This window comes from Mesorhizobium sp. ES1-4 (genome assembly GCF_020164745.1).
Taxonomy (GTDB): domain Bacteria; phylum Pseudomonadota; class Alphaproteobacteria; order Rhizobiales; family Rhizobiaceae; genus Mesorhizobium.
The window spans coordinates 1-57,671 of sequence record NZ_JAIUGV010000013.1 but is presented as its reverse complement, the minus strand read 5'-3'; the positions used below and the strand labels follow the sequence as shown (position 1 = coordinate 57,671).

Here is a 57,671-nt window from a genome sequence, read left to right as displayed (position 1 = left end):
CCAGCGGCCTTCGTGAAACTGCCTGCTTCGACCACGCCAACAAAGTATCTTAACTGCCTGATTTCCACGGGTACTCTTCCGAGGGCGGACTGCAATGATGTAATCTATCTCGAAATGTGATGGCGCGACAGCAATAATTGCAGAGCGACATGACGCCTAACTGTCGTGTCATCTCAGTGTGGTTTGACCAAAACCGTAACCTATGTGTCCAGAATGGACCCAACCCGCCGAGGCTTCAACCGGCCAACTCGGCGCCCTGATCCATGGAGATGATTTCTCGGACCCTTCGAATAACCGGTAGATCGACCATCTTCCCGTCCAATGTGAACGCGCCTTTGCCTTGCGCCGTCGCATCTTTTTCGCCGCGAGGACACGACGGGTCCCTCGAGTTCTTGTGCGCTTGGTGAAAAGCCCCATCGATGTTTAAATGGATCGCCTGCGGCCCCACGAAGTTATCATTGTCTAAGAATCGCCGATGCTTCCTATCGAGCCGAGACTGCCGCATGGGGAACAGAACGGAAAGGTTCGGCGTCAAAAGCAGGTCGAGTTCTGGGGCACCGCCAACAGCTGCACTGAAGTCTTCAGTACCAAGCGCCATTGCAACCAGCGGCGCTAACAAGATGGGAAAGGAGGTCATTGCTATTGCCGCTGGCGGACTTCGGCCGGCCACCCCATTTCCTCTTCCGAGAGGTGAATTGTCCAACCAACCCTGCTGACTAATGACGAGCATGATCGTATCGTCAACGTGTCACAGAATTGCTTGCAAGCTCACGGCCTCAGCTGGGCCAACGAACATTGAACTCCGTGGACGAAGCCTGGACCCGTCGTCATCCAAGTCAATCCGCGCCTCGATGAGGGGACAGATCCTCAATTGGTTCAGCTGGCTTGCAGTATTGCACCTAGCAGTCACGGCGAGGACTGGGATTTGCGAAGAAGGCATTCTCGCAGTGCGGCCGTACGGTACCTCATTCCTGGCACACTGGATTAGATCGCTGGCGACATTAAGATCAGGTGTGACCGAGGTGAAATTTTATGTCGAAAACCTGAAGGCAGGGCGTCAGGCAGGGCGATTACAGAGATCCTATCGGACATGTCATCGCAGTTTCATCCACCATTGCTCGACCGAGGCGACACTCATCGTCCCATCAACCTAATCCATTGGTCGATCACGCCGTTCACGACCCTTGGCGAAGAAGGAATCAGCAGCCCCTAGGCTCAATTGGAAAGCGGGGCGGGGTCCATACGTATCTTCGTTTCCGGGCACCTCATGCTAATGAAGCCGCGACAACAGGTTGGTTATGCACCCAGGTGCTGGCCAATCCGGCTTGACTGGAAAGTTTCATACCCAGGCCTGGCACAGGCGAGCGTGATGCCGCTCTCGCTATGTTGGACCGCAGACGCCGCGACGGCGCATCGACTGGCGCTGGCGAAGCCTAGGACGCGCCAGTCAAGGACCTGCAAAGAGCAAGATCACGCCGCGCGTTGCCTTCAACGCCCATTTGAGCAGAAAGCAACAAGCCTCGCGTATAGCGATCGATGACCGCACGAAGCGCCATCCGGGCTATGATCTCAGTCAGCACTGCCCTAAGGGGTCAGAGGAGGGTTCGGTCAGTCAAGACCTCAGACGGCATGGCCAAGGTCAAGCTGCGAGGATGTGCCACCGCGGGCGCGGCATAACTTGGCGGGCTACAATTTGGTTCGCTTGCCCAGGCTGCTGGCAGCGCCGGTAGTCGGCCGCGCCGGACTGGCACCTACGTCTGGTCCATGAACGGTTGCTTTAGCAAAACCGAAGTCCTCGCCAAAACTCTTCGCCGACGTGCGACGACCGCGCCGGTGCTCGTTCCGGGGTCGGCAAGACGAAGACAGGCCTACTCTGGATTTATGCCCGCGATGACTGATTAGGGAGGGAGCGGACCGCCGGGCGTCTTATGTCTATGCGCCGGACCGAAAAGGCCCAGCGTGCGATCGCTCATCTCGCAGGCTCTCTACCGGAACTTGCAGGTCGACGGCTATAGCGGGCCATCGCTTGCTGGCCGACGAAAAGCGGCTTCACGCTCGCCTTCTGCCATGCCGCGCCCGATCGAGGCGCTAAGAAGGATCCGCGAACTCTAAAAGATCGAGGATGACATCCGTAGCCGAGGCCAACGAGGCCTTGCTGCACGCAGGCAAAAAGTGCTCAACCATCACGGCACTGGACCCAGGGCGGCTAGAGAAGCTCGGCCAAATCAGTCAGAAGACCAAGCTCACAGCGGCGATCCCCTACACGCTCTCGCGCTGGGAAGCGCCTCTCGCGCATCCTGGACGAGGCCATATCAAGATCGACAGCAACGTGGTCGAACGCTCAATCATACGCAACTCTTTTTGCAGCTCCGGCGGTGGCGCTGAGCACTGGTCAGTCATCGTGTCGCTGGGTGATCGCCGGGATTGGCCGGATAGCCTGAAGCTAAGGCCGTCGAGCCAGACCCTCTGACCTGCCACTGAACTTTCAACCAGTGGCGATTAGCCTCGGCCGTTTCTGTTATGGCGCGGTTTGAGCAACGGGCGGAGGCGCGAAGCCTTCATTGAGTGCAGCGTCGGAGCCGGTTGCGGCGAGGGTTCCGGCGAAGACCGCCGGGGTCAAATAGCGAGCGAGGAATGCGGCCTCACGGTGTTGAACAACACCAGGAAAGAACACCCACAGGACCGAGGAACGCAAGTTTCTTTATCCGTGGCATCCTTGGGCCGGGCGTTGTGTTCACGTTCATGAGGTGATCGAGAACGCCGACCGGGAGGTTTTCCGCTGCAGTCTCTCCCGCCACGCCTCCGATCGGTGGCTGGAAGTTCCGGCCTGGATGTTTGATCGCGGTCTGCACCGCGTGGCGCATTGCCCTGCCCCACATATCGATCCCAGAACGCTTGGCGTCTTGGTGACACTGCTGCAGGACCCGACGGCCAATTCCCACACCCCATCGCAATTGGAGGATTCGGGCGCAGCATCGGGTCCTCACGAAGCGAACCGGGGAGAGGTCCATACCGCGCCAGCCTACGACATATCAGTTCGATCTTCTCCAACCCGCACGACGCGCAGACCGCGCAGATGCCGCCATTCGCTCGCGCAGCCGCCGTAAGGCGCGAGATGCTGGCGCTGATTCCGGGTGCACACGAAGGCTACGTCGGCTGGGAAAGGCGGAAGCGATCCGCAAGATGGTGAGCGACCACGTGCCCACGAGCCGGCATCACGGGGCGCCCAAGCATGGCGACGCTCTGCTCGCCGACCTTGTCCGCTGCCGGCGCTGCGGCCGCGAGCTGACGGTCCGCTACACGGGAACCAAGCACAACATTCCGCGCTATTCCTGCTGGCGTGGTCTGCTTGACAATGGCGAGCCGCGTTGCATCGCCTTCGGTGGACTCGCGTCGATCGAAGGCGTTCATCCTCTGCCGGACGGTCCATGGGTCTTCAGCCGATCAACGCTTGACGAACCGGCGGCTCAGCGCATCGTTCATCGCGCGCGGCAAAACCCAAAATACCCCATGGGATCGCATCCAGATCAGCAAAACCTATTCACTCAAATGACATAGACAGATGAGTGTTATGAACAGGATTTAGGTCCTGCCTCCATTCGGCAGTGGCACTGCGGGCGTGGTCGAGGCCGAAGAACAGGCCATCGTTCAACAGCTCGTCTCGCATTCGGCCGTTGAGGGAATCGCGTAGCCATTTTGCATCGGCTTGCCCGGCGCGGTGTAGTGCCATTCGCTCCTGTTCAGCCGCTGATAACAGGCCAGTCAGTTGTTGCCCACAAGAATCAGGATCTCGTGGGCGCGCCGCACCACTGGCGGATCTATCATTTTGCCATTCAACGAGAATGCGGACAGTCCACGCGTGGCGGCATCATTTGCCGCCGCGACAACTTTATGGGCCCACTCGAGCTCCTGGGCGCTTGGCGAGAAAGCCTCATTGAATATGGCCACCTGTGTCGGATGGATCGCCAAAGCTCCGGCAAAGCCAAGCCGCCGCGCCCGCACCGCGGCCTCACGAAGTTTATGCGTGTCCGAGAACTCGCCGATGCTTCCTATGAAGCCCAGCGGGAGCAAGCCGGCCGCGCGGGCGGCAAACAGAACAGAAAGGTTCGGCGTCAAAAGAAGGTCGAATCCTGGGGCGCCGCCAACAGCGGCGCTGAAGTCTTCAGGGCCAAGCGCCATTGCGACCATCCTTGGATGCGCCGACGCAATGGCCGCAAGCCTTTGCAAGGCGCCCGGGGTCTCAATCTGGGCAAGGAACCGGATGCCTCCCTGCGGAAGATTTCTTTCACGTTCTAGTTCCGAAACCGCATTCGCGATCTCTATAACCCACTCTGCCGAATCCGTCTTCGGAAGAACCAGTGCGTCAACACCCGCCATCACGGCTGCATCGAGATCGGCCGCCAAGGCGCGCAGACCATGATTCACGCGGACCAAAACAGATGCGCCTTTCCGGCCCACCTCTGCCACGCATTCAGGAAGCTGCTGCCGTGACTCTCCTTTCCGATCCTGGGGCACGGAATCCTCCAGGTCGAGAATGACGCCATCTGCGCCCCGCTCATGGGCCGTCTCTACAAAGCGCGGAACGTGAACAGGAACGAAGAGCAGGGATCTCCAGCGCGGTACAGACATCGCGCCTTCAACGGCCGCAAAGGTGTCCTTGATCATGGAGACGCCTTTGCGGCCGATTTTAGCGCGGGCGCTGCCAGTGAGCTTTCTAGGCGGCCGGTGCGCTGAAATGATCCGAGGTACACAGGCATTTTGTAAACCGCGAGCAGTCTCACCTTACTGAAACGCGCGCTCACGCTGACGCGGCTCTTTCGCGCAAAAGCGCCCGCACCTCCTCGCGGACAGCCTCGGTATGAGAGCCAAGAGCCGGGACTGGGCGAAGCGAGGGGAGCTCCGAGTTGAAAATCGCCGCCGGCGCTATCGTCTCGACGGCTCCATCGGGTGTTCCAACCTGCACCCTGCGAATGTGTGGATGCTTTGAAACATCCACCACTTCGTTCAGTCGGCCATATGCCAGGCCGGCCGCCTCGAGCTCCTGCATCGCATCGTGGCAGGATAGTTCAAAAAACCGCTGTTCAATGATCTCATCAAGTTGCGCACGATGAGCGAGGCGCTCCATATTGTCAGCAAAACCAGGTGCGCGTGTGAGCCCGGACTGCTTCAGGAATTTCTCGCAGAAATTCACCCATTCGCGGTCATTCTGAACCGAAAAGATGACCTCTTTGCCGTCGGCACAGCGATAGGCACCATACGGCGCGAGCGACGGGTGTTTCACGCCTGCGCGTACCGTCTGGTAGCCGCTGTAATCATTTTGCAAAACCGGCACGTTCATCCAGTCGGCGACGGCATCAAACAGTGACACCTGGATGCTGGTCCCTTCGCCGGTGACCTCGCGGTGGTACAGTGCCTGAAGAATGGCGCTGTGCGCTGTCATGCCCGCCGAGATATCGCAAACCGAGACCCCTACACGCGCAGGCCCCTGTTGGTTGCCGGTGATAGCGCATAGACCTGTTTCGGCCTGGACGATCAGATCGTAGGCCTTCAAATGGGAATACGGCCCTGACTCCCCGAAACCAGAAATGTCGCAGGTGATCAGCCGCGGATATCGTCGACGCAGATCAGCGGACGCGAACCCCAGTTTTTCTATGCTGCCCGGCTTTAGATTCTGGATGAAGACATCAGCACTGGCAATGAGCGTGTCGAGGACGGCGCGATCCGCCTCCAACCTCAGGTCTAGACAGACCGACTCCTTACCCCGGTTGAGCCAGACGAAGTACGCGCTCTGCCCCCGCACCAGCTTGTCGTAGTTTCGGGCAAAGTCCCCTTCGGGCCTTTCGACCTTGATCACCCGGGCGCCTGCGTCAGCAAGGCGAGACGATGCGTAGGGAGCTGCAACGGCCTGTTCGACCGCCACAACCGTGATGTCCTTGAGACTGTTTAGCATCAGGGCGCTTCCTACGCGGCTTTCAGGTTTTGTGCCCGACGCCGATCAAGCATGGCGAGCAACCGATTTTGTTCGTTGCCTACAATGGAAAGACCTTCGTCGATGCCCATGCCAGGCTTCGCGAGCATCATGTCCGCCTGTGTTGCCACCGAAATGTGAACCGTCGCTCGCGCGGAGAGATCCGTCTCGCTGCAGCTGCCTCCCACATAGGCGTCCACGTTGTTCTCTTTGCACAGAAGCACCGCACGGGCGCTGTCGGCGATCGAGCCCACGTCCGGCGTCTTGATCTGCACGAGATGGGTCGCCTTAGCCTCCGCAAACAGACGCACATCCTCTAAGGTGTTGCAGCGTTCATCGACAACGATGCGCGCACGTGACGCGCGCGCATTCAGAATGCCGACGATCTGCCCGTAATTTTCGACCTGCGCCGGCGTAGACCCGAAGTCGGCTGGCGATTCGATATTCACCGTGAACTCCGGAACCGCGTCAGCAACCTTACTGATGAAGTCGGCGATGCGCTGGACGTCGAGCCCGATCTCCATACCGATCCAGCCGTACACATCGAAATGCAGCACCGGAGAATAGTCTGGTTGGCCGATTTGCTTGACGCGGTGCGCCACCCATTTGACGAAATCCAGAAAGGTTTCTCCCCCAACGCCGAATTTGCTACGCGAGTTGATGAGGCCATGCGGGATCACATCCACCCCCTTCAGGATCATTTTATCGACATTGATTTCGCGCGCATCACCGCTCTGGCAATAAATTGGGACACGACGATGCGGCATGGATAGGCAAAATTCCGAACAAACCACCTCCGCCATGGTACGACGCGCAGCATGGGCAGCAGCGCTTAAAAGGGCTTGGCTGACCCCATATTCGATGCATAGTGGGAGTCGTTTCCCAGTATGGAGATCGAAGACACTGGAGCAGGCTGTCAAAAAGCTGGACGCATCAATGTTTAAGAGCCGCGGGACAACAACACGTGACGTGAGATCCATGATGGCTCCGACGTCAAACAGGGGGTCACGCCCGCCAGCCCCTGAGTATTGCACTCCCATCATATCGCCCCAGGCGACCATATCGTCTTCCAGGACAAGCCCGACGCTTAAGCAAGCTGCCGGAACACGGATATCACGGAAGCCGGGCGTCAATGGCTCGCCGACGTAAACAAAACCGTCCTGGCCAACCCCTGCCCTAATGGCAGCTTGATCGTCATAAAAGAAGGCGCCGTTGCCGGGCGTGAGAATGACGTCTTTGATCTGCACTGAATTATACTCGAGTTTGGCCAAGCTATGAGCTGCGGCCGGATTTGCGCGCTCTGTCCTAAGTTATGCCCCGTTCGGAATCGGTTTTGCCAATATAAAGCCCCGAACGTGCCCATCTCGTTTTAAGATACGATAAAGTTGTTTTACGGGCGTCAGCGGGGACGGCACCGTCCGCCTCCCCTCTTGGTCGCGGTGCGCCGGATCGTCGCCCCTGCTTCCATAACAGAAGCTAGGCGATCAATCCGTCCGGCCAGCTCCCATCTCGGACCGCCACTTTCAACCATGGTTAGTATAAACCAAGCGATCAAGGATCAAGCAATCTTTTTGGCATGATTTTGGAAGACAGGATCAGCCGCTGATCGATCCGAGGAGCTGGCCTATAAGCTCCAGTCGAGGCCAGTGCCTTCATACCGGAGTTACTACAGCTGGCCAAGGCGCGGCTAATCTGTACCTCTAGTTATGCAGCGGCCGCGCAAGGATGGCTACCCCTTCATTGCGGTCGACATGCGCGCCCGATCCTATGGCTAGGACGATTGATGGCCCAGGCGCTCGGATGTCAATGGACGGAGCGGAAACAGAATCCATAGAGTGTAGGATACCTATAAGATCTCCCGACCTCACTTCATCCAACACAGAGCAGCGAGGTTCGAAGATACCCTGCGCGGGCGATTTCAACTCGTCTGATATCAGCGTCTCAAGGGTCTGACTGGACCTTTTGTTACGGAAAGACACGTCCTCGACTTTTCCTTCGACGAGTCCAAGCATAACGAGCGCGTTGCGAACTCCAGCTTCATAAATCGCTAGAGCTTCTGCGCTAACCGTACCACCGCCGAATTCCGCGCAAACGAATACCTTCCCTAGGCTATGTGCCCAACTGTCGAACATCCCAGCCGTGTCGTCATGTTGCCAGAGCAATGTTACGGGCAGCTTAAATGCCGCTGCCATTGCGAGCGTCTTAGCCATGAGATCCGCATCAGCAATTGGATGCGTGATGACCGCCGGGGGAAAATCCCACGTTGGGCCGAAGCTGTGCAGATCGAAAACGATGTCGGCATTTGGCAACAATACGCGTGAAACCGCATCCGCGATTCGTTCCGTAACAGACCCGTCGGCACGGCCCGGAAACACGCGGTTCAGATTCAAACCATCAAGCGGAGTATTGCGGCTCCATGCTTGAACTGCCAATGGATTAAGCACTGGCAGCACGATGATCCTACCACTGGTTTGCGCTTGTGGCAGCCACTCGATAAGCCGCCGCGCGACTAATGGCCCCTCCATTTCATTGCCATGATTCCCACCGGTGATAAGAAGGCGCGGTCCATCGCCCTTATTAAGACTAAAAACCGGAAGCGAGAACTCTTCATGGTCGGCGCCTCCCGGCACAACGAGGTGTCCTCTGCTCACGCCATGCGCATCGAGATCAAACGTAAGATGTGGTGCTTCGTTCATTGCTTAACCTATTGCGGGTGATCTGGCGACTTTGACCGGGCATATGGTCTTGTACACGGCTATTTTTTTCGCCTGGAACTATGCACACGCGGTCACCACTTCGCCAATATAATGTCCGAGACGGCACCATCGCGTTTTCAGATGACCAGGGCTCGCTCTGCTGACCTGTCCCTTGGTTCGTCACCTTGATCCCGGTGCACTAAGGGAGGAGGAAGGTCAAAGTCGCGGTGGGTAGCCGATTTCAGAAATCGCGCGATCAGCCGGTTGACGTTGGCTAGCTGTTCGTTGTTCAGACGGGCGAAGGATCTGTGCGATCCGGTCAGCGCCGTTGACCTCGAATTCCATCCTGGCGCGCAGCAAGAGGATCGGCAGGTCTGAGCTTGCTGGCGAGCAAGGCCGGCCGATCCCAGACATAGTCCGAATCCTTGATCCGCATGTGCCAGATGATAATTGCAAGAGCTTTACTGGTTTCCGTTTTGGACCAGGTGGCCATTTTATCCGCCCGTTGAAGCCCCGAACAGATGCTTGTCGCCAGTCCGTAGGAATAGGTCGGACGCATCATCAGGAAGTGGATCTGCCACGCCAGTTAGGCAGCGGCTTCCTGTAATGTTCGCTGCATGCTCGGTCGAGAACGCCACCAGACGGCATAGAGGACAAGCATCCAGATTAAAGGCAGAAGCATCAAAAGAGAAGCGACTGCAGCAATCGTCGGGTCGATTTGGTGGCGGATATTCTCCAGCATCTTCAAGGGCAACGTCCGCACCGACAGACCGCCGACCAAAGACGTTATGACCGCTTCATCGAATGACTGGAGGAATGCGAACATGGCGCCGCCGATCACTCCCGGCCTGATTAACGGCAGTGTTACGCGAAAAAACGTTTGCAGTGGTCCGGCACGCATACTCTTGGCCGCCTGCTCTAACGTCCGATCGAAGTTGGCCAACGTCGCAGAAACGATCACCACCACAATTCCAACAGCGCCGATACTGTGAGCGAGGGCGATACCACCCTTTGTGCCGATTAGACCAATCTGGATGAGACCCAGATAAGTCGCGATACCGACCACGATAACTGGAAAGGTGATAGGCGTGATTATGATCATTGTCAGCACGCCGCGAAGTCTTGCGCTTATTCGGCTCAATCCGAAAGCAGCAAGTGTTCCCAATAGAGTAGAAATAACAGCTACCTCGACACCAATCTCGACGCTGGTCCAAGCTGCTCCGCTCCAAGATGCATCGCCGAAAAACGAGCGATACCATTGAAGCGACAGGCCCGAAGGCGGAAATTGCAAAAATGCCCCGGAACTGAACGACATGATGACAACGATTATCCCTGGGAATAAAAGAAAGGCCATCACCAAAACGATAAAAACGATCGCGACGACTTTAGGCCATCGCCTTTCCGCCCCAGGCACGTAGCGCCGTCCCGTCCACCGTTTGACACGATAGGGACGCAGAATTTCGCTGAAGTTTCGTTTGATAACAAGAACAATGGGTAGTCGGGACATCGAGCCCTTCGGAGCTCGAGTTTGGCTTTGCTCTTGTTTGCCGGAGAGGTCAAGCCCGACCATGGAAAGCACCACAATGGCAAACCCGAGAAGGATGAAGGACGCAGCGGCAATGCGCGGAATATCGAACGAGCTATTCACCTCGGCCGCAATGAAGGTTGAAAGCATGGCATCGCGCAATCCCCCAAGTGCCGCCGGCGTGATATAGAATCCTAGGCAGAACACAAAAACTAGGAGCGAGCCACTCCGTGCGCCTGGAATGCTAAGGGGGAGAAATACACGCCTGAAAGCGGTGAAAGGTCCCGCTCCCATACTGCGTGCAGCAGCCATCAAGGACCGATCGATCCCCATCATCGCACTAACCAAGGGAAGTATCATCATCGGCAGCATGATGTGGACCATGCCAATATAGACCGCGGTTCGGTTATAGATGAGTTGCAGAGGTCGATCGATCAATCCGACGTCCAGCAAGATGTTGTTGATGACCCCGCGATCCCCAAGAATAACAATCCATGCGTAGGTACGCGCCAGCCCACTGGTCAAATAGGGGATGATCACGAGAGCGATGAGCGTCATGCGCAGAGTCTTGGATGCCGTGACGATCAGATACGCGGTTGGATAGCCTACGATTAAGCAGATGGCAGTTGCGACCAGACTTATTTCTATCGTTTGAAAGAGCACCCGCACATTAGCTGGCTGGGCGAAAAACGCTCCGTAGTATTGGAACGAGAAATCGGGGGCATTGACACTGCTTAGGAAAAGCAAGGTTATAGGGGCACCGAAAACCACAAGCAAAAGCGCGAACGCGGGCGCGGTTAACCCAAGTGGCACCTTGGCCATTCTGCGCAAAAGCTTCATGGATATCCCTTATCAATCGCTTATGGCGAAACGAAGCGAATGTCTGACCGCAGCCACGTGAGGCAAACCTCCTCGCCTGGCTGGAAAACAGGTTGGTCTGCCGCGACATGTTCCCGGACGATGAGAACATTGTTGCCAACGCGAACATGGTATTTTCGCAGAGGGCCGGCAAAAATCATATCGTCGACCGCACCGGCAACATATTGCCGCTGGTCCGTTTGAGCCCACTCCGCAGTCTTCGGAAGTACACTGATGCGCTCTGGCCTTATCATCGCAACGGTGCCGATTTGCGGCGCGTTGCCCCCTCTGGCCAGCAACAAGGCATCCTCGAGAATGTTCGCCTCACCCAGAAATTTAGCGACAAAGCACGATGATGGCCGATCATAGAGGGCCTCTGGTGTATCGATTTGCTCGACACGTCCTGCGCGCATTACAACAATCCGGTCTGACAGAGTAAGCGCCTCCTCCTGGTCATGCGTAACGCACACCGTCGTGATACCGAACTCCTTGTGCAAGCTCTTCATCTCGATCTGCATCTGCTCACGCAGGTTACGGTCGAGTGCGCCAAGCGGTTCATCAAGTAATAGGAAGGGTGGATCGGCAATCAGCGCGCGGGCTAGCGCCACGCGCTGCTGCTGACCGCCACTCAATTGGGATGGCATGCGACCGCCGAATTCCCCTAGATGCACGCGCTCAAGCATACGGGCTACCCGAACCTTCCTCTGATCGGGAGCCATGCCCCGCATTTCGAGAGGGAATTCCAGGTTTCGAGCCACTGTGAGATGCGGGAACAGCGCATAGCTCTGGAACACAATTCCTTGATCGCGCCGGTAGGACGGGACCGAAGCCACTGAATGGCCGGCGATCATAATATCACCCGAACTCGGGGCCTCAAAGCCGGCCAAGAGCATCAGGGTAGTGGTCTTACCCGAGCCGCTCGGGCCGAGAATCGTCAAGAACTCGCCGCGACGCACGGTCAGCGACAGATCCCTGACCGCCGGAACACTCCCGTACATCTTGGTAACACTGCTGAACTGAATTTGTGGCACCGATTGGTTCACATCTGCAGCGTCAACTTCCGAACGGGGGGCGGTATTCATTGCGTGCATGTTCACTGTGGCTCCTCCACCATCGCTGGCGTGCATTAGCAGGCATTTGCCGTACCTTCTGCCGTCGTACCCGATGCCGTGAGCGGAGAGGCTAGTGGGCTACCCCGCTCCCCGTCACATTTTCAGCATCAGTTTCGACTTTAGCCCGGTATGGAGTTACCCCGACCGGACTTTCGCACTTCAACCAACCCTACTGCAGGATCCACTCATTCCACCGCTGGATAAGCATCTCAGTGTTGGAAACACCGCTGGGGCCTACCTCATTGTACCATTTGCCGTTGATGGAAACGCTGCTCTTGATGTAATCTGGGTGGGTAGGGAGCTTGCGCGCAACTTTCTCGGGAAGAAGTTTGAACGCATTGCCGTTGCTTGGTCCCTCAGGAAACAATTGGCAAAATGCTGCCTGACGTTCCGCGCGAGTGGCGAATTCGATAAACTTCTGCGCAGCCTTCGCGTTGGGTGAACCCTTTGGAATGACCCAATAATCCCACTGCAGCTTCGCCTGGTTTCGATTGATCTCCGTCGCGGCGCCCTGATCGATCAACAGTAGAGCTCTTCCGTCATACGATTGAGCGATGTCAACGACCTTATCATGCAACATCTGTTGAATCTCTGATCCGCTGCTCCACCACTTACGGATGTGCGGCTTTATTTTGTCCAAACTGGCAAACACCCGGTCGATATCCATCGGGTAGAGCTTATCGGGAGATACACCGTCCGCTAACAGGGCCTCTTCCCAGGGTCCTTCTGAACCAAACTGGCCGGACACCAAGGTGCGAACGCCGGGAAACTTATCAGCATCCCAGAATTCAGCCCAGTTTGTCGGCCGGGGTTTATCAGCTGGGAATACGTCTGTGCTATATACCATATTATATGAGTAAATCAAATTTGCCACGCCAAACGGTTGCTTGGCAAATTCATAAATTCCGTCTAGCTCTTCTTTCCTGAACAAGGAGTAATCAATTTCTTCAAGAATTCCTTTCTTAGCTGCGACCAAGCCGGACCCTTGCGTAAGCGCCCCGACATCTACCGTGACATTGCCCGATTTTACCATCAACTCGACCTGTCCCATACCCATGTCGTCGGTGATTGGGTTGACCTTGATACCGGTCTCAGCTTCAAATGGCTTAGCGTAAGCCTCAATGTTAGCCTTTCCCCAATCGCCGCCGCCTAGCACTACGTTGATCTGGTTGGGTGTTTGGGCCGCAACGCGGCCCGCAATTGAAGACAGAGCGCCAGCCGCCATGGCGGTCGATGTCGCCTGCAGCAATCGTCGGCGATTTATTTCGTATTTCATGTCGTTACCCTCTTCTTGTGATCTCAGCCTTGATTAGCCAAGGTTGTTTTGCTTGGACAATGTCATGGTGCTAGAGCAGCCTCGGCCAAGTTGACCCAGTATCCAATGCCGTATGGCAGTGCTTCATCGTTAAAGTCGTAGGTTGGATTATGGAGAGCAGCAGTCGATCCATTTCCAAGCAGTATACATGCCCCCGGCCGCGCCTCTAGCATGTACGCGAAGTCCTCTGACCCCAAACTAGGTTTGACTTTGGGGTTCACCGATGAATGGCCGACCAGAGCACGCGCCACCTCTGTTGCCCGACGCGTTTGATCGGGATGATTGACAGTGAGGGGCTCCAGGCGGCGATGCTGAAACTCGACCTTCGCCCCGGAAGCGCGTGCAATATTTTCCGCGCACGCCTCAATCTGTTTTTCAGCGAAGTCGCGCAAAATCGGTGACAGTGTCCTGACTGTTCCGGCAATCTCCGCGCGTTCGGGAATGATGTTGTAAGCTTGTCCGGCGTTCAGCTTTGTGACGGAGATCACCAGGGACTCGGTGGGGTCCGTGTTGCGTGAGACTAGTGTCTGCAAGCCTAAAATGATCTGAGCTGCAACAACGACGGGGTCAATTGTCAGATGGGGAGCGGCCGCGTGACCCCCTCTGCCTTTGACCACAATATCGAACTCGTCGAGCGCGGCAAAAATCGAACCTTCGCAAATGCCGAACGCACCAACCTCCATGCCTGGCCAATTGTGCATGCCAAAGACCTGAGATATCCCGAAACGGTCCATGATCCCCTCCTGGACCATTCTTTGGCCGCCGCGGCCATCTTCCTCGGCAGGTTGGAAGATCAGGGCAACGGACCCTTTGAAGTTCCGGGTCGCGGCGAGGTATTTCGCGGCGCCAAGGAGCATTGCAGTATGCCCGTCGTGACCACACGCGTGCATCTGTCCGGACCTTTTCGACGTCCAAGGTTTGCCTGAAGCTTCGAGTATAGGCAGAGCGTCCATGTCGGCCCGCAACCCGATAGTGGGCCCATCTCCGAGTTGACCTTGGATCAACGCAACCACGCCGGTTTCAGCTATCCTGCACTCGATGTGGTTAATCCCGAAGGAAGCCAGCTTTTCCGCCACAAATGCCGCTGTGTCATTCACCCGATAGTCAAGCTCCGGATTCTCGTGCAGGTACCGGCGCCAAGTCATCGCTTCGATCTCGATCTCCTTGAACCTGTCAACGCCAACCATAGGCACGTTCCCGCATTTGAGTAATTTGGATCAGGCGCCGGTGCGTAATTAATGATCGATGCCACCGGTGTTTTCGTCAAATGCAGTTTGGATATCGTAACCATCTAGAACCGAGATAGCCCCGCGTTCAGGCCTCGGTGTTGGCGCCGGCGACTGCGACCCGATAACAAGCCGTTTGCCCTCAAATGGATAAGCTTCGGCCTTAGAGGACCAGCTGCGAAGTGCTGGCAATCATAAACTCTGGCTCTGCTGGCAACGGCCAATGGCAAAGGTCTGAGTAGGAAGAGCTGTCACCATCGCGACACTCCTCCCCCTCCCACGACCTACTTTCCAGGACTGCATGCGCTTTGCCACTCAATCCGCAAACCGCAGACCCTAGGCGGCGTGGACAAATTCGATGTTAGCAGGGTCGCTTTCCTGCGATCGGGTTGTTAGCATTGGGAATGACACTGGAAGAAGAGAGCGAACGAGCTACGTCGATGCTGATTGGCAAGGTTGTTCGCCGTGTCATGCGCCACCGCGATGGAGAGGTGGTGATCGAGTTTGAGGATGGCAGCCGATTTTTCGCGGATAGCGACAGCCCTCTCGAACTGTCCATCACCTTGGCGGAATAGTATATCCGCCTTACGGAATTTCGGACGTCGATGCGATTGACGTAGCCCAAGAGGATTGATTCAAGGCTGCTTTTTGGAGGCAGGTTTGAGCAGGGGCGATCTCACCGAAGCAGAATGGCGTGTTCTCAAGGGCTTGCTGCCCATCGACCCTGACAAACGCGGCCGAGGTAGACCTCCCAAGCAGAATCGTTCGATCATCAACGGCATTCTCTGGCGGCTCCGCTGCGGCGCTCCATGGCGGGATGTCCCGCCCAAATACGGCAGTTGGAACACCATCTATCGTCGGTTCCGACGCTGGAGCGAGGCCGGGGTCTGGGAGACCGTGGCGGTAATGCTCGCCGAGGTCATGGCGGACAGCGGCCACTACAGCATCGACAGCACCACAGTTCGCGCCCATGTCTCGGCAGCGGGCGGAAAAGGGGGACTCGTGCACCGGACGCCTTCCTTGCGGACAAGGGCTACGATGCCGATACCATTCGCGCCGATCTCGCCGAGCGGAAGATTAAACCCGTCATACCCGGCCGATCAAACCGCCGCGTGAAGATCGAGTATGACCGGGCGCTCTACAAGCAGCGGAACCGAATCGAGCGCATGTTCGGCCACCTCAAAATCAACCGGGCCATTGCCACCCGCTACGATCAATTGGCCAATAGCTTCCTCGGAATGGTCTACCTAGCCACCGCCAGATACTGGCTCAAATTTGTCCACGCCGCCTAGCATCACGCCCGATAAAGTGTTGGCGGGATTTCGCTCAGGAGTTCCGCGCCGCGCTCTGTCACGAGCACGTGTGCGCCGGCACCAAATAGGTAGCCACTTTCGCTGCACAAAATGTTTGGCATGTGCAGGGTCATGCCAGCTCGGAGTGGTTCATTTACATCGGGCTCCAGGCTTAGGTCGCCGCGCTCAGTCCAATTGATGCCAGTTTGGTATCCTGTTCGTTGGCGGAAGACGCCCTTGCGTCCAGATCGCTTCAACACCTCGCCCCCAGCAGCGTGAACGTCCGCCGGCGTAGCACCTGGTCGAATCGAGGAGACAAGGGCCGCAATGACCTCTTCAGCCAAGCCGTGCAAAGATTCGGTTTCGGGATGTTTGCCAAGGACTGCGCATCGAACCATTCCCACTGTATACCCGTGTTTCGAAGCCCCTATCTCCAGAAAGGCAGGTTCGTTGTTGCTGAGAGGATGATGGGTCGCTGGCGCATGGGGCAACTTCACTCGCTCTCCAAACAAAATGGTACCCGGCGCAAGCCCGATATCCCCAGCGGCGTTGCTGGGGTCGTTTGTTACCGCCGCAGCTAGGGCCGCTGCCATTTCGATCTCCGTAATGCCGGGACGAAGCGATTGCTGAAAGGTTCGAATTGCCACGTCAGTGAGTCGAACAGCATCGCGCATACACGCCAACTCAAGTTCTCCTTTCACTGCTGACACTGACGAGACCAGTCGGGTGACGTCAGTAATCTTCAGATCCGGGAGCTGGTCTTGGACTGCGCGCACGTCGGCGGGCGCGAGATTCCAGCAGCCAAGCTCGAAACCGACTCGCTTATTGTCCAGTCCGAGTCGACGCAATACATCGGCGCAGACCCTGCCAAAATCAGGCTGATGTGTATAGGTTTCAATTTCCTCGATGCAGCTATATGAACGTACTGCCTGCTCGTCATATTCTCGGACAACAAATATCGGGACCCGACCCGGCATCAGAATAAGAGGGAAAGGCGCGAAATATCCACCGCTCCCATCGTAGCCGCTGAGATACTTCAAGTGGCCGTGCGCCGTTACTACGATTGCGTCCAAGCCTGCCGTAGCAACCGCATCCAGCACATTGTTTTGCCGGCGCTCATACTCTGATATCGGAAACGGTACACCAGTCAGAGGAATTGCGGAGCGTGTCGTCGCCATATCTCACCTCAATCAGTGTGTCGTGGTTTGGTTGCGCAAAACGCGCGATCGCGTCCATGTTCGAAATTGAACAAAAGCTTCGCCGGCTCATGCGGGGTGACAATCCCCTTTCCTGGCGGCTAGCGTCAAATGCTGTTTTTATATCGGCTGCATCTCGCAGCGAGATGCGCATAGTGCCTTCATCGGCCGCTCAATGCAGGCAACGCTGGTCTCCGACAGCTTTGTTCTCGCCAGAGGATCGCCGACAAAGGCGCCGAGTTGCTCGGCAAGCTCGTCAGCCTCGGCCAGAAGAACCATGCTGACGACCTTGAGCTTGGCAGCGAGTCGGCGCGCCTTCGCATTCTTGCCGGCGAAGCCGCCGACGCCGGGGGAACTGTGCCGGCGCCACGCAACAGCATGTTTGCACTGATGTAAGGCCGCTGCGACACCAGCGACGGCTCTCCGCCGCCACCTCCGCATCTCGCTACCAGATGACACTAATACAAAGACTGCATTTGGCGCATCCGACGTGTAAGAGGATCGTGTCGCGCGAAGTGGTTAAGCTTGGCGGAACCGAATCGGTCGGAGCAATGAGCAAAGCGGCGGGCGCAGATGCGGATGTAGTTTCGCCGAAGACGTTTGCGCCGCTCAGGAATACGACATTTCGCTCAATCTGGTTTAGCCTCTCAAGTCTCTTCCCTTGGCTGGCTGATGCAGACCGTTGCTATCAGCTGGCTAATGGCAACGGTTCCGACCTCCGATCTGATGGTTGCGCTCGAGCAGGCTTCGTCTAACCTGCCCGCTTTCATTTTGTCCATTTTCGCTAGGGGTTCTCGCCGACAACTTCAGCCGTCGAAGAGTCATGTTCGCCGGCCGATGCCTAATGGTAATAGCATCCGCGATGCTACGGCTTCAGTGGTGCTGGGCTTTATCGCCCCGTGGATGATCTTCGGCTTCAGCTTCTTGATCGCAAGTGGTGCCGCGCTCAACGATACCGCCTGGCAGGCTTCTGTTGGCGATATTGTGGACCGACGCGAAGTTCCCGCTGCCGTCACCCTCCTCTCCATTGGCTTCAACACTGCACGGACCGTGGGACCGGCGCTCGCGGCATCATGATTGCGTCGTTCGGACTTATGACGGCTTTCGCTATGTTTACACTCACCTATATGATCCCTTTGGTCACCATATGGCGATGCAAATGGAAGGTTCGCTCCTCACTTCTCCCACGTGAGTCAATGAGGACGGCCATCTATGACAGGCTGCGCTTCACAGCGATGTCATCGGAAATCAAGACGGCGATCGCCCGCGGAACCTTCTTTGGCCTGTCGGGCATCGCCATACTCGCACTGCTGCCATTGGTTGTCCGCGATCAGCTGGGCGAAGGACCGCTCGCCTATGGCACCATCATCGCCGGCTTCGGCACAGGCGCCGTCATGGCTGGCGTCGCCAACAGCCTATTAAGACGGAGCTTGTCAGAAGAGCAACTAATGACGCTGGCATGCGTCGCCTGTGCGGCGTGCTCCCTTTTTCTGGCACTGCCTCTTCCATTGCGAGCGGCGTCCTGTTTCCCCTTCGCGAGGGTCGCGAGGCCGAGCCCGACCCTTTGGAGGAATTCGACGCGCCGGCAGTCGCCCTCAGTCTCAAGCCGAGAAGCGGCCCCATCGTGGTCAAAGTCGAGTACCTCATACTCGTGGAAAATCTAGAAGAATTCCTCGCCATGCGCGGGTGCCGGCATGTACAGAGTCGCGTTGGTGCTCGGCACTGGACTCTCCAGCGCAACCTTCAGGAGCCTGTGCTATGGACGGAGACATTCCGTACGCCGACCTGGACCGACTACCTTCGCCTGAATCATCGCCTTACCGAGGCCGACAAGGAACTGGACGAGAGAATCATCCTCCTCCACAAAGGAAAGCATTCTCCACGAATAACATTGTCAATCGAGCGCCCCACGAGTGCTCCACGCAAGCCTGAGTCATCAACGCCTTTTTTCCCCCGCCATTCAACGAAACGGCCAGCGTGCCACCGCAGGCTGAATGAAGATACATAAGAAGGCACGTCAACTGCTAACCACATCGGGCGGGCAACAAGCATCGCCGCCTTCGGGTATATGACAGACAGAATGTAGCGGACTTGAAAAATGAAAGGCGCTCACCCACCGCCAACATTTCTCGGCTGGTTCCCGGCATTCAAGGTCCTGCGGCTATACGCGAAGGCGGCAAGCCGCGTTGAAGTCGTCGATATTCAGTCGCATCGAAGGACAATGACGTGTTGCCCTGATGCCACTCTCTGCGAGGTTAGCTTGTTTCTCGGATGAGGAGACAGACAATGGTCTGCCCCCTGAAAGGTCCTCCCTGAGGTATGTGTCCATTCTTGAACTCGGCTCGACAATGATAGCGAACCCTGTTGACCGTCGCACTGTCAGTCTCGAATCAAGTGCTCTCCTACAGCAGATGCGATTATCGCCAATGCGTACTGGTAGCGCCCGAAGCGCGCGTTATCGGCAGCCGCCGAGGGCCGTGATGCGGCCGCGATCGAGCCTTGTAGTAACAGACGCGCTCTCCGGTGGTCGGGCCAGCACCTTACCCCTCTTCCCTATGGCCCCAAGGCAGAGCAATTGCCAATGCGGGACATCCCGCTTCTAAGTCTCCTGCAACATTATTGGAGGCCGCGACGGCCCTGCTCGTGACGATCAGGGGTGGTCGCCGCACACCAGCGGGATCATTGCCCCACAAGCGCATCCAGATTCCGGCCGGGCGTTCCGCTGTCAATATCAAAGTCGGCCGGCGGGCGCTAAAGTGTCGATCCTCACCTTGCCGCCAGGTGAGTTCGACCGATATGTTCCTGCTACAATGGTAAGCGGCCTATACTGTCGCATCCTCAACAGTCAGCGGGAGACAGGACGACCCTATGTTCGAGCTCCCTCCGTATGGACTCCTCTGAATATAACAAGGGCTTGTATTCGCCCCGTTGCCAATCGTGATTGAGGTCACGATAATGACTTGAGATCGGAACACCCGACTGACCTGGATTGTTAATAAAGAGACTGTCATCCCATGACCCAACGTCCATGATTATCCGCACTGACGGTCCTTCTGAAACAGAGAATTGGCCGCTTCGGTAACTCGAAAAATTGAGCGTTGAGCTACTTCCGCCGAGGGCTATGGCGCCCAACGACCATTGTTCAGACGTCAGTGCCTGCAGAGGGTGGCGCAAATCAAGCTTATGTATACTGCCCCATGCCCATGAGGCAGAATCGTCGCCAAATCGACATATGCATTCACTCCAGGCAGAAGTTAGGGATTCCATTATGGAATGCTTCAACTTTTCACTAGGCTCTGCCTGTTCGAGCCAAGAGGCTATGGCCGAAGGCTGTAAAGGCACGAGCAGTGCCAACACTTCATCGTCAGCGCTTTCTAAGCGAGCTACTGTCGGGCCAAGGTGTTTGCTAAGCCAAATCTCAAAGAACGCGGCGGCTGGCGAACTCGCATCCAAATGCCGGTCCCAGTTAGAAAATAAGTGCAACGCAGGCATGTTTGCAACCGAACCGAGAAGAGTGTCTAGTTTCGCAAGAATACGAACTGCTATCGGCGAATACACCGAACATTGCAGCGACATGCAGTCCCGCAACGAGATCTTCTCTGATCGTGAGAGAGTTGTATGAAGGGTATCATGTCTGCTGCTGTCAGACCACTCGTAGCCAAAAGCAGGATGCGATCTACTCCATTCCTCCGGAACATTCATTGCGTTGGCAGTGGCGACAAAACCTTTGGCGGGGTTCATCTCGAACGGCCCATCGTCCGGTGACAAATACCCTTCCCATTCGAACCGACCGTCTCCTGGAACCGGAAGCAGGCCGTCCCAATTTCTTCGGACCGGAGCCGCACCTGACGGTTTCCACGCAATTACATTCGACGTGTCCGCATAGATGTGATTAACTGAAGGACAACCCCAGTTTGCTAGACTGGAGGTGTATTCTGAAAATGTCTTAGAGCGCATTACGGCCAAGCTGGCCATGTAAGGTGCCATGCCGGGATCCATCCATACGGTTCTCAGTGCGAAGGCGCGGTCTTTTTCAGCATTTTGGTTTAAAATGGGTCCATGGCGTGTGAACTGAAGCTTTACCTCCTGGTCGGTGTGGGCGCGAACTGGAATTTTCTCGTGTATAGTCTTCACCTGCTCCCAGGCCCCTTTATATAAGTATTTATTTCCCTCACTCTTGGTTTCGTAAACATAAATATCTTCTTGGTCAGCGCCGAAAATAGTCAGACCAAAGGCGGCTGTCCCGTTGTGACCCATGGAGATTCCTGGGATCATAGGCTCTCCAGCGCCAATTACATCGAGCCCGGGCATACTCAGGTGTACAAGATACCTGATGGACGGAAGGACGTGCTTGCGATGCGGGTCTAGAGCAAGGATTGGTCGCTCCGTTGTGGTTTTTGTTGCGGATATGGCCCAGTTGTTTGAGCCCTCTTGGAACACCGTCTGCATGATCTCATCACTCGGTGTTACGCGGGTCCAACGGTCAGCTTCCTGAAGACTTGCTGCAAGTCTTTCCCTCGAGAATGAGACGGGACAGATTGCCAAGCGAAAATCCTGCAGTACTCGATCTGTCATAAAGGCGAGGTCAAGGCCCTCCGCTGGTCGTGGCGCTATCGGAGGTGACAATTCTTGTCTCAACCTGTCGAGGCGGGTACCTCGTTCCACACCTGCCAATGCCATCACCCTGCAGCGCAGAAGCTCCGAAATCGCATTTCGGGTTAGTGAGTGCGTTCGCACGCGAACGACGTCTTCGGGTTTCCAATAGTCGGGAGTGTGACCGAGGAGGCCAAACTCGGGTGGCAAGGCAATCAAACCGTCATGGCAACTGTCTACGTAGGAATTGATCCCCTCGGCAAACGCTGAGCATATCTCTTCGGAATCCGGGCCGTACGCCTGCCATTCTGCACTCATGGCTCCGCGAAATAAAAAGAGACGCGCCGCCCGATCCTGCTCCAAATATCCGGGGCCAAAGTCTCGTGACAGGAGACCGAGACCTCGTTTGCGCGCAATATCAATTTGCCAGAGGCGGTCTCGAGCTGCATTCCAACCCTGCGCGAAAAATAGGTCGTGCAAGTTCTGAGCCTTGATATGAGGAACCCCCCATTTATCAATGTCGATCGTGACCTCACTCTTAAGCTTGTCGGAGCTGTGGCGGTCGAAGGTTATGTTCTTTAACATGTGTTGATCCGTTTGGTTCACCCAAAGATGGTCGGGAATCTGCCAGAGGACGACGTCTGCAGATTGTGGTCGGTTGCGGGCAGAGGGTTGAGGCCGCACTCTTGCAACCTGATCATGTGTGGCGAGCCAATCCTCAGCGCGCCTGGACGCGAACTGGCACGGTGGGCTGCGCACAAGCTCAGCGGGATCCTACTCTCGCGCTTCCGGGAACGAGGCGCTTGCCGAGAACGCTCTGATGTATGTCAGCCAATACGTACGAATACAATATCCGCACATGTTGTCTCGCTGGCCTGAGGCAACGCATTCGATACACAGTAACTCGGTCGAACGGCCTCGTTGAAGGATGGCTCCCTCAATGCGACAAGATCTGGCTGAGAAACAATTTCGTTCTTTCGTGCTGCGGGTTTCTGAAGAAGTCGTGCGGTGTACCCTCTTCGACGATCTCACCTCGATCCATGAAGATTACTCGATCGGCCACGGCGCGCGCAAAGCCCATCTCGTGGGTGACGCATACCATGGTCATGCCGTCGCGTGCGAGTCCGGTCACAGTCTCGAGCACTTCAGCGACCATCTCTGGATCGAGCGAGGAGGTCGGCTCATCGAAGAGCATGACTGCAGGCTCCATACAGAGGGACCGGGCAATTGCGACGCGCTGCTGCTGTCCCCCGGAGAGCTGAGCCGGATATTTGTTCGCCTGTTCGGGAATGCGCACGCGCTCTAGGAATTTAAGCGCGATCTTTCTAGCCTCACCCTCTGGAACGCCCTTTATCCACATCGGCGCCGCCATACAGTTCATCAGCACGGTCATGTGCGGGAAAAGATTAAAGTGCTGAAAAACCATGCCGACGCTTTTGCGAACTTCAGCTACGTTGCGCATTTTGTTATGTAACCTAATCCCAGTGACGGTAATCTCGCCATCCTGGTGCGCTTCGAGCCGATTGACGCAACGGATCAGCGTCGACTTTCCCGAGCCTGAGGGCCCACAGATGACGATACGTTCGCCCTTGCGGACGGTTAGGTTGATGTCAGTTAGTGCTCTGAAGGCACCATACCATTTGGATACATTCTTAGCTTCGATGACTTCGTCGCTCAATATTGCATCTCTCTTGTTCATTGGCGCATCTGTAAGTGCCTTGAAAATGGCCGAACCAACTTAGACGTCTTTTTTAGCTTGACCAATGAATTCACGATCATCGCTTCTTACTTCTGGCAAAATGGTCCTCGATCCGGGATTGGACCAGTTCCAGGCAGGCGGATAAAATCCAATAAATCATTGCCGCTGTTACTAGCATCTCCATAGTATGGAAGGTTGGCTGGCCGAGTGAGTGAGCTAGATACGTCAGCTCCCAAACGCCAAGAACCGAAACGAGAGAGCTGTCTTTGAGCATTGAGATGAACGTGTTTCCCATCGGGGGAATGATAACCGGAAGCGCTTGCGGCAGAATGATTCTGCGCATTGTGAGCGCAAAGCCGAAACCTAATGACCGGGATGCCTCCCACTGGCCGCGATCGATGCTGGCTATGCCCGAACGGAAGATCTCCGTCATGTAGGCACCACTGCATAGCGAAAGCGCCAACACGCCTGCAGGCACGGCATTAATAACGTAACCTACCTGGGGCAAGCCCATGTAGATCAGATAAACCTGCATGAGAAGCGGCAGACCCCGGAAGCATGAAGTGTAGAAGCTGACTATCGCGTAAGCCATGCCGTTGCTTGACAGTTTCGCAATCGCGCCGATTATTGCGATAGCCGACGCAAATAGCAGTGACATCGCTGATACGTAAACTGTAGTAACTACCCCCTGCGTAATTAGAAATGGCAGGTTTGCCCAAATAAATGGCATGCTTAAGTCAAATGCCGCGAAGAGCGAAAGGAACAGTAGCACCAACTCAAACCATACGATCCCGATTTGGATTTTGAGCGGGACAAAACCAATCAGCACGAGGTTGAGGCAGAACATTGCGGCAATTACAAAAGCGATCGCAATGCGACTGTAAAACTTCACTTGTGCGTGATCGCCAATCACGGGCCGTAGGAGTTCGCCCATCGTGGTGCCCGCTACGTTGAAGATAAGAAAAACCGCGAGCACAATTGCAAATATGCAGCCGATAAACCATGGCTTGTGGACGAGCACCTCAGATTCAACTGTATCGTGGTAAAGCATAAGCATTTTCTTCCTAAGAAGAGGCGCCCCCGGGAAGGGGACGCCCACGATTGTGTCATGTTATTTATCGACGCTGAAATCCCCCCCGAACCACTTGACCGAGAGTTTAGCAAGAGTGCCGTCATCCTTCATCTTCTTGACCGCGGCAGCGACCTTGTCGATAAACTCCTTATCGCCACGCTCGATTGTGACAGCGCCCGGGGCGTAGAATAAGGGATCGCCAATAACCTTCAATGGATAGCCAGATTTGATTGCCGCAGCCGCCGTCGTTCCTTCAGTAATGACGCCATCGAGACGAACACCATCGCCGAGGCGCAGGTCGTCAAGCGTAAGAGAGTTAGCACTTGGATAAGCCTTCACTTGGCCCGCTGTAAATTGATATTGTATTGGCTTAGCGCCGATCCATGCCGGTGTGAGCTTGTGATTGGCATACAAATCGCCAAGAGTTCCCGCTCGGACGCCGACGATCTTGCCCTCCAGGTCGGAAGGCTTCGTCGCTTTGCTATCCTTGTGAACGACAGCGACTTCGCCTTCGTAGAAGTACATGGCCGGGAAGGCGAATTTTTTGGCGCGATCGTTGGTCGGCGTCATTTGACCCATGGCCATGTCCCAACGCCCCCCCCACTGGCCTGCCTGAATGATATCCCAGCCCGGGGTCACGAATTTGATCTTCACGCCCAAGTAGTCCGCAATGCCCTTCGCGACCTCTACATCATCACCGTCGAGTTCATGTTGGTCGTTCAAGTGAGACAAGGCTCCCCAGTCGGACCCGACCGCTACCGTCAATGTCTGTGCCGCGAGCACACGATCAAGGACTTCGCCGGCGCAAGCCTTGGCTGACAAAGACATCGACGCAACCGCCATGGAGACTGCAACTACGACCGTCGTTACATGATTGTTCATCTATAGTTCCCTTTTTTCTCGTTCTTATTTTCTTGAAAGCTACCTTCGTCGCCACCGAGAGGAGTGTCTTAGCGGTGCGCCATTGCTCCCTGCTGATTGGACCCATCCCGGTCCGTCATTTAACGAACGACACCTTATCGCTCTGCATTGTTGGCATTCAGCGAAATCGAGTTCGATGATGCAGGTTTCCTGCGAACTACCCTTGGCTTTCGCCGGATCGCTCTGGCGATTTCACAAAGCACGGATACCCTGGCCTCAGAGAGGTCGGCGAACTCGCCAACTCGCTGGACTCCGAAGGCTGCAGATTGCATCGCCACAAGACGTCTTGTTTGGAAGGATCTAAACTGGACTGGCGCGTTGAATTACACCTTGCAGGGCTGACTCTGGTCACGTGGGAACTGCGGTCCAAGCCCCTCTCTCTCCCTAATCTCGACCTCCCTAATCTCGACCTCCCTAATCTCGACGACCTCTTCGCCGGCCGTGTGCGCACCCGCTACTCAACCGTCGGGGCGCTCGAGGAAGAATGCTTCTCTGCCGACATCGTGGTCGGGGCCGTGCTGATCGCCGGTGCTGCCGCGCCAAAGCTCGTCACCCGCGAAATGATGTCCGGCATGAAGAAGGGCTCGGAGCTGGTCGACGTCGCTATTGACCAGGGCGGTTGCTTCGAGACGTCGCATGCGACGACTCAAGCCGAGCCCACCTACGAAGGCGACGGCGTTATCCACTATCGCGTCGCCAACATGCAGAGTCGCCCATGCCATTTCGCGATTTCTTGCCTTGCGAGTTCGCACGTATCCCTCTGGGTCAACATCGTTGATAGACCAGAGAATTTTTGACTCATCGTAGCTCGGACAGCGGAGACGCGTTACAATTGTCAACCCGTTCGGACCCGGTTTAATCGAGATGTACTCGGCATACTGCGCATGATGGCTCATGCCTCTTGTAGCTGGAAGCGTTCGGCAAGTTAGGTCCTACTTGCCACGCGAGAGCGGGGCCGCAAGTATGCGCCGGCCGCAATACAACGCTGATTTGCTGCGTTGTCGAGGACATTTCGCATAGAATGCGCGCCTGCCGCTGCTATGATCATAACATGTTGTGATTTAGTCCAGTCCGAACTCCCGAGGTTGGGTCGCAACTCTCGATAGCCAGCTGGCGCCGGGGGCGCCTAGGCATGAAATTGGATCCCATGTATGACAGAATTCAAACAACGGCAAACCGTCGGTAACGCGTCGGAGAGCGTACTCGAATTCGACGGACAGCAATACCTGGACGGCCGTGCATCGGATCCTCGCGAATTTGGCTGGATGCGCGGTGCGCCGCCGCCGCCAGACAAGCGTGTAACATTCGAGAATGAAACTGTTTGGACCTTTCCTCAGCTTCGCTGGTCGCTATCGCATATGCGTGAGCTGCGGCCCACAGTCCAAGTGTGGCGAGGGCGGGGCGGACCGTCGCAGCTTGAGTGCAGCAACAGGTCTACCGAAATCGATGGGCTCACGTTCGTCGACATGGACGACCGCACCAACCGGTTCGAGGAGGCGCTATTCGACACCTACACCGACGGCATTTTGGTCCTGCATCGGGGGCGGATCATATACGAACGATACTTCGGCGCACTCGCGCCGCACGTACAACATTCGTGTCAGTCAATCACCAAATCGTATGCGGGCACCCTAGCCGCGGCGTTGGTGCATGAGGGCATTCTCGACGACAGGAAGACAATATCGCAGTTTGTGCCGGAATTACGAGGTACAGGGTGGGAAGATGCAACGCTCCGCCAAGTCATGGACATGCAAACTAACGTTGCTTTTACTGAAGATTACACAAGTGTAGACAAGTCATATAGATGCGAATACCTGCGTACCATACGAAAGGAAGGGGCGCACGGCAAATTTGTCTACAAAGGCGTCGATACCAATGTTATGGCTTGGGTTATGTCGCGCGCAACGGGCCGGTCGTTCGCACAACTGTTGGAGGAGCGCTTATGGTTGCCACTGGGCTGCGAAGAAGACGCCTATGTCGAGATCGACCCGACAAACGGTATGCCGAGGGCGCATAGCGGACTCAATGTGACGTTGCGCGACTTGGCGCGTTTCGGCGAGCTGATGCGATGTGAAGGCTCGTGTAATGGCAAGCAACTGGTTCCCGCGAGTGTTGTCTACGACCTTCAAGATCTCGACCACCCCGCCAAGCCGGACCTCCCATTCGGCTATACATACCGAAGCCAATGGTGGGTATCACACGACGAGCTTGATGCTATTGAAGGTCGGGGCCTTTACGGCCAGAACCTGTACATAGCGCCAAAGGCGGAGATGGTGATTGCGCGCTTCGGGTCGCACCCCGCTTGCGACCACATTGATCGGATTAGAAGGCCGCAGATGCAGGCATTGGGGAGGATGCTCCGCGCGTAACTTGATGCACTAGACGGTCACCGCGCTTGTTTAGGAATTTCCTGCAAATTCGCGGTTGAAGAACTGGGGCGCCTACGCCGAATTCCTGCGTTCGGCTAGGGGGCAATTGGCGCAAAAGGCCTGTAGACGCTGCTACGCTTATGAAGTAAATACCAGAAGCCTCGCTTCCCATATGCATAATGCAGACCGATCTGGCTCGCTTTTGCTGAGGAAACAATGATCACCGAACATTGCATATTGATTGGGGCCGTCGCGACTTTGTATTGCGAGAATGGAACCGGTGGACCTATTGTATTCTTGCATGGTGCCGCTTTCGGGCTTATCCGTCAGCTTGACCTGAAACAAAACCCAACCCAAACATCAACGAGACCCAGGATCAGACCGAAAAATGGCCGCCTTCAAATCGGAATGCTGGCCGGAATGAAATCGGAATGACTGGCCGGCTTCAAATCGGAATCGGTGGCCGGCTTCATCGGAATACGCAGGCAATGGTATCGGCATCAGTGGCAGCGCTCTTGCGCTGCTTCTGGACGGTGAGATCGGCGGTTACCTGGGAAAGCCGGGCGACCAGCGCCTTGAGCCGCTGCTGGGCCGCGCTCGGCGGCAGCGTCGGCTGCAGCCGTTTGACCTCGCTATAGCGGGCGATGACGGCGGCGTCGATCCTGTCGGTCTTCTCCAGGAAGCCCATCGCCTCGGCGAATCAGCGTACGCTCCTCGCATTGGCCATGCCGCAGGCTACTCCCAACTCCCACGACAGCAGGAAGGGAAGCCGTTCGTAGCCGCCACTGGCCTCCATGACGACGAGCTCGACACCATTGACCTAACACCAGGCAGCAAGCTCGGCTATGCCTGCCGCATCGTTGCGAAAGCGGCCCGCCGCTCCGCTCGGCACGACATGGGTATCGAGCCAGTCTTTCGAAACATCCACTCCACAGATAGTCTTGTTCACGGTAACCTGCCTTGTGCGTGCGATTGGAGCCAAGCGACTATTCGGTCGTACGTGACGAAGGCGAAGATCCCAGGCTCACCCACGGTTGTGGCCGGAGGGGTGTCGGGCGACTTCGCCTTGCTTCGAACCGGATGGCCATCCGGTTCGAGGCTCAGTCGCTTCCATCGCACAAAGTCCTCTGCGTGCAGATACAAGGGGTTAACCTCGAAGAGTCAGTGTCGGAGAAAATAACGTGCTGATTCATCGGACTTTAGGGCCGAGCTTGTTGGTCGCTCGATAAAAAGCATGATTTTAGGCGGAAGCTGTCCTGCATGCAATTTCAGCACTTGTTTACCCAATTCCTTGTCTGCTTCCGTGAGACGATGGTTCAGGCGAAGGTAGTCGGTCCAGGTCGGCGTGCGGAATGTCTCTATCCATTGCATAGGCTCCTGAAGGTTGCGCTGGAGAGTCCAATGACGAGCGCCGACGCGACTGTGCACATGCCGGCGCGCCCGCATGAGTTCCAGGAATGCTTCGCGATTTTCCTCGGGCACTAGGTACTCGACTTTGACCACGATGGGACCGCTTCTTGGCTTGAGATTGAGGGCGACTGCCGGTGCGTCGAAGTCCTCCAAAGCATCTGGATCGGATTCGCGGCGCTCGCGAAGGGGAAACAGGAGGCCCGTGGCGGCGACCAGCAGAAGGGCTCCAGCGGAGCCCTCCAGTGCCAAGGTCAGTGAATGGTTCTGGGCCACCGTGCCCCACACCCAACTGCCCGCTGCGATGCCGCCATCGATCAATGCATAGTAAATCGAGATGGTGCGCCCCACGACCCAGCGCGGGCTTGCCAGTTGCACGGTCACGCCGACCCCGGACCAGGCGGTGACCCAGCCCGCGCCACCCATGGCGAGTGCAATTGCCGCCACTGCAATCGAAGAAGTCAGCGCAAGCGAAAGGGAGCATGCCGCGCAGGCGACGCATGCGAGCGTCATCAGCCGCTCTTGTGACAAGCTCCGTCTGAACACGCTGTTCGAGATGCCGGCGAAGACGGCGCCTGTCCCGAATCCGGCCATGAGCGTGCCATAGGCGAGCGGTCCGCCTCCCAGCTGGTCGCGGACAACCAGCGGCAGCAGCGCGAGAATGGCGATGCTCGCCAGACCAAAGAGGGTTCCGCGAGTGATCGCCGTCTTAATCTCCGACGACATCGCCGTGAAGCGTAGCCCGTCATAGATCGCCGTCCTCATCGACTCACGTGGGAGAGGTGATGAGCGAACCATCCACTTGCAGCGCCATATGGTTACCAAAGGGACCAGATAGGTAAGACTGGTTACGGCGAAAGCCGTCATCAGCCCAAAAGAGGCAACTACTATGCCACCGAGCGCCGGGCCTACGGTCCGAACAGTGTTGAAGCCAACGGAGAGGAGCGTGACGGCGGCGGGAACGTCGCGTCGGTTCACCATATCGCCAACCGAGGCCTGCCAGGCTGGATCGTGGAGAGCGCCGCCGCATGCGATCAAGAAGCTGAAGCCGAGGATCATCCACGGATCGACAAAGCCCAGCACCACAAAAGCCGTCAGCATCGCAGATGCCAATACCATAAGGCACCGGCCGGCGAACATGACCCGGCGCCGGCTGAAATTATCAGCCAAGGCCCCGGCGAAGACGGATAAGATGAACGCTGGCAGGTTTGAAGAAGCCTGAACCAGCGCGACCATCAGATCGGAAGTCGAAATCGTAGCCATCAGCCAGCTGATGGCAACAGTCTGCATCAACCAGCCGAGCGAGCTGACCTGCGTGGCGAACCAGATTGAACGAAAGCTCGGATTTCTGAGGGGCGCAAATGCTCCTGGCGAATTTGGATCGGCGACTTGGTCCGCAAGACTGCTCATCAATCTAACTCTTGCCTATGAGCCAGTTTTACATTGCTCCGACAGCCAGCAGCCGCCCAACCCGTTGAAGGTCCGAATCGGCCAATGTGCGCAAATAGTTACAACGCCCGGCAGGAGATTGAACTCGCTGCCGGGCCGATGCGCCTTGGGAGGAGGCGTAGTTGGAACCTTTGTGAAGACTTGGAACCAGCCGCATCAGGCCAGCCTACACTTACAATATGAGGATCAGACCACTCCAGGATTTTAGTGCATTGAATGGGTACTCTTCCAGCAATCCTCGCCAACAAATGCAGGAGATCGGCGTCGAGCTCCTAAATCTGCATAATATCGGTGATTCGCGGGCGAGCAGTGCAGTGGGCACATTCTCCAAGCTAAACGCTGAACGGGCTTTTTGCTTCTCAAATCGCCATAACAGGGAGAGATGGGCAAATACTACTTCAATATGCTCCCAAGGACGCTGAGTTGACTGCAGCCTCAGCAGAGCTCTCCGCGTGCCTTTTTGCGGCTCCCCGCGGTGCTCGCGCCCGCCGCGCCTGCAAAGGCTTTCCTCAACAGTCGTTCAGTTCGAGCAGCCTTTGCCAACTCTGACTCAAAAGCTGCCCGACTGGATTGACGGCCTCAGCTTCTTCGGCGGGTCACTGAGGCGATCCGTCTGCTACAACCTGGTGTGGCCAAGGCGCTGTGGTTCGCGCCGACGCTGAACGCGACCGTTGCGACAATGACCGAGCAGTACGACACTGCCATATTGATCGCTGGGAAGCGCGCGAAGGGTAAATTCAACTTGCCCACCACCGCGATCAAATGTGCGCCGGGTAATGGCGCCGCTAACAGGATCGACCACCGGAACCGGTTACCGGCAGAGTCGGTCTGCATCCGGGAATTGCAGGGCCATCCTGTGTATAGGCTTAAATTGCGCTATTCTTCTCTACTGTGACAGGCGGGAGCCGCCGTCGACGGGGATCACTGCGCCCGAGACGTAGAACGCGTCGTCCGAAGCAGGAAGGCGATCACCGCCGCCTGCTCCTCCGGCGAGGAGACGCGCTCGAGCGGATTGGCGCGACCATCAGGCGTTGGTAGCTGCGTACGTGCAGCGCTCGAGTCATGTCGGTGGGGACCACGCCGGGCGCCACCGCATTCACGGTTATACCCTACAGGCCCTGCTCGCCGGCCTGCTGGAGCGTGAGATACGCGATCCCGGCCTTGGCCACCGAATAGCCTACCGTTCCGGGATAGCCCGTAAGCCCGAGGATCGAGCTGACATTAATGATCCGCCCGCCCGGCTGGCGCATCCGCGGCCGCAACTCGCGGGTCAGGCTGATGACTGCACGCAAGTTGATATCGATCAGCGGGAACAAAAGGCATCGTCAGTATCGGCGAGCGACTTCGAACCGCCAATGCCGGCATTGTTCACGAGGACGTCGAGCGTCTCGATCCTTGCGGCATCCAAGGCGGCCAGAACCCGCCCTGCGGCGTCGGGCATGGCCAGATCGCAGACGAGCGCCGTCTGGCCAAGGCCCGCAGCTGTGTCGTGCACTTTATCCAGAACATCCACTAGCAACACCCACGCCTCTTCCGAGCCAAGCCACGCCGCTGTTGCGGCACCGATCCCGCGCGCCGCGCCGGTGACGACGACAGTGTTTCTGACCGGAGCTTAGGCAAGGCTGCCTCCGTCGACCGTAAGCGCGGCGCCGATGGTGAAGCCCGCCGCATCGTCCAGCAGATAGCCGACAGCTGTCGCCACCTCGGACGGCAACCCCATTCGGCCCATCGGATGCGCAGCGATGATCTTCGTCCGGCGCTCGACCTGTGCCGCTTCTCCCCGGGCGAAGGCGACGCCGGCCTCGGCCAACGGCTGGCGATGGTTCCGGGGCAGACACAGTTTGCGCGGATATTTCTGCCGCGTGGTTCAGCGCCAGCGTGCGAGTCATCATCACAACCGCCGCCTTGGTCACCGAATAGATCGGCACGTCCTTCGAGGCCTGCAGACCAGCAGTCGAGCTGAAGAGCACCACCGATCCGCGGCCAAGCTCGCGCATCTGCGGGATGCAGCTTGCAGATTCGCCAAATGGCCCCGACGTTGAAGCTGAACATGGCTTCGTACCCTTCACGTCTATCAGCCGCTTCATCGCACCGTAATGCCAGCGGCCGCGACCAAGCCCTCAACCGGCCGGCCAAAGCTCTCGCGGGCGAGGTCGACCAGCCCTTCCAGCATCGCCGGATCGGTCACGTCGCAGACAACTCAACGGGCACCAGGACAGGCGGCCAGAGTTTGGTCCAGAGCCTCTTGCGACAGGTCAGCCAACACCAAATCCGCTCCACCCGCCGCCAGCAGTTTGGCACTGGCCGGGCCAAGCGCGCCACCCGCCGGTAATCAGCACCGTTTTTCCGGCAAAGGTCGTGTCAATCAAGATTGTAGTCCTCCTCCAAGATAAGAACTCCCACTGTACCCGCTCTGAAAGCGAATACCGGACAGCGGATGATCCGCGTCATTCCAAATCCATTGGTGACCGCCGCAACGGTCGAGGCGCAGGACGGCTTGCGCCGCCCCAAGAACACCGCACTCTACCGGCGTTCCTGTCTGAGAGTTTTCAGAGACATGAGGACGCACGCTCGGCGACCTGATGATGTGTGGCGAACCAAACGTCACCCTTTGCTTTGGCGCGTCGAATTAATTCTTCTACGATCCAGATCCGTGAGCGATATCCAATGACGTGTGGATGCAGAGTCAGCTGAAATAAATCGGCATCTTGATAGGCCCCTTCGAACTCCCGAATAAATACAGAAAGCACGTCGTCGACTGATAAATCTGGCCGTGAAGACCCATCGGGACTCATCCAAAGATAAGTGGCATCGTCTCGAATCCATTCGACCGGTATTTCAATCACTCCCGTGGGTTCCTCGTCTTCCAGCAGCTCATAGCAACTATCATCGGCCATAAGGGATGAGTCGTATGTCAATCCGGTTTCACGTATGATCCGTAGAGTTGCGTCGGAAAAATCCCAGGAAGGCGTTCGAATTCCCGTCGGGCGTTTGGAAGTGATTTTTTCAAGAGTGTCGGCACTCCTCATCATTAAAGAGCGCTCGCTCTCTGCGCTCAGTTCCGAGTTTAGCTCGTGTATCCAGCCGTGCATGCCAATTTCATGGCCTTCATCGACAACTGCGCGTTGCTCGTCTGGATACAACTGAGCGATCACAGCGGGAACGAAAAAACTCGCCGGAACGTCGTACTTTCTCAAGAGTTCCAAAGCCCGAGGCATCCCTCGTCGGCTCCCGTACTGACCCCAGGATAATCTGCTTAGCGATCGCCCTCCCCTGCGCAATTCGTTCGACTCATGATCGACGTCGAACGAGATGGCGAAGGCACAGCGTTTACCGCCGGGCCACATTGGTCTTAGTGCCTTGCCCGCTCTGACTTTGTTGATGCGCCGCCGCCAATGGCTTTCAGGCCATTCCCAGGGATTGAGTGCGGTCGAATTGGCCACCAGTTCCTCCTGAGCAGTGTCTGCATTGAATTCCGCCGAAAACTCAATGAGCGGAACGCGGCACCAGCTCAGCTGGCAGCCCCGCAAGCCGATCAGGCCGTCGCTTGAGTTTGCGCCTTGATTACGACAAGATGGCCCAACTCATTCAGATTTTCTCACTCTCGCGAACAAGCTCATCCATAACCGAGCGCACGGCGCTTTCTGCGATTGCAACAATCTCCTCCGCCTCAGCTTTGGTTGTAACCAGCGGCGGAGCAAAGCCCAAAATGTCCCCGTGCGGCATGGCCCGAGCGATAAGACCACGGTCACGGGCGGCCTTCGAGATTCGCGCACCTACCTTGAGCGCCGGATCGAAACGCTTCCGATTGTCGCGATCGGCAACGAACTCGATTGCGCCCATAAGACCGACGCCCCGCACTTCGCCGACGATCGGCAACTGCGCGAACCTCTCCTGCAACTGCGCCTGGAAAAACGCGCCGACGTCACGCGCATTGCCGGGGAGGTCTTCTTTCTCGACAATATCGAGGACCGCGTTGGCCGCGGCGGCGCCGATCGGATGACCAGAGTAGGTGTAGCCGTGCGAGAATGCCCCGACCTTGTCGGCTCCATCCTCCAGGACTTTATACACCTTCTCACCGACGATTGCCGCTGAAAGCGGGAAGTAGGCCGACGTCAAACCTTTAGCGATCGTGATGAGGTCTGGCTCGATGCCATAGTGCTGTGAGCCGAACATGGAACCGGTGCGGCCGAACCCTGTGATCACTTCATCGGCAATCAGCAGCACATCATGTTTTTTGAGGACCGTCTGTACCGCTTCCCAATAGCCTTCCGGCGGAGGCGTGATACCACCTGTGCCGAGGACGGGCTCGCCAATGAAGGCGCCGACGTTGTCCGGGCCGAGCCGCTCGATCAACTGATCAAGCTCGGCGGCGCGGCGAGCGGAGAATTCGCGCTCGGTTTCGCCCGGGGTTGCGCCCCAGTAATGATGTGGAACACCCGTGTGAACAATCTGCGGAAGTGGCAGGTCCATGTGGTCGTGATAAAAGCTCATGCCCGTCATCGAGCCCGACACGACGCTGCAGCCGTGATAGCCGCGTTCACGGGAGATGATCTTCTTTTTGGTCGGCTTGCCACGCAGGTTGTTGTAGTACCAAACAAGCTTGGCCTGGGTCTCGTTCGCATCCGAGCCGGACATGCCATAGAACACCTTGCTCATCTTGCCCGGCGCCATCTTCACAAGGCGATCGGAGAGGATCGCAAGCTCGTCGGTCGTGTGCGCCGCATAGGAGTGGTAATACGCCAAGCGATAGGCCTGACGCGAGATCGCATCGGCGACTTCCGTGCGGCCATACCCGACATTGACGCAGTATAGGCCGGCAAAGCCATCGATAAATTGGTTGCCATGCGCGTCCTGGATGCGGATCCCCTTCCCTGTCACCACGATCGTTGGGTCGCCGAGCTTGCCAGTGGCGAAATCTTTAAGCTGAGTGAAAGGATGCAAGACCGAGTTGCGGTCCTTTTCGGTGATCTCTTTGATGTTGATGGTCATTGAATGCTTCCTTTCAGGCCGCGATGTTGCCGATGCAGAGGTATTTGGGTTCGAGATATTCGATAAGACCGTGCCTTGAGCCCTCGCGACCAAGGCCGGATTGTTTCCAGCCGCCGAACGGAATGCCCGGCCCCGTAAATTTTGGAGTATTCACGGCAACCATGCCATATTCGAGCCGGTCGGAGAGCCGCATGGCTCGGTTGAGATCTTGGGTATAGACGTAGGCCGCAAGTCCCATCTCGGAATTGTTGGCTCGCGCGACCACCTCCCGTTCGTCGTCGAAGGGCAGGATTGCAGCGACAGGTCCAAACGTTTCGTCCTTCGCAATCACCATGTCATCGGTCACATTAGCAAGCACGGCCGGCGTGACGAAGTTCCCGCCAAGCGAATTGTGCTGTGCGCCTGCTACCATTCGAGCCCCGGCTGCTAGAGCCTCAGAAACCTGGTGCCTGCATTTGTCAGCACCAGACGTCTTTGTCATCGGACCGATGTCGACACCTGGCTCCAATCCGTGCCCGACCTTTAGTTTACTGGTGGCCTCGGCAAATTTTTCCGTAAAATGCTCGTAAATCTCTCGCTGCACATAAATCCGGTTTGCCGCGAGACAGTCCTGACCGGATGTCGCGAACTTGGCTGCCATGCAACCGGCGACCGCAGCGTTGATCGGCGCATCGCCGAAAAGGATGAAAGGAGCATTGCCGCCAAGTTCGAGCGAGACTTTCTTCACTGTCTTCGCGGATTGCTCGAGAAGGATTCTGCCGACCTCGGTGGAGCCCGTAAAAGAGAACGCACGCACGTGGGTATGCAACAACAGCCGTTTGGCAAGTGGCGGAGCTTCGCCCGTGATCACCTGAAACACGCCGGGCGGAATGCCAGCATCCCCGGCAAGGCGGGCAAGCGCGAGGGCCGACAGTGGCGTTTCGGGTGCCGGCTTTACAATCATTGTGCAGCCAGCGGCCAGTGCAGCTCCAGCCTTTCTGGTGATCATTGCCGCTGGGAAGTTCCATGGCGTAATGGCGACAGTCACCCCGATCGGCTGCAAATGCACGGCCAGCCTGCTTGCGGGGAGATGGCTGGGAATCGTTTCGCCGTAAGCCCGCTCCCCTTCCCCTGCAAACCAATCTAAAAAGCCGGCAGCGTATGAAACTTCGCCGCGGGCTTCAGCAATCGGTTTTCCTTGCTCGGCCGTTATGATGACAGCCAGGTCTTCGGCGCTCTCCCGCATGCCTGCCGCCCATTTCCGCAGATATGCACCACGCTGTAACGGAAGCATGTCGCGCCACTTGAGGAACGCTGCTCTTGCGCAATGGACCGCGTCGTCAACGTCGGCGTCTGCGCAAGCCGCAACTTGAGCGATCTCGTCACCGCTGGCAGGATCAAACACGGCAAGAGTATCTGATTTGGAGAGCCAGGCGCCGTTCAGATACGCATCACCACGCAAAAGGTCTGGCCGTTTGAGCCTGCGTAATGCCGTGATTGACGTACCCCTCATCTAAGACTCCAATGGTATGCTGATGCCTTTAGGTTATTGCTGCCACAGCGCCGATCGGCAGCGCAGTTGATGCCCCTTTAGCTGCATTCCTGCAAACAGCAGCCAATTCGCGTAGAATTGGACACGGCTCACAACTTCACTTGCCAGGAGGCTTAGCGACCGCGAGCGAAGGTCGCGCTGGTCGCCGGCGGCGCGGAAAGTAGTTGGTTCCAGCGCCGATCTCCCGATCCCGAGTTCCCGATCTGGCCTCGTGGCATTAAGTTCTCGACCGACACCGATCAGGCGCACTGACGCAGGCGCAACCGCCTCGAATCTTAGACGGAACTCGCCGCAAGGCTACTTTCGTCCGGCACTGTGCAGGGTGACCGCGACCGCTTCAGACACGATGGCATCGCGGACGACTTCATTCGGAAGGAGGTCTTGGGGTCCCGAAATTGAGGTCCCCGCGATAACCCAGACATTCACTTGGTGAAGTGGTGAAGTCGCACGAAACAGCAGAAAAGGATGAAGCGAGCCCCGGGCAAAAGGCGAGCTTCGCTGCCGAGCCATCTATCGGGAACAACGTGTGCTGATGTCGCGACGTGTTGCACGGACGGGGCGGACCATACTCGCGTTCCCACCGGCGCGCAGGGTTGGCAAGAGCCCGCTTCAGGCGCGCGTAAACTCGTCCTCAATGCTCCTCAAAAGCTAAGTCCTCTTGCGTCATCCGCGCATTTGTAGAATGGGGCAACGTTCACGCCGCGCTCGCGTCACAGGTGGCTCATTTCGGCCTACGGATCTTAATCTCCGCTGATGCAGAGAACTCATGTGCTAGGCGAGATTCTCCTGTCCCAGAGGTTGGGCATGCCGCACCTCTCAGACAGCGCCGTCCTTAAGCTAGATCCGTTCATCCGCTCGCCGCAGAAACAAATTTCAACCGGCTTCGAACGGACCCAGTGAGATCGCAAAACGATTTGGGTCACATCCAAATCACCTAGTCCACGACGATCAAGCGGCGATCAACATCTGCCAATCGCTCACCGCCCCTTTCGGTTACAATAAATGATTCAGAGATGGCGGCGCCGAACCCTTCGAGCCTAACCCCCGACTGAAAATGGAAGCACATTCCTGGTTGTAGGATGGTCTTGTCGCCCGCGCGAATACTAACCGTGCGTTCGCCCCATTCCGGCGGGAAGTTGAGTCCGATTGAATAGCCGGAGCGGCCTATCTTGATATACCCGTTCCGCTTGAGGATATCTTGCCACACCGCATTAAGCTCCTCAACGACGGTACCAGGCTTTGCCATCTCGAGCACAGCATCCCCGCCTTCCACTATAACCTCAGCAAGACGCGAGACCTCTGCGGGTGGCTTTCCGATGTGGACGGTGCGGCACAGCGGCGCACAGTAGCGGCGTCGGGTGGCGCCGAACTCCATGAGAACCAGGCCAGAGGTCGGCAAGGGCTCCTCGGTCCAACTGAGGTGCGGAGCGTTCGTTTGTTCGCTAGTCTGGATAAGAGGAGGACCGCTAGAGTCGCCATATTTACCGTCCACCCCTCGTGTCTGGGCCCGGTACACCTCCGCGACGACCTCATGTTGCGGCACTCCAGGCCTTAGGTTAGCGATTGCCGTCTGCATCGTATGCGTTGCAAGGTGGCCCGCTTCTCTCATGTAGACTAGTTCAAGGTCAGATTTTATAAGCCGTGCCCAATTGACTAATTCGCGGCTATCAGAGAATTTTGCATTCGGAAGGCCTTTGACGAGATGTTGATGTGCTCGGGCAGTATAGAAGTGGGCGTTAAGCTCGACACCGATTCGATCAGATCCCCAGCCGCGCGAATTGATAAGCTCGCAAAGATCGTCAAATGGATGTAATTCTGGATGTTGAAGTCTATGATCGGAAAATGAGCTTATATTTTCTCTAGGCAGATCCGTCGTTATATAAGCGGAATTTACATCGACGAAACGTCCGAACCAGAGGGGCATGTCCGACTGGAGATGCACTAAGACCACCTGAGGCACGTAGAACGAATAGCCGTCAAAGCCGGTAAGCCAATACATATTCGCGGGATCCTGGCAGATCAGCAAGTCCAGCCCCGCTCGCTCCATCCGCTGCTTCACGTCATGAACACGACGCCGAAACTCCTCGGGCGGAAATGGCTTCTCATATTTCATCTCGTCGAGTCCTTCAAAACAGGCATTCCTCGAACGGATCAGGCATTCGTCCTGTCCGCATACTTTCTCTTCGTATCACGTCACAAGAGGCTGTTTTCCCCGAGGATTTCTTCTTGTCGCGGAAAATCTGCATTTCCTAGGCACTTGCCGTACGTTATCCGCATATGAGCGCCAAATTTTCGGTGGCTCTGCGTCTCCGGTGGAAGATCATGCCCTCCCTATGGTGAAGACGCACTCTGCCTGTCGCAACAGAATTTCAAGCACGGGCGGCAAGATCTACGTGGGAAGCGCCGACGAGACCAGCGAAGATCGGGACGTTGCGGCCGCCACGCTCATGCAGCATCCGGGGCGTCCGCGGCCCAATGGACGGGGTTTGAGCACCCCCATCAGGCCGGCCACTCCTAATATGTGAGCATGATTCTCTGGTACAAATCAGCAGCCTTGGTCAGTTGATCGATTTCAACGAACTCGTTGTTCGTATGGGCTTGGGCAGTACGCCCGGGTCCGATAATCACACACGGGATCCCAGCCAATGACAGCTGATTTGCATCCGAGCCGCCGGTGGCTCCCTTCTGCTCTCCGGTCCCCGCGACGTGGGCACAAGCCGCTCCTGCGACTGCTGCAATTTTGCTCGACCCGGAACTGATTGGAGGCGGGTCTTCCAATGCGGGAAGCAATGACCGAACATTGATCTTGTCTTCGCCCTGGCGAAGGCCTTCCAGTATGCTTTCTACCTCCGCCAACGCGTCCTGCGGCCGCTCCCCGGGTATGAGACGCCGATCGACCCAGATACGGCATACCGGCGGTACAGTGGTAAGTTCCAAACCTCCTTCGATGAGGCTCACGGTCAGCTGTGATGACCCTACCAATGGGTGCTGCGCCCGAGACACAAGGGATCGATGGTGCTCATCAAGTGCCAATACCACCTTGGCCATGCCCGTGATCGCGTTCACTCCGAGATGAGGCTTCGACGTATGAGCCGGTACACCCTGAACCTCGATTTGCCAGCGGACAGAACCCATGTGAGCTACAACGAGCTCTAATTCGGTGGGTTCACCGACTACCGCACCCTCATAAGCGACACCGGAATCGGCTATAGCGCGGGCGCCAAGTTTGCGGTACTCTTCGTCAATGCTGGCTGCCACAACAACCGTGGCCCGGGGCTGCCGTTCACCAAGTGAGCTAAGCGCAATCAACATAGCTGCAAGTGAGCCTTTTGTGTCGCAGCTACCTCGCCCATATATTCGCCCGTCCCGTTGCTCACCCGAGAATGGATCTGATTCCCACCTATCGATAGGAACGGTATCCATATGAGCAATGAATAGAATACGCCTATCGGGTTCTTTCCCAGGTACCCAGGTCAGGAAATTCGAGCGACCATCGGCCACCTCCTGTATCCCGTAAGCCAGCTTCCGCTCCTTGCAAAAACCCTCGAGGAACTTGGCTACACCTTGCTCTCCACTACCTTTTGGCGACAGCGATGGATTGATGCTCTCGATCTTTATAAGATCTTGGAGAAGTCCGATAGTCTCGGCGCTCTGGGTCGACATGTACTCTCCTGTGTGCATGAACTAGCCGTGTCGCTCTTACTTCGACCAGCTCTTGGCCAGATTGATTACGCGATCGACTTCATCGGCGGTGTTGTAAAGATGCAGGGAAAACCGGAGCATGCCTCTGCGTATTGAGACGATTACCCCGTTCTTCGTGAAATGCTCGTGAAGCGACCGAATGCGGGCGTCGACTGGGCGCCCTTCAACAAGATCGCTGGAATCGCCAACGGCTACGATACTTCCAGTGTGAGCGCCTGGTGGCCCGCCGCAGACCGGAAGCCCGATATCTAAGAGACCAGTGGCCATACGTTTTGCGAGTGAGGTAACGCTCTGGTCGATCGCCTCGGTTCCGATATCAAGTAGCTGGCCCATTGATGCATATGCAGCCAACATGCCAGGGAAGTTGTAATGCCCGATATCAAAGCGGGGCGCGCCAGAGCGCAACTTTACAAAACTAGGTACCGGAGCTGATTCTGGCGCGTTTCCGAAATCTACGCTGAAGCGCGCAAGATAGGCCGGGCTCAGCCGATCGGCCCATTCTTTACGGCAATATAAAAAACCCGATCCATAAAGACCCATCAAACCCTTCACAGTGGACACTGCTACACCGTCTACGCCAAGTCGATTGACGTCGGTGTGGAGTATCCCAACAGATTGCGTCGCGTCCGCCAAAAGAAATGCACCGTAGTGCCTACAGGCTTCGGATATCTGCTCCATGACGGTCCGAAACCCCGGAACCATCGTCACCGTCGCCAAGGCAACAACGCGGGTATGAGAATCAATCGCCTTTACGAATGCATCAGGGGGAATTGAGCCGTTATCCGGCTCTACGACTCGCAACTCGACATTGTAGCGGTCTCTGATCTGAATCCATGGCAAGATATTATTTGCGTGTTCCAATTTTGGGCATAGAACGACGTTGTCTCCATCTCTCCAATCGATCGCATTAGCGATGATGTTGATGCCTTCCGATGCATTCTTGGTAATTGCAATTTCATCGTGATCTGAATTGATAAATTGTGCGAACCTAGCGCGAGTACGCTCGACGTGTTCGAGCATTCTTTCTTCGTCGTTTAGGCCATGCAGCCGATTGTTCAAATGAGGCTCGATTGAAGCCAATGTTGTGCTTGATATGAGGCCCTGGTTCGCGACATCCATGTAGATGGCGTTTGCTGTGGCTGGAAACTCCTTTCGGAGGATGTCCAAGGGAAGCATATGGCTTTCTCTCCTGGGAGTGCGGACGGCGGTTGAGCTACCTTGTTCAGGCGATCGTTCCGGCAAGGGTAAGAATGCCGCCAGACTGGTCTGCGCTGACCTGCCCATTTTACACGGTGCTCGTGCCGACTTTGGTCTAACATTCGGTCTCCCACGCCGCATTCCTGCGCCAAACCGCGATTCACGCAGAGATCGCGAGCCATTCTCGCGGATCACTGAAGCGTCTCGACGGAATGCAGCTGCAACAACTGCCTCACGAGAGATCAATTTGGGTAATTCTCAGACCGCGGATAGGGCTTCTTACCAGTGCTTGGAGCGACGTTAGCCTGACTGAGCCGACGACCTTCTCCTCCAGCCCCACACCCATGCGGATCATAGTTCACTCGCGGCCGACGCGCGAGGGCCGTAAGGCATCCGAAAGCCGGGGCCGGTTCATAGCCTGACTCTCATGGTCTCCGATTTATGCTGCAACGCCGACACCCTTGGTGATGTCGCTCCCTAACACGCTTGCCTCGAACTGATGCGAGCGTGCTGCAACTCATGTTTTCTGCGCCTGAGCAACGAGATCGGTAGGATCTTTTCGACCGGGGATCGCCCCCACCCGATCGAATCTGCCGTTCTTGCGCTGGCCCGCAACTGCTCACCAGCAACGCCCATCGATTCAGCGGCACCCCTCAGATAGTTATACTATGCCGGTATTGTGCGCAGATGGCGAAAGAAACGCCGATTTTCTGCGACTTGGACCGACTTTAGCGCCGAGAGGGCGTTTGGCACTTGCTACATTTTGGACGTACGGACTGGCGGCCTTGGCATTGGCCGATATCATCATGAGCAGAGATTGTGAATGGATCTGGATCGAATTGACCGGAAGATTCTCAACGTCGTGCAGCGCAACAATCGCCTTACGACAGAGGAATTGGGCGAACTTGCCGGACTATCGGCTACCGCTTGTCAGCGGAGATTAAAGCGACTTCGAGACGCTGGCGTCATCGAAGCGGACGTTGCCATAGTTTCACCGGAAGCCGTCGGTCGGCCCCTGCTCCTGCTGGTATCCATCACTCTCGAGCGCGATCGCGCCGATATCATCGATCGTTTCAAGCAGGCAATTCGGCGGACGCCTGAGATCATGAACGCTTACTACGTTACGGGTGAAGCGGATTTTATTATTACGGTCTCTGCTCAGGACATGGCCGAGTACGAGGCGTTTACCCGTCGTTTTTTTTACGAACATCTTGAAGTAAAGGGGTTCAAGACAATCGTTGTAATGGATCGGATCAAGGCGTCGTTTGCTCTGCCAATTGCTGAAGAGTAGCCTTCAAAAGAGCCCGCCCAGGCAACCACCACGCGCCTTCCGCGGGTCGCAGTTGTCCCGCACTTCTGAATGTCGGCTGTCCTATTTTGAATGGTCCCGCATATATACCAGGGCACCTCCTCTCAGCCTGCAGGTGTTATGCGCCAATGACCAAAAAACGATGATATTCTGCGGGACCAAGGCGCCCTTCGCGCAACCAAGCTCTTTGGCACTTGCTACATTCTGGGCGGAGCGGAATTCAGGATTGTCGGTCCCCGGCTAATTGGAGCGGCTTCAGTCGGCGGAATAGCTGGGGTGCCTACGTCGCACAGAGGATGCTGTGCTCCCGGCAGCGCGGAAACGGGTCTCCCGGCTCTCGCAAGGACAAAGCGTGAAATTCGCCTGCAACCGGCAAGAAAGGAAAGTCCCCGTGGCAATTCTCAATAGCGTCGCAGAGTTTCTCCCCGAGATAGTGGCTTGGCGCCGGGACATCCATGCACATCCCGAACTGGGCTTCGACATCCCCCGTACTTCGGCATTTGTCGCCGAGCGCCTGCGCGAATTCGGCTGCGACGCCGTCGCGACCGGCATCGGCAAAACCGGCGTCGTTGGCGTCATCAAGGGCAACGGCGTCGTGAGCGACGGTAACCCAAAGGTTATCGGATTGCGCGCTGACATGGATGCGCTGCCGATCAACGAAGCGACCGATCTGCCCTATGCGTCCAAGAACAAGGGCTTGATGCATGCGTGTGGGCATGACGGCCACACCGCGATGCTGTTGGGTGCCGCGCGCTATCTTGCCGATACTCGGAATTTCGCTGGAACGGCGGTCATGATCTTCCAACCTGCCGAGGAGATCGGTACCGGCGCCGTTGCCATGCTAGATGACGGTTTGATGGAGCGGTTCGGCATCGAGCACATCTACGGAATGCACAATCGTCCGGGCTTGCCGGTAGGTGTCTTCGGAATCCGGCAAGGTCCAGTGATGGCGGCAACTGATAGCATAGAAATTAGCATTGAAGGGCGAGGGGGGCACCCTGGAAGGCCTCATGAATGCATCGATCCGATTCTGGTCGGCGCTCAGCTTGTGACGGCCCTGCAGCATATCCTGGCTCAGAACATTGACCCTGTCGACTCGGCAGGAATTTCGTTCCACCAGTTCCAGTCCGGGCAGAGACTAGTCCCCGTCGTTCCGCAAACAGCGGAGTTGGTGGGCACCATGCGGACGCTAAAGCCGGAGGTGCGCAAGTTCGTGAAGGAGCGGGTGGGCGAAGTGGTCGCCGGCATCGCCCAGATAACCGGCGCGAAGATAGATATTAAATTTCAGAGCTTCGACGCAATTCTCTTCAATGAGGTCCAGCAGACCGACCTTGCGAGAAGCGCGGCCAAGGGCGTGGCCGGTGAAAACAATGTGCTCGAGACGCCACCGGTAATGGGGGGGGAAGATTTCTCCTTCCTGGCGCAGGCGCGGCCGGGTGCTTTCGTCTGGTGCGGGAACGGTGACAGCGCCGGCCTGCATCACCCTGCCTACAATTTCAACGACGAGGCGATTCCTTATGGAACATCGTACTGGATCAAGCTCGTAGAGAACACGTTGGGATCCCGTCCGACGTCTTGATGATCGGTCTGACAAGGGCCGCAGAACGAATGAATAACTGCCGTCTTATGCCAGGCTTGAATGTAGCGGACCTCGTAAAATGAAAACTCGTTCATCCGTGCCAACATCTCTTGAGGGTCTGTCGGCGTGCGAATGCCTGGAACTCTACCGAAGGCGGCAGCTCTCGCCTGTTGAAGTCGTCGATGACTGTCTCAGCCGCATCGACGCCAACAACCCGGCGCTGAACGCATTTTGCCTCGTCGACCACGAAGGGGCCAGGTCTGCTGCCCGGGCCTCGGAGGGTCGATGGATGAAGGGGGAACCAGCCGGAGTACTAGATGGCATTCCGGCCACCATCAAAGACCTCACCTTGACACGAGGCTGGCCGACAAGACGTGGCTCATTGTCCGGCAGCACCGAGGGACCCTGGACTGAAGACGCCCCTGTTCCAGCCCGTATCCGTGAGACCGGTGGCGTTATCCTGGGCAAGACAACCACTCCAGAATTTGGCTGGAAAGGGGTAACAGACAGCCCGGTCTACGGGATCACCCGCAATCCCTGGAATCCTGACCTGACACCAGGCGGGTCGTCGGGAGGGGCGGCAGTTGCGGCTGCGCTCAACCTTGGCTTTCTTCATCAGGGTAGCGACGGCGGGGGATCAATCCGGATACCGGCGAGCTTCACGGGGACCTTCGGCTTCAAGCCAACCTTCGGCATCGTTCCGCAATGGCCAGCTAGCGCCATGACAACGCTGTCTCATTTGGGGCCGGTGACCCGCACCGTTGCGGATGCGATCCTGATGATGAATGTGATTGCACGAAAGGACGCTCGCGATGGCTATGCGGGTCCGGCGTACCTAGGTCTCGACCCCGATCCAGCAAAGACCACCATCAGGGGCCTGCGGATCGGCTACAGTCGGAACCTCGGCTATGTCAAGGTGGCGCGAGATATCCAAAACGTTACCGATAATGCGATCGACCAGCTTCGAGCTCTTGGGGCCGAGGTGGCCGAAGTCAATCCGGGATTTGCGGATCCGGTGGAGGTGTTTTCTACATTCTGGTTCGCTGGCGCCGCCCGTATTGTGTCACGAATGAACAAACAGCAAAGACAATTACTAGATCCTGGCTTTCTGGAAGGTGCCGAACGCGGGCTGAAGATCACCCTTACCGAATTTCAGGAAGCTGAGGCGATGCGGTTCGAGCTCTCCGCTCTGATGGCGAAGTTCCACGAAAATTACGATCTCTTGGTCACACCGACGATGCCTATCGCGCCGTTCCCCGTCGGGCGAAATGTGCCGGATGATAGTTACAAGGGGTGGGTGGACTGGACGCCCTTCACCTACCCTTTCAACTTGACCCAGCAACCAGCAGCATCGATTCCATCGGGCCTGGATGATCAAGGGCTGCCCGTCGGGCTACAACTGGTCGGCGCGCGCTATTCCGACACCTCCGTCCTAGCCGCGGCATATACGATCGAAAGTCGCCTGGGGCTTCCTTCTTTCGCGAGGAGCAGATTCCACGCTGCCACCCCTTAAAACTTGAGACTGCCGCGCTCAAGCACCTGACGGCCTCCAAGCGGTCAAGCCACGGACGCGAATGTCATTCGATAAAGGGGCGCGGCGTCATAGATGGGCAGTCCTGTCCTACGACGGATTGCTGACGTCACCATCGGGGACAATGTACATTCAAATAGGAGTGCGTCAATCTTGGGATGTGCGGCGCGAAGTCGCGACACAGACTGCAACCCGGGGACTCCATTTCGGTAACACTAGCCGGCCGCGTATTACCTTCGATGCCGCCGATGGCTACTCTTGCCCCTGCGGATGAATCCATGCCCAGCAGCTCTTCGCCGCAGTGTCTTGAGTCTGCGGCCAGACGGCGAGCTTTGCGCCGGCCGGAAGCTGCCGGAGGAGCGTGGGCGCCAGTAGCAGGCTCGACATGGCCACGGGAAGTTTGACAGACGTGGCCAGTGCAGCCTGGCACCAGATACTGAAGCCGCAGTCCCTGGTTATCGCGACGGCTCCGCGCTCAACCAACCGCCTGGCAGCTGCAATGTAGGCCGGCTCGAGAGAGGCATCGCCAGGACTGACCCTCTCCGCCAAAGCCCCGGCCGCGGTCTCTATTATAATTGGGAAGTCGAAGTTGCCGGGTTGAAGACCGACCCCGATGCGGTGGCGGAAATTCACCAGGGCGCAAGTCCGATCTCCAGCCTGTGATTTTTGCAACACTGGCCATCCAATGAGGATCCAACTGCCGTCTGATCGTGACAATTCAGCTGCGTCAAATGCCTTTGCCGCCAAGATGGCGCGTATCGTCAGGTTGTGCTGACCAAGCTGGGACGCTCTACGAGCGCAGGAATCCTGCATTCGCCTGACGCTTCCGGCTCGGTTGCAAGGCTCGGGAATAGTAATGACGAAACAGTGGATCAGCACGCCGTAAGCCCAGTGCAAAAAATGCGGGCTTCGTGCCGAACCTTTTTTTGGAACGGCGGGCGCGGATCTCATCATTGAGATTACCGGAAAGCCTGTCCGGACTTTTCCGAAGCCGCACTGTTATCCTGTTCGAGAGCGACGCATCGATGGTTCCTTTCCCCGCCTCATCGACAAGCTCACCCGTGTCCACTTGGCTCATCCACGACGACTTCGGCAACCATGCTCTCTCCGATCAGCAGCGCTTCCACCTCTTCGAAAATCGTCGAGGAGCGCTATCAGAGAAAATCCACCCTGATCACCGCCCAGGTCCCCGTGGCAAGCTGGCACGACCTTATTAACGACAGCACGGTCGCCGACGCTATACACGACCGCTCGTGCACAATGCACACCGCATCGCCCTTCAGGGCGAGAGCATCCGAAGAAAAAAGCCTCGGCCCTCTTGACCGACTCCGAGAACACCGAAATCAATCAGCCCTACAGCAACCAGGCTGCCGAGGACCAACCTCGACGAACTGTCGGACTTTTGTGAAAACGCTGTCCGGGAATTAGCGGAATCGCTGTCCAGCTTTTGAAGCGCGCAATAACACTATGGCCGTCATCGAAATGAGCAAGGCGAAGTGCTGATTGCCGCGTTTGTTCCGGGATTAAGCGCCAGCCTCTCAAGAAGATTTATGCCGACTCGCCATCATTGTTGAAACTGCTGCAGCGCTCGCACGTTGAAGCCGGCCAGGCCGGGCATACGATTATGCGGATCGCCTTCGCCCAACTTCAATTCTGGACGCCAGGGCTCGATGTAAGGGACCGGCGAGCGTCAAAAGACTGCGGATGGGTCGCCGCTCGTCCCCTGGGATACGATCTCTGTCGGATTTTGTCGCGCCTGCGACATAGTGGTTGTGCGGGCCAGTTTAGTACCTGATATGACCGTAAGTTTGATATCAAACTCAAAGCACTGGCCGACGTGCATTTTGCGAGGTTGGCACGGTTTTTGAAGCGATCATTTCGCGTCGGAGCGCTCTCATCCGCCGGTTATCATCTGTTTTGGCATAAACCCTGCATAAGGCTTTATTGATGGTACCGCAACCCAACTCGCCGTCTTTCGAGCTACTTGGGCAAAAAGAGCACCGCCAGCGGAAAGGGTCGGGAACCGGAGAGGGAACCGGGTGGTGGACCTATGTTTGTGGAGGGGGTTGTGAAAAGGGTCAGCCATGGTGCTTCGAGCCTCTTGTACTCGTGCAGGTCGTCAATGTTGATATAGCGGTTGGCCTCCATCCAGTTTTCATTGGTTTCGTGACAGCAGACAAACGTCAAAGGAGATAGCTCATGCGAGTAGCCATCGTAACGAACAGTGATTTCAACGGTGTGATTAACCGGTTCGGTCAGCCTTGTCCGCAGCCGCCGCAGCCTTGGCCGCATAGCGGCACGTTGGAAGATGTGGTGGCGGCACTTCAAGAGGGCGGCCACGAGACGGTAGTGTGTGAAGGCGATAAAGGACTGCTCGCCAGTCTCGAGCGGTTCATGCCACCTGATCCGCAAGGTCGCCCCTCGGGAATGGTCTTCAACTTGGCGGAGGGAATTCAGGGCGAAAAGCGTTACACTCATGTTCCTGCCATGCTTGAGATGGCCGGTGTTCCATACACTGGATGTAGCCCCTTCGGGATTGGGCTGACGGGAGACAAAGTCATTACCAAAATGCTCATCCGCGATCAGGGCGTGCCGACTCCGAACTTTCGCGTGATGCGTCGCGGCACCGAGAACACCGGCGACCTGAGATTCCCAGTGGTAGTGAAGCCGCGGGAGGAGGACTGCAGCTTCGGATTGCAGATCATACATGAACACTCTAAGTTGCGGCAGGCCGTCGAAGTGATCGTCACGCAGCATGCTCAGGATGCGCTAGTGGAGGAATACATCGAGGGGCGGGAAATCTGCGTTGCGTTGCTCGGAAACGGGGAGCCCGAAGTTTTGCCTCTAGTGGAGCAGGACTTCGGTGACCGCGAAACGCGTGTTATGAATTGGGATGCGAAGTACGTGGCGGCCGCAGCGGTGCCCAAGATTTGCCCGGCGAAAATCGAGAGCGGGCTTGAGACGATGTTACGGGATATTTCGGTTGCGACCTTCCGTGCCTGCCACTGCCGGGACTATGCCCGCGTCGATTTCCGGATCGATCGCTCAGGCCAACCGTTTGTCCTAGAGATGAACTCGGTGCCGGCCCTTGGTATACACTCCAGTTATGGCACAGCTGCAACGGCCGGCGGACACAGCTTCGTAAGCTTGATCAATCGCATCCTCAATGTCGCCCACACCCGCTATTTCGGAATCGGCGTCTCATAGTGGATTGATCGGATCAAAAGAGTCCGATTTCGGGATTCCGTTTTGCGGTTTGGCGTGCGAGTTAGATGCATGCGCAATAGCATCCCCCTTCACCGTTTTGGCCAGCGACCGTCAGCGCCTGCAAGCGCTCGTCGCGGCGCCAGGAAGCCCGCAAGCACGTTCGGGGGCCGCATCGTCGCGCTGTGCTTCGAACCACGAAGCCAAAGCATACTTGGACCACCGGCTAGGTCGAGCGAATGAACCGCACCATCAAGGACGCGACGGGCAAGCGTTTCCACTACGACGATCATGACCAACTGCGTCGGCATCTTGCCGACTTTGTTGCGGCCTACAAATTTCGGCCGCAGGCTGAAGGCCCTCAAAGGTCTCACCCTACGAGTTCATCTGCAAGGCATGGGCTTCCCAGCCCGAGCGCTTCACTCTCAATCCGCTCCACCAAATGCCTGGACTTGTCTATTCGGCGTGTTGAAGTCAATCCCATTCAAGCTTCCTAGGCTGACCTGCCGACGCGATTATCCTAGCCTGATTGATGTAACCGCGGCGTCAAACCGAGATACGGCCCCACGTCCTTCGAATTCCTGAAGGGGGCAGGAATATCGACCGTGGCGTTGAAACCCAGTGCAACGATAGGGCCGACGCCCAGCACGGTCATCAACCGCCTGCAAACCGTGTCACCCCTCACGATCGACAACAGTCTTTCGTGTAGCACCGTGAACTGCTCGCAAAGTTTCCGACGGGCGGTGAGCAACGTCTCCATGATGTCTCGAGTTCCGGAATGTCACCGGAAGGGTCCCGGATGCGATCCGCGAATTTGCCGGCCGTCGACAATGCCAACTTTGAGACCGAAGTTACGAAACAGGCCACGGATGTCGTTCTCGATGGCGATGGCCTTTTCCTGAAGCGACTTGAGGGCCGTCAGCAGCGCCCGGCGATTCTGGGTCGTCAGCGTCTTGACAGTAAGACCGTATGTCCGCCTCTGCCGATGAGGTGGCTCGCCCTACACTGCGCGTCCGAGGGTTGCTCGGACGGGCCGAGCCGATCCTCACCACAGGAGGACGAGCCGTGGCGGATTATAGAGAAGCATTTGTCGGAATCGATGTTGCGAAGCTTAAGAACGCTATTGCGATTGCGGAGGCAGGCCGGGAAGGAGAGGTTCGGTTCTTCGGTGAGGTCGACGCGTCGGCGACCAGCATGCGGCGGGTCATAGGCCGGATCGCCAGCCGCTTTGATTACGTGCATTTCTGCTATGAGGCTGGGCCGACCGGGTACGGCCTTTATCGCCTGATCCGGTCGCTCGGGCACGAGTGCACCGTGGTTGCACCATCATTGATACCAAGGAAGCCCGGCGATCGGGTGAAGACGAACCGTCGAGACGCCATTTCCCTTGCCCGACTATTGCGCGCCGGCGAGCTGACCGCGGTGTGGGTTCCCGATGAAGGGCACGAGTCCATACGGGATCTTGTTCGCGCGCGGGCGGGCGCGGTCGAGACGCTGCGGGTCCATCGCCAGCAGGTGAGCGCATTCATGCTCAAGCACGGCCGTAGCTATCCGCGAAAGAAGAGCTGGACGATGCGCTATCTACGCTGGCTTCAGGAACAAGGTTCGATCATCCCGCGCATCAGATCGCACTCCAGGAGATGGTCGAGGCGGTGCGCGTCTCGAAAGAGCGGGTCGAGCGGCTGGAGCGTGTGATCGAAGAGTTCGTCCCGGCCTGGTCGCTGGCACCGATCGTGTGGGCGCTTCAGACATTGCGTGGGGTAGACCTAATTGTCGCCGTGACGTTCGTCACCGAAGTCGGCGACGCCAGCCGGTTCGAAAGCCCACGCCAGCTCATGGGATATCTCGGTCGGGTCCCCGGCGAGCGCTCAACCGGGGAGACAGTCCGGCGCGGCGGCATCACAAAGGCAGGCAACGGTCGGGTTCGCCACATGTTGGTCGAGAGCGCCTGGACCTATCGACATCCGCCCAAGGTCGGGAAGGCGAAGCTATACCGGTTGGAGCAGGCGTCACCGAAGGTGCGTGAGATCGCCTGGAAGGCGCAGTCCCGCCTGACAGCCCGCTACCGCATGCTGAGCGCTCGGGGCAAACGGACAACGGTCGTCTGCACCGCGATCGCCCGTGAACTGGTCGGCTTTATGTGGGCAGTCGCAAGGGAGGCGCGCGTCACCTGATCGCTCGCCGCGATGGCGCACATATCGCGCATGGGCGGAGGCGGGACCACGGCAGGGGAATGCCCGTCAGACGCTTTGTGGCCGGCAAATCGACCGACGCCCGCAGTAAGATAGGAACAGCCCCGGACGCACAATCGGGAATGCGGTAGCCAACCCGCGCATCAGAGCTTGATCACCGACGTCCTTCAGTTCCGCCTCCCCACCCATGCGCGATCATCAGAATGAGCAGCCGTTCCTCGGATCGGGCGACCTCATGCGTTCCAAACCTTGACAGCGGACATCAGAGCGGTGTTTCCGGACCACCTTTCGGGAGTGGTCGCGATCTGTGAGGTTGCCGATCCTGTATTGGGATCGGAGATCGGCTTGTGTCTGGACTTGACCTTACGCTTGACCCGGAGCGGCAGCTTCGGCGTTTCGAGGTGATCAACGGTGCCGGCGGTCGGCGTCACTGGTCGGTGGATGACAAGGCGCGGATCATCGCAGAGACGCTGGAGCCGAATGCGATCATTTCCGAGGTCGCCCGCCGTTATGGTCTCAGGCCGCAGCAGGTCTTCGCCTGGCGCCGCGAAGCGCGCAAACAGGCCGCTTCGGTGCAGCAAGATTCTCCTGCCTTTGTGCCGGCGGTTGTGGCGGCGGCGGAACCTGCAGCCAGCCGTTCACCGAAGCAGCGGAAACGGCAAGCCACCCGAGATGCCGGCATGATCGAGCTTGAGATCGACGGCATCGCGATGCGCGTCGGCCGGGGCGCCGATACCAAGACGGTGGCCGCAGTGATCCGCGCGCTGAAGGCGACGTCGTGATCGGGCCGACGGGTGCGGTCAAGGTCATGGTGGCGACGAAGCCCGTCGACTTCCGCAAGGGTGCGGAGGGATTGGCGGCGCTGGTGCGAGAGACAATGGGGGCCGATCCGTTCAGCGGGGCCGTCTACGTCTTCCGGGCGAAGCGGACTGACCGGATCAAGCTGATCTTCTGGGATGGCACCGGGGTTTGCCTGCTAAGCGTTTGGAGGATGGGGAGTTCCGCTGGCCGAAAGTGCATGACGGCATGATGCGGCTGACGGCCGCGCAGCTCTCGGCGCTACTCGAAGGTCTCGACTGGCGGCGAGTCCATGAGGCGCGCCGGACCCGCGTGCCAGCCCAGGCGGGCTGACCCGCGACGAAGTGAATCAGCCTAGATTCCGCTGTCGCGGGCTGTCGGCGAATATGGTCTGATCCGTTCATGGCGATGACGGCTGACCAGCTTCCCGACGATCCGGACGCGCTGAAGGCGATGGTCCTGGCGCACGACGTCGAGAATGCCCGTCTGATTCAGATCATCAAGGAATTGCAGCGTCACCGCTTCGGCCGGCGTGCCGAGACGCTCCCCGAGGATCAATTGCTGCTGGGGCTCGAAGAGGCGGAGCAGATCGAGGCCGCCGGTGAGGAAGAGAAGGAGCAATCTGCTCCCGCCGAGCGGCAAGCAAAGGCCACGAGGCGCCGGGCCAACCGGGGCGCGCTGCCACCCCATCTGCCGCGCGTGGAGATGGTCGTCGACATCGAGGACCATGCCTGCCCATGCTGCCGCAATGGCTTGCATCGGATCGGCGAGGACGTGAGCGAGCGGCTCGACATCGTTCCGGCGCAGCTGCGTGTAATCGTCGTGCGCCGGCCCAAATATGCCTGCCGCGCCTGCGAGGACGTCGTGGTTCAGGCTTCCGGCGCCGGCCCGGCTGATCGAGGGTGGTCTTCCGACCGAGGCAACGGTCGCCCAGGTGCTGGTCTCAAAATATGCCGATCACCTTCCGCTCTATCGTCAGGCGCAAATCTACGCCCGGCAGGGTATCAATCTCGATCGCTCTACGCTCGCCGACTGGGTCGGCCGCGCCGCCTGGCACCTGCGTCCGGTGCATGAGCGGCTGCTTGGCAAGCTGAAGTCCTCGGCAAAACTCTTCGCCGACGAGACGACCGCGCCGGTGCTCGATCCCGGCCGCGGCAAGACTAAGACAGGTCAACTCTGGGCCTATGCCCGCGATGACCGACGATGGGAGGGGAGCGACCCGCCGGGCGTCGCCTATGTCTATGCGCCGGACCGAAAGGCCGAGCGTCCGATCGCTCATCTCGCAGGCTTCACCGGAATCTTGCAGGTCGACGGCTATGGCGGCTATCGCGTGCTGGCCGACAAAAGCGGCGTCACGCTCGCCTTCTGCTGGGCGCATGTCCGTCGGCGCTTTTATGAACTGGCAGCAGCCGGTCCCGCGCCGATCGCCAGTGACGCGCTGAGACGGATCGCCGAACTCTACAAGATCGAGGATGACATCCGTGGCCGATCGGCCAACGAGCGCCGCGCGATGCGTCAGGACAAAAGCCGCGCCATCGTCGCCGATCTCGAACCCTGGCTGCGTGAGAAGCTCGGCCTGATCAGTCAGAAGACCAAGCTCGCAGAGGCAATCCGCTACACGCTCTCACGCTGGGAAGGCCTCTCGCACTTCCTTGACGACGGCCGCATCGAGATCGACAGCAACACCGTCGAACGCTCGATCCGTCCGATCGCAATCTCGGGGTCATTCTGCCCATGTTGGGCAGGAGGTCGAAGTCCCGTGCGCAGCAATGGATCTGGGCTCCCCGCGCGCGTCGCTTGCTGCACTGCTTGAACTGAACAAGCTCTTGATCCAGCGCCGTTTCCGGCGAGGCTCTCCGGATGGTTTCATCATCGGGGAGACTCAAAATGAGAACCTTGCCGCCACCGACACGATCTCTCGTGATCGTTCGCCAGCTCAGCATGCGCTCGACTCGCACAAGCTAGTCGGGCTGAGCGCAGCGCAACGAACGATCGTGATCGCCCGGCTCGCCAATGTGCTGATGGCCGCCGCCGGTATCGTGACGGAGGAGAGCCGCGATGACGAGCCGTAATCTGATTCCGGCCACCATCCTCAAGCGCAAGGCCGTTGTCTATGTACGTCAGTCCACGCAGGCGCAAGTGCAGCTCAATCTTGAGAGCCAGCGTCGGCAATATGAGCTGGTCGACGTCGCGCGGCGCTGGGGATTCCGCAAGGTTGAGGTGATCGACGAGGACTTGGGACGCACCGCAAGTGGAGCTGTGGAACGTCCCGGTTTCGAACGCCTGGTCGACGATCTGTGCACCGGTCATGTGGGCGCTGTGCTTTGCCTGGAGGCGTCCCGCCTGTCTCGCAACGGACCGGACTGGCATCGGCTGCTCGAGTTGTGCGGCGAAGTCGATGCACGGGTGATCGATCTGGACGGAGTCTACGATCCGGGACTGCCGAACGATCGCCTGCTGCTCGGCATGAAGGGGAGCATAAGCGAGTTCGAACTCGGGGTGCTGCGTGCTCGCATGTACGAAGCTGACCGCGCCAAGGCACAGCGCGGCGAACTGCGCATCTCTGTGCCCTTCGGCTACGTCTGGCACCGGGATTACGGTCTCGGGTTCGATCCCGATATACGCCTGCAGGAGACCATTCGCCTGATATTCGCGCGTTTCCGCGAACTCGGCAGTGCCCGCCAGGTCCTGATCTCGATGATCGACGATGGCGTGCATTTCCCCAGACCCTCCGACGGCAAGAAGATGGTGTCCTTCGCCTGGGTTCCGGTCCGCTACCGCAACGTGATCTCCGTCCTGAAGAACCCGTTCTACGCCGGCGCTTATGTCTATGGTAAGAGCGAGAAGCGCACCGAGATCGTGGATGGCCGCGTCCGCAAGAGCTATGGTCATTACAAGCCGGCCAGCGATTGGGCGGTGGTGCTCAAGGAGCATCACGAAGGCTATATCGGATGGAGCGAGTACGAACGGAACCAGGAACTTCTCGCCGCCAACGCCTATGGCAAAGCCGGCGGCGTCAAGTCGGGCCGCGGCGGTCGCGCGTTGCTCCCGGGTCTTCTCTCCTGTGGTCGATGCGGGCGAAGACTGGTTGTCACGTATGCCGGACGTGGCCAAGGTTACCCGGTCTATCGTTGCGAGAACACCATGATGGCGCAGGCGCGATGCATGTCGTTCAACGGCTTTCGCACCGATGCGGCGGTGGCCCGCGAAGCCTTGGAGGCGGTTGCGCCGATGGCGATCGAGGCGGCGTTGGAGGCTGAACAGATGCAGCTGGAGAGCGAAGCCAGGCGGCGGCAGATGATCGAGATGGACCTGCAGCAGGCACGCTATGAGGCATCGCTCGCCGAGCGCCGCTACGCCGCCTGCGACCCGGAGAACCGGCTTATAGCGGCCCAGCTCGAGAGGAACTGGGAAGCTAGGCTCAGGCGCGTGGAGACCTGCGAGGCCCGGCTCAGTGAAGTCCAGCGTATGGAGCCTGTCGACGCGATCCCTGACTTCACCGGCCTCGCCCAGGATCTCGAAGCCGCCTGGAATGCGCCGGGTGTCGATATGCGGTTCCGTCAGCAACTGCTGCGCGCGCTCATCAAGGACATTGTGGCGGACGTCGATGACGACGCGCGCGATGTGATCCTGACCATCCATTGGCATGGGGGCCAGCATTCCCAGGTAAGGGTTCGCAAGTCCAAATCCGGAGAGCATGGCCAGAGTACGCCTGAGGAGGCTCTGGCGGTCATGCGATCCATGGCAACGCGATGGTCGGATGCCGAAATCGCCGCCACACTCAACCGCATGGGCATGAAGACGGGTCAGGGAAAGACCTGGACGGCGCGACGCGTCCAATCCCTGCGCACGGTGCACAAGATCAGCGGCTATCGGTCTTCCGACAAGAACGGCGAGTGGCTTACCATGTCGGACGCGGCCGCGAAGCTTGGCGTGTCGCACGTCAAAATCCGCCGGTTCGTCAGGGACGGCATATTACCAGCCGAGCAGGTCATGCGCGGCGCGCCCTACCAGATCCGCGCCAGCGACCTTGAAGATGAACGGATCAAGGCCGATTTGGCGCGCAAATCTCCGCGTATCATCAACGACGATAATCAGAAATCGCTGTTTCCCGCCATTTGAAGAGGGGGTGCATAATGAATCAGTCTTCGCGCTCAACCGCAAGAACGCGCTCTTCGCAGGCTCTGACGGCGGCGCCGAACACTGGGCAGTCATCGCCTCGCTGATCGAAACCTGCAAGCTCAATGGTGTCGAACCGCTCGGCTTATCTCGCCGATGTCCTCACCAGGATCGTCAACGGCCACCCCAACAGCCAGATCGACGATCTCCTGCCTTGGGTCTACATCAACAAGCTCGAGCTCAAGGCCGTGGCCCGAGAATACCGCTTACTCTTGACATGCACGGGCCGGAACAGGTTAACCCGCATATCTGCGCGATGCCGCGAGCATGGTTGCGGTCGGTCTTGTTGACCTGTGCCTTGAGAACGCCTTGGAATGACGGGGCTCGATACAGGTCACGTAGTCCGGCTGCCGCCAGACCAACCATTGGGATAAGGGGCCGGCTTCAAGCCTGATCCGGGCGAGATTCCATGCGGGGTTCTTCAATGCGTCAGCAAGATCGTCCGGATGACTAGCAACCTTCATCTCTCGGCAAATTCGGCGCCCTTCTCACGATGCAAACGGTGGTCTCTTTCACGGAGACGTCCAGTCCGGCATAATTTTTCATGCTGCGCTTCCTTTCCTGATGCTTGTGGCTGTTCACACAGACCACGTTTTGTCATCATCTCGAAGCGCAGCACTTCAAAACAACCCGTTCAAGGCGGGGGGCAAAGCCGAATACCACAATCTAAACACCTAGCGATGCTGTTCAAATTCGCCTTGCCGGCATGGGACCCCATCGCTGTCATCACAGGAAGCAGTACGTGGGAGGGGAACTGCT

43 protein-coding genes and 12 pseudogenes (1 of these 55 running past the window's edge) are annotated in these 57,671 nt (G+C 57.6%); 23 read left to right on the top strand and 32 right to left on the bottom strand.

The window, feature by feature from the left end; translation table 11 throughout:
• Both LB556_RS23315 and LB556_RS23310 read right to left on the bottom strand, forming a co-directional pair.
• Positions 1-68: the 5' portion of a LysR family transcriptional regulator gene (locus tag LB556_RS23315; protein ID WP_063169308.1), read on the bottom strand. 859 nt of this gene lie to the left of the window's left edge; only the first 68 of its 927 coding nucleotides appear in the window; the start codon lies at positions 66-68; the stop codon falls past the left edge of the window.
• A 167-nt stretch (positions 69-235) separates the two neighbouring features.
• The gene (locus tag LB556_RS23310) at positions 236-637 is read right to left on the bottom strand and encodes a hypothetical protein (RefSeq protein ID WP_063169309.1); all 402 of its coding nucleotides are present in this window, start codon (positions 635-637) and stop codon (positions 236-238) included.
• A 1,485-nt stretch (positions 638-2,122) separates the two neighbouring features.
• On the opposite strand from LB556_RS23310, the gene LB556_RS23305 reads away from it, so the two are divergent.
• Positions 2,123-2,470 (top strand): IS66 family transposase, encoded by a 348-nt coding sequence (locus LB556_RS23305; RefSeq protein ID WP_063169310.1) that lies wholly within the window; start codon positions 2,123-2,125, stop codon positions 2,468-2,470.
• 713 nt (positions 2,471-3,183) lie between these two features.
• Positions 3,184-3,558, top strand: coding sequence for a zinc ribbon domain-containing protein (locus LB556_RS23295; protein WP_063169311.1), 375 nt, complete (start codon positions 3,184-3,186; stop codon positions 3,556-3,558).
• A gap of 22 nt (positions 3,559-3,580) precedes the next feature.
• On the opposite strand, the pseudogene LB556_RS23290 reads toward LB556_RS23295, so the two are convergent.
• The 10 genes and pseudogenes from LB556_RS23290 to LB556_RS23245 form a co-directional block, all read right to left on the bottom strand.
• Positions 3,581-3,738 (bottom strand): annotated as a pseudogene (locus LB556_RS23290) (integrase core domain-containing protein); the annotation flags it as partial.
• 24 nt (positions 3,739-3,762) lie between these two features.
• Positions 3,763-4,665, bottom strand: coding sequence for an HpcH/HpaI aldolase/citrate lyase family protein (locus tag LB556_RS23285; RefSeq protein WP_210326668.1), 903 nt, complete (start codon positions 4,663-4,665; stop codon positions 3,763-3,765).
• A gap of 133 nt (positions 4,666-4,798) precedes the next feature.
• Positions 4,799-5,950, bottom strand: coding sequence for a CaiB/BaiF CoA transferase family protein (locus LB556_RS23280; RefSeq protein ID WP_063169312.1), 1,152 nt, complete (start codon positions 5,948-5,950; stop codon positions 4,799-4,801).
• 11 nt (positions 5,951-5,961) lie between these two features.
• The gene (locus LB556_RS23275) at positions 5,962-7,215 is read right to left on the bottom strand and encodes a methylaspartate ammonia-lyase (RefSeq protein WP_063170371.1); all 1,254 of its coding nucleotides are present in this window, start codon (positions 7,213-7,215) and stop codon (positions 5,962-5,964) included.
• 453 nt (positions 7,216-7,668) lie between these two features.
• Positions 7,669-8,664 carry a succinylglutamate desuccinylase/aspartoacylase family protein gene (locus LB556_RS23270; protein ID WP_063169313.1) on the bottom strand — a complete coding sequence of 332 codons (996 nt, stop codon included), beginning with the start codon at positions 8,662-8,664 and terminating at the stop codon, positions 7,669-7,671.
• Positions 8,665-8,983: 319 nt separating this feature from the next.
• Complete coding sequence (locus LB556_RS23265) at positions 8,984-9,226, bottom strand: hypothetical protein (RefSeq protein ID WP_127273917.1); 243 nt, start codon at positions 9,224-9,226, stop codon at positions 8,984-8,986.
• A gap of 24 nt (positions 9,227-9,250) precedes the next feature.
• Positions 9,251-11,029: an ABC transporter permease subunit gene (locus LB556_RS23260; protein WP_063169314.1), complete on the bottom strand. Its 1,779-nt coding sequence runs from the start codon at positions 11,027-11,029 to the stop codon at positions 9,251-9,253.
• 20 nt (positions 11,030-11,049) lie between these two features.
• A complete protein-coding gene (locus tag LB556_RS23255; RefSeq protein ID WP_095769045.1) occupies positions 11,050-12,129 on the bottom strand; it encodes an ABC transporter ATP-binding protein in 1,080 nt (359 codons plus the stop codon).
• Positions 12,130-12,328: 199 nt separating this feature from the next.
• The gene (locus tag LB556_RS23250) at positions 12,329-13,435 is read right to left on the bottom strand and encodes an ABC transporter substrate-binding protein (RefSeq protein ID WP_063169315.1); all 1,107 of its coding nucleotides are present in this window, start codon (positions 13,433-13,435) and stop codon (positions 12,329-12,331) included.
• A gap of 62 nt (positions 13,436-13,497) precedes the next feature.
• Positions 13,498-14,661, bottom strand: coding sequence for a M20 aminoacylase family protein (locus LB556_RS23245; RefSeq protein ID WP_063169316.1), 1,164 nt, complete (start codon positions 14,659-14,661; stop codon positions 13,498-13,500).
• Positions 14,662-15,104: 443 nt separating this feature from the next.
• Between LB556_RS23245 and LB556_RS23240 the strand changes: the two genes are divergently transcribed.
• The 3 genes from LB556_RS23240 (at position 15,105) to LB556_RS32045 (ending at position 15,992) form a co-directional block, all read left to right on the top strand.
• On the top strand, positions 15,105-15,275 hold the full coding sequence (locus tag LB556_RS23240; protein ID WP_164548526.1) for a hypothetical protein: 171 nt from the start codon (positions 15,105-15,107) through the stop codon (positions 15,273-15,275).
• A gap of 85 nt (positions 15,276-15,360) precedes the next feature.
• The gene (locus LB556_RS23235; protein WP_063170374.1) at positions 15,361-15,816 is read left to right on the top strand and encodes an IS5 family transposase; all 456 of its coding nucleotides are present in this window, start codon (positions 15,361-15,363) and stop codon (positions 15,814-15,816) included.
• Positions 15,750-15,992, top strand: coding sequence for an IS5/IS1182 family transposase (locus LB556_RS32045; RefSeq protein WP_063170373.1), 243 nt, complete (start codon positions 15,750-15,752; stop codon positions 15,990-15,992). The genes LB556_RS23235 and LB556_RS32045 overlap by 67 nt, the downstream gene beginning before the upstream one ends.
• A gap of 2 nt (positions 15,993-15,994) precedes the next feature.
• Here the strand turns inward: LB556_RS32045 and LB556_RS23230 are convergent, their stop codons facing one another.
• Positions 15,995-17,170, bottom strand: a complete 1,176-nt coding sequence (locus tag LB556_RS23230; RefSeq protein ID WP_063169317.1) for a M24 family metallopeptidase — start codon at positions 17,168-17,170, stop codon at positions 15,995-15,997.
• A gap of 258 nt (positions 17,171-17,428) precedes the next feature.
• Here LB556_RS23230 and LB556_RS23225 point away from each other — a divergent pair, with 258 nt between their 5' ends.
• Positions 17,429-17,584 (top strand): hypothetical protein, encoded by a 156-nt coding sequence (locus LB556_RS23225; protein WP_164548527.1) that lies wholly within the window; start codon positions 17,429-17,431, stop codon positions 17,582-17,584.
• A gap of 155 nt (positions 17,585-17,739) precedes the next feature.
• A pseudogene (locus tag LB556_RS23220) lies at positions 17,740-19,196 on the top strand (MFS transporter).
• Between the two features lie 830 nt (positions 19,197-20,026).
• Here the strand turns inward: LB556_RS23220 and LB556_RS23210 are convergent.
• From LB556_RS23210 to LB556_RS23195, 4 genes are all read right to left on the bottom strand, one after another.
• Positions 20,027-22,366, bottom strand: coding sequence for a penicillin acylase family protein (locus LB556_RS23210; RefSeq protein WP_063170375.1), 2,340 nt, complete (start codon positions 22,364-22,366; stop codon positions 20,027-20,029).
• Between the two features lie 352 nt (positions 22,367-22,718).
• Complete coding sequence (locus tag LB556_RS23205) at positions 22,719-23,480, bottom strand: amino acid ABC transporter ATP-binding protein (RefSeq protein WP_164548528.1); 762 nt, start codon at positions 23,478-23,480, stop codon at positions 22,719-22,721.
• Positions 23,481-23,556: 76 nt separating this feature from the next.
• Entirely contained in the window at positions 23,557-24,531 is a 975-nt protein-coding gene (locus LB556_RS23200) for an amino acid ABC transporter permease (protein WP_063170377.1), read from the bottom strand.
• Positions 24,532-24,591: 60 nt separating this feature from the next.
• Positions 24,592-25,434 (bottom strand): transporter substrate-binding domain-containing protein, encoded by an 843-nt coding sequence (locus LB556_RS23195; protein ID WP_063169318.1) that lies wholly within the window; start codon positions 25,432-25,434, stop codon positions 24,592-24,594.
• Positions 25,435-25,883: 449 nt separating this feature from the next.
• On the opposite strand from LB556_RS23195, the pseudogene LB556_RS23190 reads away from it, so the two are divergent.
• Both LB556_RS23190 and LB556_RS23185 read left to right on the top strand, forming a co-directional pair.
• Positions 25,884-26,177: pseudogene (locus tag LB556_RS23190) on the top strand (alanine dehydrogenase); the annotation flags it as partial.
• Between the two features lie 447 nt (positions 26,178-26,624).
• The gene (locus LB556_RS23185) at positions 26,625-27,842 is read left to right on the top strand and encodes a serine hydrolase domain-containing protein (RefSeq protein ID WP_063169320.1); all 1,218 of its coding nucleotides are present in this window, start codon (positions 26,625-26,627) and stop codon (positions 27,840-27,842) included.
• A gap of 469 nt (positions 27,843-28,311) precedes the next feature.
• Here the strand turns inward: LB556_RS23185 and LB556_RS32040 are convergent, their stop codons facing one another.
• Together LB556_RS32040 and LB556_RS23175 are read right to left on the bottom strand one after the other, a co-directional pair.
• Positions 28,312-28,530 carry an IS110 family transposase gene (locus tag LB556_RS32040; protein ID WP_370463547.1) on the bottom strand — a complete coding sequence of 73 codons (219 nt, stop codon included), beginning with the start codon at positions 28,528-28,530 and terminating at the stop codon, positions 28,312-28,314.
• 473 nt (positions 28,531-29,003) lie between these two features.
• Positions 29,004-30,659, bottom strand: coding sequence for an MFS transporter (locus LB556_RS23175; protein WP_063169321.1), 1,656 nt, complete (start codon positions 30,657-30,659; stop codon positions 29,004-29,006).
• Between the two features lie 667 nt (positions 30,660-31,326).
• On the opposite strand from LB556_RS23175, the gene LB556_RS32035 reads away from it, so the two are divergent.
• Positions 31,327-31,593, top strand: a complete 267-nt coding sequence (locus tag LB556_RS32035) for a hypothetical protein (RefSeq protein ID WP_063169322.1) — start codon at positions 31,327-31,329, stop codon at positions 31,591-31,593.
• Positions 31,594-31,807: 214 nt separating this feature from the next.
• On the opposite strand, the gene LB556_RS31685 is transcribed toward LB556_RS32035, so the two are convergent.
• From LB556_RS31685 to LB556_RS23130, 10 genes and pseudogenes are all read right to left on the bottom strand, one after another.
• Complete coding sequence (locus LB556_RS31685) at positions 31,808-32,014, bottom strand: SDR family oxidoreductase (protein WP_199489648.1); 207 nt, start codon at positions 32,012-32,014, stop codon at positions 31,808-31,810.
• Positions 32,002-32,283 (bottom strand): annotated as a pseudogene (locus LB556_RS31680) (SDR family NAD(P)-dependent oxidoreductase); the annotation flags it as partial. The gene LB556_RS31685 and the pseudogene LB556_RS31680, both read right to left, overlap by 13 nt.
• A gap of 27 nt (positions 32,284-32,310) precedes the next feature.
• Positions 32,311-32,508: an SDR family oxidoreductase gene (locus LB556_RS31675; RefSeq protein ID WP_063169323.1), complete on the bottom strand. Its 198-nt coding sequence runs from the start codon at positions 32,506-32,508 to the stop codon at positions 32,311-32,313.
• Between the two features lie 31 nt (positions 32,509-32,539).
• Positions 32,540-32,785: pseudogene (locus LB556_RS32030) on the bottom strand (SDR family NAD(P)-dependent oxidoreductase); the annotation flags it as partial.
• Positions 32,786-33,247: 462 nt separating this feature from the next.
• Positions 33,248-34,141 (bottom strand): polysaccharide deacetylase family protein, encoded by an 894-nt coding sequence (locus LB556_RS23155; RefSeq protein WP_224570030.1) that lies wholly within the window; start codon positions 34,139-34,141, stop codon positions 33,248-33,250.
• A 145-nt stretch (positions 34,142-34,286) separates the two neighbouring features.
• A complete protein-coding gene (locus tag LB556_RS23150; protein ID WP_063169325.1) occupies positions 34,287-35,690 on the bottom strand; it encodes an aspartate aminotransferase family protein in 1,404 nt (467 codons plus the stop codon).
• A 13-nt stretch (positions 35,691-35,703) separates the two neighbouring features.
• Positions 35,704-37,182, bottom strand: coding sequence for an NAD-dependent succinate-semialdehyde dehydrogenase (locus LB556_RS23145; RefSeq protein ID WP_063169326.1), 1,479 nt, complete (start codon positions 37,180-37,182; stop codon positions 35,704-35,706).
• Positions 37,183-38,155: 973 nt separating this feature from the next.
• Positions 38,156-39,334 carry a M24 family metallopeptidase gene (locus tag LB556_RS23140; protein WP_063169327.1) on the bottom strand — a complete coding sequence of 393 codons (1,179 nt, stop codon included), beginning with the start codon at positions 39,332-39,334 and terminating at the stop codon, positions 38,156-38,158.
• A gap of 401 nt (positions 39,335-39,735) precedes the next feature.
• Entirely contained in the window at positions 39,736-40,884 is a 1,149-nt protein-coding gene (locus tag LB556_RS23135; protein WP_063169328.1) for a M20 family metallopeptidase, read from the bottom strand.
• Between the two features lie 36 nt (positions 40,885-40,920).
• Positions 40,921-42,099 carry an aminotransferase class V-fold PLP-dependent enzyme gene (locus LB556_RS23130; protein ID WP_063169329.1) on the bottom strand — a complete coding sequence of 393 codons (1,179 nt, stop codon included), beginning with the start codon at positions 42,097-42,099 and terminating at the stop codon, positions 40,921-40,923.
• Between the two features lie 844 nt (positions 42,100-42,943).
• On the opposite strand from LB556_RS23130, the gene LB556_RS23125 reads away from it, so the two are divergent.
• From LB556_RS23125 to LB556_RS23115, 3 genes are all read left to right on the top strand, one after another.
• Positions 42,944-43,411: an Lrp/AsnC family transcriptional regulator gene (locus tag LB556_RS23125; protein WP_063169330.1), complete on the top strand. Its 468-nt coding sequence runs from the start codon at positions 42,944-42,946 to the stop codon at positions 43,409-43,411.
• Between the two features lie 409 nt (positions 43,412-43,820).
• Positions 43,821-45,008, top strand: coding sequence for a M20 aminoacylase family protein (locus LB556_RS23120; protein WP_063169331.1), 1,188 nt, complete (start codon positions 43,821-43,823; stop codon positions 45,006-45,008).
• 79 nt (positions 45,009-45,087) lie between these two features.
• Positions 45,088-46,521: an amidase gene (locus LB556_RS23115; RefSeq protein WP_063169332.1), complete on the top strand. Its 1,434-nt coding sequence runs from the start codon at positions 45,088-45,090 to the stop codon at positions 46,519-46,521.
• A gap of 808 nt (positions 46,522-47,329) precedes the next feature.
• Here LB556_RS23115 and LB556_RS31890 read toward each other — a convergent pair.
• Positions 47,330-47,635 carry a hypothetical protein gene (locus LB556_RS31890; protein ID WP_164548505.1) on the bottom strand — a complete coding sequence of 102 codons (306 nt, stop codon included), beginning with the start codon at positions 47,633-47,635 and terminating at the stop codon, positions 47,330-47,332.
• A 2-nt stretch (positions 47,636-47,637) separates the two neighbouring features.
• Between LB556_RS31890 and LB556_RS23110 the strand changes: the two genes are divergently transcribed.
• The 3 genes and pseudogenes from LB556_RS23110 to LB556_RS23100 all read left to right on the top strand — a co-directional run.
• Positions 47,638-47,967, top strand: coding sequence for an ATP-binding protein (locus LB556_RS23110; RefSeq protein WP_272482847.1), 330 nt, complete (start codon positions 47,638-47,640; stop codon positions 47,965-47,967).
• 771 nt (positions 47,968-48,738) lie between these two features.
• Positions 48,739-49,746 carry an ATP-grasp domain-containing protein gene (locus tag LB556_RS23105; protein ID WP_063169333.1) on the top strand — a complete coding sequence of 336 codons (1,008 nt, stop codon included), beginning with the start codon at positions 48,739-48,741 and terminating at the stop codon, positions 49,744-49,746.
• 188 nt (positions 49,747-49,934) lie between these two features.
• Positions 49,935-50,215, top strand: a pseudogene (locus tag LB556_RS23100) (integrase core domain-containing protein); the annotation flags it as partial.
• Between the two features lie 51 nt (positions 50,216-50,266).
• Here the strand turns inward: LB556_RS23100 and LB556_RS23095 are convergent.
• Positions 50,267-50,413: pseudogene (locus LB556_RS23095) on the bottom strand (transposase); the annotation flags it as partial.
• A 299-nt stretch (positions 50,414-50,712) separates the two neighbouring features.
• On the opposite strand from LB556_RS23095, the pseudogene LB556_RS23090 reads away from it, so the two are divergent.
• From LB556_RS23090 to LB556_RS23060, 7 genes and pseudogenes are all read left to right on the top strand, one after another.
• Positions 50,713-51,917, top strand: a pseudogene (locus LB556_RS23090) (IS110 family transposase).
• Between the two features lie 419 nt (positions 51,918-52,336).
• Complete coding sequence (gene tnpA / locus LB556_RS23085; RefSeq protein ID WP_199489649.1) at positions 52,337-52,717, top strand: IS66-like element accessory protein TnpA; 381 nt, start codon at positions 52,337-52,339, stop codon at positions 52,715-52,717.
• Positions 52,714-53,066, top strand: a pseudogene (tnpB, locus tag LB556_RS23080) (IS66 family insertion sequence element accessory protein TnpB). The gene tnpA and the pseudogene tnpB overlap by 4 nt, the downstream one beginning before the upstream one ends.
• Positions 53,067-53,135: 69 nt before the next feature.
• Positions 53,136-54,453, top strand: a pseudogene (tnpC, locus tag LB556_RS23075) (IS66 family transposase); the annotation flags it as partial.
• A gap of 49 nt (positions 54,454-54,502) precedes the next feature.
• Positions 54,503-54,805, top strand: coding sequence for a hypothetical protein (locus LB556_RS23070; protein ID WP_063169337.1), 303 nt, complete (start codon positions 54,503-54,505; stop codon positions 54,803-54,805).
• The gene (locus tag LB556_RS23065) at positions 54,792-56,855 is read left to right on the top strand and encodes a recombinase family protein (RefSeq protein WP_063169338.1); all 2,064 of its coding nucleotides are present in this window, start codon (positions 54,792-54,794) and stop codon (positions 56,853-56,855) included. The genes LB556_RS23070 and LB556_RS23065 overlap by 14 nt, the downstream gene beginning before the upstream one ends.
• Before the next feature lie 28 nt (positions 56,856-56,883).
• Positions 56,884-57,088, top strand: a pseudogene (locus LB556_RS23060) (transposase domain-containing protein); the annotation flags it as partial.
• Positions 57,089-57,093: 5 nt separating this feature from the next.
• Here the strand turns inward: LB556_RS23060 and LB556_RS23055 are convergent.
• Positions 57,094-57,458, bottom strand: a pseudogene (locus LB556_RS23055) (IS110 family transposase); the annotation flags it as partial.
• Between the last annotated feature and the right edge of the window lie 213 nt (positions 57,459-57,671).

What these genes read in the sequence shown, in the direction of transcription:
- LB556_RS23255 (WP_095769045.1), bottom strand. Translation starts at nt 12,129, where the DNA reads ATGAATACCGCCCCCCGTTCGGAAGTTGACGCTGCAGATGTGAACCAA.
- LB556_RS23140 (WP_063169327.1), bottom strand. Translation starts at nt 39,334, where the DNA reads ATGAAATATGAGAAGCCATTTCCGCCCGAGGAGTTTCGGCGTCGTGTT.
- LB556_RS32040 (WP_370463547.1), bottom strand. Translation starts at nt 28,530, where the DNA reads ATGGGCTTCCTGGAGAAGACCGACAGGATCGACGCCGCCGTCATCGCC.
- LB556_RS23185 (WP_063169320.1), top strand. Translation starts at nt 26,625, where the DNA reads ATGACAGAATTCAAACAACGGCAAACCGTCGGTAACGCGTCGGAGAGC.
- LB556_RS23125 (WP_063169330.1), top strand. Translation starts at nt 42,944, where the DNA reads ATGGATCTGGATCGAATTGACCGGAAGATTCTCAACGTCGTGCAGCGC.
- LB556_RS23245 (WP_063169316.1), bottom strand. Translation starts at nt 14,661, where the DNA reads ATGGTTGGCGTTGACAGGTTCAAGGAGATCGAGATCGAAGCGATGACT.
- LB556_RS23175 (WP_063169321.1), bottom strand. Translation starts at nt 30,659, where the DNA reads ATGAGCAGTCTTGCGGACCAAGTCGCCGATCCAAATTCGCCAGGAGCA.
- LB556_RS23265 (WP_127273917.1), bottom strand. Translation starts at nt 9,226, where the DNA reads ATGATGCGTCCGACCTATTCCTACGGACTGGCGACAAGCATCTGTTCG.
- LB556_RS23205 (WP_164548528.1), bottom strand. Translation starts at nt 23,480, where the DNA reads ATGAACAAGAGAGATGCAATATTGAGCGACGAAGTCATCGAAGCTAAG.
- LB556_RS23150 (WP_063169325.1), bottom strand. Translation starts at nt 35,690, where the DNA reads ATGACCATCAACATCAAAGAGATCACCGAAAAGGACCGCAACTCGGTC.
- LB556_RS23145 (WP_063169326.1), bottom strand. Translation starts at nt 37,182, where the DNA reads ATGAGGGGTACGTCAATCACGGCATTACGCAGGCTCAAACGGCCAGAC.
- LB556_RS23110 (WP_272482847.1), top strand. Translation starts at nt 47,638, where the DNA reads ATGCTCTCTCCGATCAGCAGCGCTTCCACCTCTTCGAAAATCGTCGAG.
- LB556_RS23195 (WP_063169318.1), bottom strand. Translation starts at nt 25,434, where the DNA reads ATGAACAATCATGTAACGACGGTCGTAGTTGCAGTCTCCATGGCGGTT.
- LB556_RS23065 (WP_063169338.1), top strand. Translation starts at nt 54,792, where the DNA reads ATGACGAGCCGTAATCTGATTCCGGCCACCATCCTCAAGCGCAAGGCC.
- LB556_RS23210 (WP_063170375.1), bottom strand. Translation starts at nt 22,366, where the DNA reads ATGTTAAAGAACATAACCTTCGACCGCCACAGCTCCGACAAGCTTAAG.
- LB556_RS23310 (WP_063169309.1), bottom strand. Translation starts at nt 637, where the DNA reads ATGACCTCCTTTCCCATCTTGTTAGCGCCGCTGGTTGCAATGGCGCTT.
- LB556_RS23200 (WP_063170377.1), bottom strand. Translation starts at nt 24,531, where the DNA reads ATGCTTTACCACGATACAGTTGAATCTGAGGTGCTCGTCCACAAGCCA.
- LB556_RS23105 (WP_063169333.1), top strand. Translation starts at nt 48,739, where the DNA reads ATGCGAGTAGCCATCGTAACGAACAGTGATTTCAACGGTGTGATTAAC.
- LB556_RS23070 (WP_063169337.1), top strand. Translation starts at nt 54,503, where the DNA reads ATGGATCTGGGCTCCCCGCGCGCGTCGCTTGCTGCACTGCTTGAACTG.
- LB556_RS23280 (WP_063169312.1), bottom strand. Translation starts at nt 5,950, where the DNA reads ATGCTAAACAGTCTCAAGGACATCACGGTTGTGGCGGTCGAACAGGCC.
- LB556_RS23240 (WP_164548526.1), top strand. Translation starts at nt 15,105, where the DNA reads ATGACACTGGAAGAAGAGAGCGAACGAGCTACGTCGATGCTGATTGGC.
- LB556_RS23135 (WP_063169328.1), bottom strand. Translation starts at nt 40,884, where the DNA reads ATGTCGACCCAGAGCGCCGAGACTATCGGACTTCTCCAAGATCTTATA.
- LB556_RS23115 (WP_063169332.1), top strand. Translation starts at nt 45,088, where the DNA reads ATGAAAACTCGTTCATCCGTGCCAACATCTCTTGAGGGTCTGTCGGCG.
- LB556_RS23295 (WP_063169311.1), top strand. Translation starts at nt 3,184, where the DNA reads ATGGTGAGCGACCACGTGCCCACGAGCCGGCATCACGGGGCGCCCAAG.
- LB556_RS23230 (WP_063169317.1), bottom strand. Translation starts at nt 17,170, where the DNA reads ATGGCGACGACACGCTCCGCAATTCCTCTGACTGGTGTACCGTTTCCG.
- LB556_RS23285 (WP_210326668.1), bottom strand. Translation starts at nt 4,665, where the DNA reads ATGATCAAGGACACCTTTGCGGCCGTTGAAGGCGCGATGTCTGTACCG.
- LB556_RS23260 (WP_063169314.1), bottom strand. Translation starts at nt 11,029, where the DNA reads ATGAAGCTTTTGCGCAGAATGGCCAAGGTGCCACTTGGGTTAACCGCG.
- LB556_RS23130 (WP_063169329.1), bottom strand. Translation starts at nt 42,099, where the DNA reads ATGCTTCCCTTGGACATCCTCCGAAAGGAGTTTCCAGCCACAGCAAAC.
- LB556_RS23305 (WP_063169310.1), top strand. Translation starts at nt 2,123, where the DNA reads ATGACATCCGTAGCCGAGGCCAACGAGGCCTTGCTGCACGCAGGCAAA.
- LB556_RS23250 (WP_063169315.1), bottom strand. Translation starts at nt 13,435, where the DNA reads ATGAAATACGAAATAAATCGCCGACGATTGCTGCAGGCGACATCGACC.
- LB556_RS23270 (WP_063169313.1), bottom strand. Translation starts at nt 8,664, where the DNA reads ATGAACGAAGCACCACATCTTACGTTTGATCTCGATGCGCATGGCGTG.